General features: G+C 34.3%; 63 protein-coding genes, 4 pseudogenes and 2 riboswitches (2 of these 69 cut by a window edge). Of the genes and pseudogenes, 51 read left to right on the top strand and 16 right to left on the bottom strand.

Going from position 1 to position 57671, the window contains the following annotated elements:
• The 4 genes from AC0ONG_RS15070 to AC0ONG_RS15055 form a co-directional block, all read left to right on the top strand.
• On the top strand, positions 1-379 hold the 3' portion of the coding sequence (locus AC0ONG_RS15070; RefSeq protein ID WP_000570204.1) for an ABC transporter ATP-binding protein. The gene continues 347 nt to the left of window position 1, outside the view; only the last 379 of its 726 coding nucleotides appear in the window; the start codon falls outside the window, past its left edge; the stop codon is at positions 377-379.
• On the top strand, positions 372-2030 hold the full coding sequence (locus AC0ONG_RS15065) for a putative ABC transporter permease subunit (RefSeq protein ID WP_000036853.1): 1659 nt from the start codon (positions 372-374) through the stop codon (positions 2028-2030). The genes AC0ONG_RS15070 and AC0ONG_RS15065 overlap by 8 nt, the downstream gene beginning before the upstream one ends.
• A 57-nt stretch (positions 2031-2087) precedes the next feature.
• Positions 2088-2846 carry an SDR family oxidoreductase gene (locus tag AC0ONG_RS15060; protein ID WP_002082465.1) on the top strand — a complete coding sequence of 253 codons (759 nt, stop codon included), beginning with the start codon at positions 2088-2090 and terminating at the stop codon, positions 2844-2846.
• Between the two features lie 337 nt (positions 2847-3183).
• Positions 3184-3906 carry a hypothetical protein gene (locus AC0ONG_RS15055; RefSeq protein ID WP_000782525.1) on the top strand — a complete coding sequence of 241 codons (723 nt, stop codon included), beginning with the start codon at positions 3184-3186 and terminating at the stop codon, positions 3904-3906.
• A gap of 62 nt (positions 3907-3968) precedes the next feature.
• Here AC0ONG_RS15055 and AC0ONG_RS15050 read toward each other — a convergent pair whose 3' ends face one another.
• Positions 3969-4907, bottom strand: a complete 939-nt coding sequence (locus AC0ONG_RS15050; protein ID WP_000810162.1) for a hypothetical protein — start codon at positions 4905-4907, stop codon at positions 3969-3971.
• Positions 4908-4978: 71 nt separating this feature from the next.
• Positions 4979-5455 (bottom strand): XoxI protein, encoded by a 477-nt coding sequence (locus AC0ONG_RS15045; protein WP_127725889.1) that lies wholly within the window; start codon positions 5453-5455, stop codon positions 4979-4981.
• Between the two features lie 282 nt (positions 5456-5737).
• Here AC0ONG_RS15045 and AC0ONG_RS15040 point away from each other — a divergent pair, with 282 nt between their 5' ends.
• The gene (locus AC0ONG_RS15040; RefSeq protein WP_000151077.1) at positions 5738-6796 is read left to right on the top strand and encodes a pyruvate kinase; all 1059 of its coding nucleotides are present in this window, start codon (positions 5738-5740) and stop codon (positions 6794-6796) included.
• Positions 6797-6846: 50 nt separating this feature from the next.
• On the opposite strand, the gene AC0ONG_RS15035 is transcribed toward AC0ONG_RS15040, so the two are convergent.
• Together AC0ONG_RS15035 and AC0ONG_RS15030 are read right to left on the bottom strand one after the other, a co-directional pair.
• Positions 6847-7128: a DUF1292 domain-containing protein gene (locus AC0ONG_RS15035; RefSeq protein WP_002005464.1), complete on the bottom strand. Its 282-nt coding sequence runs from the start codon at positions 7126-7128 to the stop codon at positions 6847-6849.
• Between the two features lie 155 nt (positions 7129-7283).
• On the bottom strand, positions 7284-7955 hold the full coding sequence (locus AC0ONG_RS15030) for an NAD(P)H-dependent oxidoreductase (RefSeq protein WP_097890833.1): 672 nt from the start codon (positions 7953-7955) through the stop codon (positions 7284-7286).
• A 128-nt stretch (positions 7956-8083) separates the two neighbouring features.
• Here AC0ONG_RS15030 and AC0ONG_RS15025 point away from each other — a divergent pair, with 128 nt between their 5' ends.
• Positions 8084-8464: a winged helix-turn-helix transcriptional regulator gene (locus AC0ONG_RS15025; protein WP_000340656.1), complete on the top strand. Its 381-nt coding sequence runs from the start codon at positions 8084-8086 to the stop codon at positions 8462-8464.
• 162 nt (positions 8465-8626) lie between these two features.
• On the opposite strand, the gene AC0ONG_RS15020 is transcribed toward AC0ONG_RS15025, so the two are convergent.
• From AC0ONG_RS15020 to AC0ONG_RS15010, 3 genes are all read right to left on the bottom strand, one after another.
• On the bottom strand, positions 8627-9226 hold the full coding sequence (locus AC0ONG_RS15020; RefSeq protein ID WP_000914242.1) for a hypothetical protein: 600 nt from the start codon (positions 9224-9226) through the stop codon (positions 8627-8629).
• A 221-nt stretch (positions 9227-9447) separates the two neighbouring features.
• Positions 9448-9777, bottom strand: a complete 330-nt coding sequence (locus AC0ONG_RS15015) for a hypothetical protein (RefSeq protein ID WP_097890831.1) — start codon at positions 9775-9777, stop codon at positions 9448-9450.
• A gap of 144 nt (positions 9778-9921) precedes the next feature.
• Positions 9922-11199, bottom strand: coding sequence for a histidine--tRNA ligase (locus AC0ONG_RS15010; protein WP_000425329.1), 1278 nt, complete (start codon positions 11197-11199; stop codon positions 9922-9924).
• Between the two features lie 340 nt (positions 11200-11539).
• Between AC0ONG_RS15010 and ybaK the strand changes: the two genes are divergently transcribed.
• The 4 genes from ybaK to AC0ONG_RS14990 all read left to right on the top strand — a co-directional run bounded on the left by ybaK (position 11540) and on the right by AC0ONG_RS14990 (position 15314).
• The gene (ybaK, locus tag AC0ONG_RS15005) at positions 11540-12016 is read left to right on the top strand and encodes a Cys-tRNA(Pro) deacylase (RefSeq protein ID WP_000710860.1); all 477 of its coding nucleotides are present in this window, start codon (positions 11540-11542) and stop codon (positions 12014-12016) included.
• Between the two features lie 240 nt (positions 12017-12256).
• Positions 12257-12360, top strand: a riboswitch (purine riboswitch).
• A 180-nt stretch (positions 12361-12540) separates the two neighbouring features.
• Positions 12541-13419, top strand: coding sequence for a 5'-methylthioadenosine/S-adenosylhomocysteine nucleosidase (locus AC0ONG_RS15000; protein ID WP_136996589.1), 879 nt, complete (start codon positions 12541-12543; stop codon positions 13417-13419).
• Between the two features lie 211 nt (positions 13420-13630).
• Entirely contained in the window at positions 13631-13987 is a 357-nt protein-coding gene (locus tag AC0ONG_RS14995; RefSeq protein WP_001229421.1) for a hypothetical protein, read from the top strand.
• 499 nt (positions 13988-14486) lie between these two features.
• Positions 14487-15314, top strand: coding sequence for an endonuclease I family protein (locus tag AC0ONG_RS14990; protein ID WP_127725887.1), 828 nt, complete (start codon positions 14487-14489; stop codon positions 15312-15314).
• 146 nt (positions 15315-15460) lie between these two features.
• On the opposite strand, the gene AC0ONG_RS14985 is transcribed toward AC0ONG_RS14990, so the two are convergent.
• Positions 15461-16891, bottom strand: a complete 1431-nt coding sequence (locus AC0ONG_RS14985; protein WP_001166977.1) for a YfcC family protein — start codon at positions 16889-16891, stop codon at positions 15461-15463.
• 199 nt (positions 16892-17090) lie between these two features.
• On the opposite strand from AC0ONG_RS14985, the gene rraA reads away from it, so the two are divergent.
• From rraA to AC0ONG_RS14950, 7 genes are all read left to right on the top strand, one after another.
• Entirely contained in the window at positions 17091-17570 is a 480-nt protein-coding gene (gene rraA, locus AC0ONG_RS14980) for a ribonuclease E activity regulator RraA (RefSeq protein WP_000266045.1), read from the top strand.
• A gap of 339 nt (positions 17571-17909) precedes the next feature.
• Positions 17910-19772, top strand: a complete 1863-nt coding sequence (locus tag AC0ONG_RS14975) for a DUF4430 domain-containing protein (protein WP_153599067.1) — start codon at positions 17910-17912, stop codon at positions 19770-19772.
• A 57-nt stretch (positions 19773-19829) separates the two neighbouring features.
• Complete coding sequence (locus tag AC0ONG_RS14970; protein WP_127725885.1) at positions 19830-20678, top strand: DUF4430 domain-containing protein; 849 nt, start codon at positions 19830-19832, stop codon at positions 20676-20678.
• A 22-nt stretch (positions 20679-20700) separates the two neighbouring features.
• Complete coding sequence (locus AC0ONG_RS14965; RefSeq protein WP_474203613.1) at positions 20701-21579, top strand: energy-coupling factor transporter transmembrane component T; 879 nt, start codon at positions 20701-20703, stop codon at positions 21577-21579.
• A complete protein-coding gene (locus AC0ONG_RS14960) occupies positions 21552-23213 on the top strand; it encodes an ABC transporter ATP-binding protein (protein ID WP_127725883.1) in 1662 nt (553 codons plus the stop codon). Before AC0ONG_RS14965 ends, AC0ONG_RS14960 begins: the two co-directional genes overlap by 28 nt.
• Positions 23186-23887: an ECF transporter S component gene (locus AC0ONG_RS14955; RefSeq protein WP_127725882.1), complete on the top strand. Its 702-nt coding sequence runs from the start codon at positions 23186-23188 to the stop codon at positions 23885-23887. Before AC0ONG_RS14960 ends, AC0ONG_RS14955 begins: the two co-directional genes overlap by 28 nt.
• A gap of 182 nt (positions 23888-24069) precedes the next feature.
• On the top strand, positions 24070-24792 hold the full coding sequence (locus tag AC0ONG_RS14950; protein ID WP_000779977.1) for a YwiC-like family protein: 723 nt from the start codon (positions 24070-24072) through the stop codon (positions 24790-24792).
• 30 nt (positions 24793-24822) lie between these two features.
• Here the strand turns inward: AC0ONG_RS14950 and AC0ONG_RS14945 are convergent, their stop codons facing one another.
• The gene (locus AC0ONG_RS14945; RefSeq protein WP_000554032.1) at positions 24823-25014 is read right to left on the bottom strand and encodes a hypothetical protein; all 192 of its coding nucleotides are present in this window, start codon (positions 25012-25014) and stop codon (positions 24823-24825) included.
• Between the two features lie 131 nt (positions 25015-25145).
• Positions 25146-25244, top strand: a riboswitch (SAM riboswitch).
• Between the two features lie 100 nt (positions 25245-25344).
• On the opposite strand from AC0ONG_RS14945, the gene AC0ONG_RS14940 reads away from it, so the two are divergent.
• The 4 genes from AC0ONG_RS14940 (at position 25345) to AC0ONG_RS14925 (ending at position 27204) form a co-directional block, all read left to right on the top strand.
• Complete coding sequence (locus tag AC0ONG_RS14940; protein ID WP_000171476.1) at positions 25345-25602, top strand: hypothetical protein; 258 nt, start codon at positions 25345-25347, stop codon at positions 25600-25602.
• A 263-nt stretch (positions 25603-25865) separates the two neighbouring features.
• The gene (locus AC0ONG_RS14935) at positions 25866-26255 is read left to right on the top strand and encodes an SWIM zinc finger family protein (RefSeq protein ID WP_000271477.1); all 390 of its coding nucleotides are present in this window, start codon (positions 25866-25868) and stop codon (positions 26253-26255) included.
• A 23-nt stretch (positions 26256-26278) separates the two neighbouring features.
• Positions 26279-26854 (top strand): NAD(P)H-dependent oxidoreductase, encoded by a 576-nt coding sequence (locus AC0ONG_RS14930; RefSeq protein WP_001101654.1) that lies wholly within the window; start codon positions 26279-26281, stop codon positions 26852-26854.
• Entirely contained in the window at positions 26851-27204 is a 354-nt protein-coding gene (locus AC0ONG_RS14925; RefSeq protein WP_001006485.1) for a hypothetical protein, read from the top strand. Before AC0ONG_RS14930 ends, AC0ONG_RS14925 begins: the two co-directional genes overlap by 4 nt.
• A gap of 40 nt (positions 27205-27244) precedes the next feature.
• On the opposite strand, the pseudogene AC0ONG_RS14920 reads toward AC0ONG_RS14925, so the two are convergent.
• A pseudogene (locus tag AC0ONG_RS14920) lies at positions 27245-27370 on the bottom strand (TIGR00366 family protein); the annotation flags it as partial.
• A 123-nt stretch (positions 27371-27493) separates the two neighbouring features.
• Between AC0ONG_RS14920 and AC0ONG_RS14915 the strand changes: the two are divergent.
• Complete coding sequence (locus AC0ONG_RS14915) at positions 27494-28861, top strand: short-chain fatty acid transporter (RefSeq protein ID WP_000682890.1); 1368 nt, start codon at positions 27494-27496, stop codon at positions 28859-28861.
• A gap of 147 nt (positions 28862-29008) precedes the next feature.
• A pseudogene (locus AC0ONG_RS14910) lies at positions 29009-29157 on the top strand (IS4 family transposase); the annotation flags it as partial.
• 442 nt (positions 29158-29599) lie between these two features.
• Here the strand turns inward: AC0ONG_RS14910 and AC0ONG_RS14905 are convergent.
• The 3 genes from AC0ONG_RS14905 to AC0ONG_RS14895 all read right to left on the bottom strand — a co-directional run bounded on the left by AC0ONG_RS14905 (position 29600) and on the right by AC0ONG_RS14895 (position 32591).
• Entirely contained in the window at positions 29600-30859 is a 1260-nt protein-coding gene (locus AC0ONG_RS14905; RefSeq protein WP_000769542.1) for a serine hydrolase domain-containing protein, read from the bottom strand.
• A 100-nt stretch (positions 30860-30959) separates the two neighbouring features.
• Positions 30960-32159, bottom strand: a complete 1200-nt coding sequence (locus tag AC0ONG_RS14900; RefSeq protein WP_074789763.1) for an MFS transporter — start codon at positions 32157-32159, stop codon at positions 30960-30962.
• 15 nt (positions 32160-32174) lie between these two features.
• Positions 32175-32591, bottom strand: a complete 417-nt coding sequence (locus AC0ONG_RS14895; protein WP_000343680.1) for a MarR family winged helix-turn-helix transcriptional regulator — start codon at positions 32589-32591, stop codon at positions 32175-32177.
• 189 nt (positions 32592-32780) lie between these two features.
• Between AC0ONG_RS14895 and phaZ the strand changes: the two genes are divergently transcribed.
• The 20 genes and pseudogenes from phaZ (at position 32781) to AC0ONG_RS14795 (ending at position 48816) form a co-directional block, all read left to right on the top strand.
• Entirely contained in the window at positions 32781-33683 is a 903-nt protein-coding gene (gene phaZ / locus AC0ONG_RS14890; protein ID WP_074789761.1) for an intracellular short-chain-length polyhydroxyalkanoate depolymerase, read from the top strand.
• A 61-nt stretch (positions 33684-33744) separates the two neighbouring features.
• On the top strand, positions 33745-33972 hold the full coding sequence (locus tag AC0ONG_RS14885; protein ID WP_000549500.1) for a hypothetical protein: 228 nt from the start codon (positions 33745-33747) through the stop codon (positions 33970-33972).
• Between the two features lie 118 nt (positions 33973-34090).
• On the top strand, positions 34091-35287 hold the full coding sequence (locus tag AC0ONG_RS14880) for an MFS transporter (protein WP_000062796.1): 1197 nt from the start codon (positions 34091-34093) through the stop codon (positions 35285-35287).
• On the top strand, positions 35271-35471 hold the full coding sequence (locus AC0ONG_RS14875) for an NETI motif-containing protein (RefSeq protein ID WP_000166303.1): 201 nt from the start codon (positions 35271-35273) through the stop codon (positions 35469-35471). The genes AC0ONG_RS14880 and AC0ONG_RS14875 overlap by 17 nt, the downstream gene beginning before the upstream one ends.
• 598 nt (positions 35472-36069) lie before the next feature.
• Positions 36070-37305, top strand: a complete 1236-nt coding sequence (locus tag AC0ONG_RS14870) for a CapA family protein (RefSeq protein WP_000887606.1) — start codon at positions 36070-36072, stop codon at positions 37303-37305.
• Between the two features lie 48 nt (positions 37306-37353).
• Positions 37354-38085: a M15 family metallopeptidase gene (locus AC0ONG_RS14865; RefSeq protein ID WP_000241986.1), complete on the top strand. Its 732-nt coding sequence runs from the start codon at positions 37354-37356 to the stop codon at positions 38083-38085.
• Positions 38086-38685: 600 nt separating this feature from the next.
• Positions 38686-39108, top strand: coding sequence for a hypothetical protein (locus AC0ONG_RS14860; RefSeq protein WP_127725881.1), 423 nt, complete (start codon positions 38686-38688; stop codon positions 39106-39108).
• A gap of 26 nt (positions 39109-39134) precedes the next feature.
• Positions 39135-39440: a WXG100 family type VII secretion target gene (locus AC0ONG_RS14855; protein WP_000014535.1), complete on the top strand. Its 306-nt coding sequence runs from the start codon at positions 39135-39137 to the stop codon at positions 39438-39440.
• 22 nt (positions 39441-39462) lie between these two features.
• Positions 39463-40182: a DUF5081 family protein gene (locus tag AC0ONG_RS14850; RefSeq protein ID WP_074789758.1), complete on the top strand. Its 720-nt coding sequence runs from the start codon at positions 39463-39465 to the stop codon at positions 40180-40182.
• Positions 40182-40505: an MFS transporter gene (locus AC0ONG_RS14845; RefSeq protein WP_074789756.1), complete on the top strand. Its 324-nt coding sequence runs from the start codon at positions 40182-40184 to the stop codon at positions 40503-40505. Before AC0ONG_RS14850 ends, AC0ONG_RS14845 begins: the two co-directional genes overlap by 1 nt.
• Before the next feature lie 33 nt (positions 40506-40538).
• A complete protein-coding gene (locus tag AC0ONG_RS14840; RefSeq protein WP_127725880.1) occupies positions 40539-42266 on the top strand; it encodes an AHH domain-containing protein in 1728 nt (575 codons plus the stop codon).
• Complete coding sequence (locus tag AC0ONG_RS14835) at positions 42263-42757, top strand: hypothetical protein (protein ID WP_000873545.1); 495 nt, start codon at positions 42263-42265, stop codon at positions 42755-42757. The genes AC0ONG_RS14840 and AC0ONG_RS14835 overlap by 4 nt, the downstream gene beginning before the upstream one ends.
• Positions 42758-43343: 586 nt before the next feature.
• Entirely contained in the window at positions 43344-44129 is a 786-nt protein-coding gene (locus AC0ONG_RS14830) for a recombinase family protein (RefSeq protein WP_000516939.1), read from the top strand.
• A 156-nt stretch (positions 44130-44285) separates the two neighbouring features.
• Positions 44286-45521, top strand: a complete 1236-nt coding sequence (locus AC0ONG_RS14825) for an IS110 family RNA-guided transposase (protein WP_000551897.1) — start codon at positions 44286-44288, stop codon at positions 45519-45521.
• Between the two features lie 447 nt (positions 45522-45968).
• A complete protein-coding gene (locus AC0ONG_RS14820) occupies positions 45969-46487 on the top strand; it encodes an SMI1/KNR4 family protein (protein WP_001067164.1) in 519 nt (172 codons plus the stop codon).
• A gap of 80 nt (positions 46488-46567) precedes the next feature.
• On the top strand, positions 46568-46747 hold the full coding sequence (locus tag AC0ONG_RS14815) for a hypothetical protein (RefSeq protein WP_050551993.1): 180 nt from the start codon (positions 46568-46570) through the stop codon (positions 46745-46747).
• Positions 46711-46928, top strand: a pseudogene (locus AC0ONG_RS14810) (DNA/RNA non-specific endonuclease); the annotation flags it as partial. The gene AC0ONG_RS14815 and the pseudogene AC0ONG_RS14810, both read left to right, overlap by 37 nt.
• Before the next feature lie 12 nt (positions 46929-46940).
• Positions 46941-47336, top strand: coding sequence for an HNH endonuclease (locus tag AC0ONG_RS14805; protein WP_000673074.1), 396 nt, complete (start codon positions 46941-46943; stop codon positions 47334-47336).
• Between the two features lie 15 nt (positions 47337-47351).
• Positions 47352-47792 carry an SMI1/KNR4 family protein gene (locus AC0ONG_RS14800; protein ID WP_001052205.1) on the top strand — a complete coding sequence of 147 codons (441 nt, stop codon included), beginning with the start codon at positions 47352-47354 and terminating at the stop codon, positions 47790-47792.
• A gap of 697 nt (positions 47793-48489) precedes the next feature.
• Positions 48490-48816 carry a DUF3895 domain-containing protein gene (locus AC0ONG_RS14795; protein WP_127725879.1) on the top strand — a complete coding sequence of 109 codons (327 nt, stop codon included), beginning with the start codon at positions 48490-48492 and terminating at the stop codon, positions 48814-48816.
• A 110-nt stretch (positions 48817-48926) separates the two neighbouring features.
• On the opposite strand, the gene AC0ONG_RS14790 is transcribed toward AC0ONG_RS14795, so the two are convergent.
• Positions 48927-49634, bottom strand: a complete 708-nt coding sequence (locus AC0ONG_RS14790) for a DNA alkylation repair protein (protein ID WP_000346339.1) — start codon at positions 49632-49634, stop codon at positions 48927-48929.
• 203 nt (positions 49635-49837) lie between these two features.
• Between AC0ONG_RS14790 and AC0ONG_RS14785 the strand changes: the two genes are divergently transcribed.
• The 6 genes from AC0ONG_RS14785 (at position 49838) to AC0ONG_RS14760 (ending at position 53328) form a co-directional block, all read left to right on the top strand.
• Positions 49838-50326, top strand: a complete 489-nt coding sequence (locus AC0ONG_RS14785; RefSeq protein WP_000403540.1) for an antitoxin YezG family protein — start codon at positions 49838-49840, stop codon at positions 50324-50326.
• A 103-nt stretch (positions 50327-50429) separates the two neighbouring features.
• Positions 50430-50804: an immunity 22 family protein gene (locus AC0ONG_RS14780; protein ID WP_000451788.1), complete on the top strand. Its 375-nt coding sequence runs from the start codon at positions 50430-50432 to the stop codon at positions 50802-50804.
• Between the two features lie 127 nt (positions 50805-50931).
• The gene (locus tag AC0ONG_RS14775; protein ID WP_000831394.1) at positions 50932-51270 is read left to right on the top strand and encodes a DUF4064 domain-containing protein; all 339 of its coding nucleotides are present in this window, start codon (positions 50932-50934) and stop codon (positions 51268-51270) included.
• Between the two features lie 101 nt (positions 51271-51371).
• Positions 51372-51701: a hypothetical protein gene (locus AC0ONG_RS14770; RefSeq protein ID WP_000587855.1), complete on the top strand. Its 330-nt coding sequence runs from the start codon at positions 51372-51374 to the stop codon at positions 51699-51701.
• Between the two features lie 56 nt (positions 51702-51757).
• Complete coding sequence (locus tag AC0ONG_RS14765) at positions 51758-52714, top strand: DUF3994 domain-containing protein (protein ID WP_001093043.1); 957 nt, start codon at positions 51758-51760, stop codon at positions 52712-52714.
• A 155-nt stretch (positions 52715-52869) separates the two neighbouring features.
• Complete coding sequence (locus AC0ONG_RS14760) at positions 52870-53328, top strand: hypothetical protein (RefSeq protein ID WP_000591641.1); 459 nt, start codon at positions 52870-52872, stop codon at positions 53326-53328.
• Between the two features lie 144 nt (positions 53329-53472).
• On the opposite strand, the gene AC0ONG_RS14755 is transcribed toward AC0ONG_RS14760, so the two are convergent.
• Positions 53473-54723, bottom strand: coding sequence for an MFS transporter (locus AC0ONG_RS14755; protein WP_001085017.1), 1251 nt, complete (start codon positions 54721-54723; stop codon positions 53473-53475).
• 222 nt (positions 54724-54945) lie between these two features.
• On the opposite strand from AC0ONG_RS14755, the gene AC0ONG_RS14750 reads away from it, so the two are divergent.
• Positions 54946-55527 carry a TetR/AcrR family transcriptional regulator gene (locus AC0ONG_RS14750; RefSeq protein WP_000113335.1) on the top strand — a complete coding sequence of 194 codons (582 nt, stop codon included), beginning with the start codon at positions 54946-54948 and terminating at the stop codon, positions 55525-55527.
• Between the two features lie 81 nt (positions 55528-55608).
• Here the strand turns inward: AC0ONG_RS14750 and AC0ONG_RS14745 are convergent.
• A pseudogene (locus AC0ONG_RS14745) lies at positions 55609-55989 on the bottom strand (DUF7832 domain-containing protein).
• A gap of 246 nt (positions 55990-56235) precedes the next feature.
• On the opposite strand from AC0ONG_RS14745, the gene AC0ONG_RS14740 reads away from it, so the two are divergent.
• Positions 56236-57671, top strand: the 5' portion of a protein-coding gene (locus tag AC0ONG_RS14740) for an S-layer homology domain-containing protein (protein WP_033668942.1). It continues 364 nt past the right edge of the window; the window shows 1436 of its 1800 coding nt (coding positions 1-1436); the start codon lies at positions 56236-56238; the stop codon falls past the right edge of the window.

Here is a 57671-nt window from a genome sequence, read left to right as displayed (position 1 = left end):
TTTAGCGAAGAAGTTTGATCTTTATAATGCATTATCTGATCAAATTCAAAGTTATTCGCACGGTATGAGACAAAAAATCGTTATTATTGGTGTGCTCGTGCATGAACCAGATGTATGGATTTTAGATGAACCGTTAACAGGGCTTGATCCGAAATCTGCATATATTTTAAAAGAAATGATGAGAGAACATGCGGATAAAGGAAAGATTGTATTTTTCTCTACACACGTATTAGAAGTAGCGGAAAAAATATGTGACCGGGTTGCTATTATTAATAAGGGGAATTTGCAGTTTAAAGGAAATTTAGATGAAATGAGAGATCATTTTAAATCCAATGAATCACTTGAAAAAATGTTCTTGGAGATGACGGGCAATGAGTAAAATTTGGACGTTAACGAAGGTACTATTAAAGTTAAATTACGCAGATTTTATAGCAGATAAGAAGAAGCGATGGGCGTATTTATTTTCATTTGCAGCTATTTTATTTGTTGGATTTTTAATATTTGGTTCGATGACGCACGGAATGTATGAAGGTCTGAAACAATTAGGGCAAGGGCCGGGAATGATTATTGCAATGGGACTTGCGATTGCGAGTATATGGGTATTTTTAATGAGTATAACGAACATTTTAACTGTATTTTACTACAGCAATGATATTGAAATGTTACTGCCGTTACCATTAAAACCAGCGCAAATTATTTCGGCAAAATTTTTAACGGTATTAATTACACAATACGTAATGAGTTCATTCATTTTATTACCAATCTTCATTACGTACGGTTTAAAAAGTGGCGCATTTATTACATATTACATATATATGATTTTTATTTACTTACTCTTCCCAATCGTGCCGTTAGTATTAGCTTCGTTACTGATGACAATTATTATGAGGTATACAAATATAGCGAAAAATAAAGATCGAGGAAATATATTTATTGGAATCGTAAGTATATTATTTATTGTAGGAATTAACGTATTTATGCAGTGGAGAAATAAAAGTGCGTTTTCTGGAGATGGGGCTGCGGAATACCTTGTAAATAATCAATCTTCTCTTTTAGTACAAATGACAAATTATTTTCCAACTACATATTTTGGAGCAGTGGCATTAGTAGAAAATGCAAATTGGAAGGGACCTTTATATGTAATAATCTTTGCAGTTATTTCATTTGTCTTCTTTGTGTTGTTTTATTACATAGCAGAGCGTACATATTTAAAAGGGGTTATTGGACTTTCAACGAGTACAGCAAAGAAACAAGTTATTTCGGCGGAAGGTTTACAGAAATCAACAGTACAAAGTTCGCATTTAAAAGCGTATGTGAAAAAAGAATTTAAAACGTTATTCCGTACACCACAATTTTTCTTAAATTGCATTGTACAAACTTTCGTTATGCCAATTATGTTGTTCTTTATTTTATTTGTGCAAGATGGAAATTTAAAGTTTATTACAGAGTATATTAACAATCCAAAGACAACAGGATTTGCAATTGGTGTTGGTCTTTGTGCATCGTTATTTTTAATGGGTAGTAACGTCATTGCAACAACGTCATTTTCGCGAGATGGAAGCTCTTGGTTTGTGAATCGTTATTTACCGGTAAAGGCTTCGGATATCTTTTTTGCGAAAGCAATCACTGCTTGGTTAATTAATGTGATCATTTTAGCAGTATTCGGTATTACGATGGCAGTTGTAGCTGGGATTTCTCCAGTCTTTATGATACTGTGGTTTTTACTAAGTGCGAACGGGTTGTTATTAATTAATTTAATCGGAACACGCTGGGACGCGCAAACTGCAGATATTCATTGGGATACAGAGCAGAAATTATTTAAGAGCCGATATACCACTTTGTGGAATTTTTTAGCTAATATTTTAATAGCTTTAATTATTGTGGGGGGAGTAAGTGTATTATACTTCTTCCTTCATGTCGGACTGTGGGTTATGTTTATCGTTTTATTTGTAATGTTTACGATTGTAAATTATATCTTTATTAAAATGTTAAAATTAGGTGCTGAACGTATACTGTCAAATATTCAATAAGAAGATAGATCCTCTGTATTCATGCAGGGGATCTGTGTATAGATGGAGGAGAAAAAGGTGAAGAAAATAGCAATTGTAACAGGGGCAACTCGTCTGAATGGAATTGGTGCAGCTGTATGCAAGGTGCTTGCTCAAAAGGGGATAGACATTTTTTTCACGTACTGGCCAAAGTATGATAAAGCGATGCCATGGGGAATGAGTGATCAAGAACCCTTTTTGCTGAAAAAGGAAATTGAAAGTTACGATGTTCGATGTGAAATGGCAGAAATCAATTTATCGCAGTCTTATTCGCCAAATCGTTTGTTTTATATGGTATCAGAACGGTTAGGTGATCCATCTATTCTAGTTAATAATGCAGTATATTCTACTCATACGAGAATTGAGGAATTAGATGTAGAGCAGTTGGATAAACATTATACAGTTAATATTCGGGCTACTATGCTATTAAGTTCATTGTTTATAAAACATTATTCACTTAAAACGGGCGGGAGTATTATTAATCTTACTTCAGGACAGTCAGTAGGTCCAATGCCAGATGAACTAGCATATGCAGCAACGAAAGGGGCAATTGAAGCATTTACAAAGTCAGTAGCACCAGTAGCGATGGAGAAGGGGATTACTGTTAATGCCGTTGATCCAGGACCAACAAATACAGGGTGGATTACAGAGGAATTAAAACATTATTTAGTATGGAAATTCCCGCAAGGTAGAGTTGGAGAAACAATGGATGCTGCGCGCTTAATTTCTTTTTTAGTAAGTGAAGAAGCGAAATGGGTTACTGGGCAAGTTATTCACTCGAATGGTGGTTATTCATAAAAATATTATGTTAACAAATGTTGAGAAACAAAAAACGAAAGAAAATTTTATTTTTTTGTATAAATAAAATGTCAAGAAAGATAAAAATTTGATAGAAGAGTATATCGTCATATAAAGATAGTAATTCTTAATGTGACAATATACTCTTTTTCTTTTACTTACGAGCAGAAAAATGAAGTAGAAGAAACTCGAATATTAAAATGAGTTTATCAGTTTTTGTCCGTATTATTATGAAGATTACTGTCGGAAAGATGGTAATTCGTATGAAAAGGGATTTTTTAAGGGGAAATCGAATCGTAAAGGGGAGGATAAATAAAGTAAACATAGGGGGATTTATATGAAAATGAAAAAGGTCGCTATCGCATCGATAACAATTGGTACAATGCTTACTATGGCAGCTTGTAGTCCATCAGCAGATAAAGAGGCAGAAAAGAAAGAGCAAGTAACAGCGCAAAATGAAGGAGAAGCAAAAACGACAAGTGCAGATGAAGCGTCCAAAACAACGAAAGATACTGAAAAAGAAACAAATACTTCTTCAAATGAAAAAACAGATAAAGATGCAAAAAATACGAAAGAATCATCAGGAACAGAAAGTAACGGCAAAACGTCAACTCAAAATGAGAATGTGAAAACAAAAGAAAAAGAAACGACAGGAAAAACGAATGACCAAACGACTAGCGGGAAAACAGCAGATCAAAGCACAAGTACAAGCTCAAACACAAACAATAACGAAAAGACAACGAAAGATCCGAAGAAAAGTGTTGCTGTGAAAACGAACGTTAAAGAAGTTGTAGCATTAATTGATAGCTTGGACAAGCAGTTAGCTGCTAATCCAAAATTGGAAACAGTGAATAAGCTTGGCAAACAAATTAATGAAAAGTGGGACGTGATTGAAAAAGAGCTAGAAGCATCACATCCGACGGATTCTAAAACAATCGGTCAAAGTATGTATCCGTTAATTGTAGGAGCGGAGAAAGAAAAAATCGATATTAATAAAATGAAATCATTAACGACGAAAACGAAAAAAGATTTAAATCAGTTATTGACGAAACTTTCATAGTTTCAAAAGCCTACTCGTGTGAGTAGGCCTTTTTTAGGTTGTTGTAATGTGCACAGTATAACTTATTTATTATCATTTTCAATTACGATGCGAAAGGAACTGAATGCTTGTTGACTGATATAATCTTCTTCGCTAACTTTAAAAGGAAATGGAAAAGCGACGAGTTGAAAATTACTTTCCTGATCCACTGAAGGCAATGTGAAATTAAAGATTTGTCTTGTTTCAGGTGCAACCTTAGTATAAACGACTTTTCTATTGTTAAATATTTCAACTTGTTTCCAATCTTTAAAAGCCACGATTGCGTAAGTCATTTCATCATTCGTTTCATTACCGTTTGATAGGGTTAATTGCTTGCCTTCCTTTTCAAAGAAGACAGTTTGTAAGTTCTCTTCACGGTTCGTAACAAATAATGGTTCGTAAAGACCATCTTTTAAAATAGCATCTGGATCTATAAGGGAGAGTTTTATTTTTTCGTTTTCTTTCTGAAGAGGATGCATTGAATATCGCATACTTAGAATATCTTCTAAAATAGCTGCTTTATTTAAGTTATTATCTTTTAATTTGTATTCAGGTTTTTTAATTATTAAAAAGGTTAATTCATTTGCATTAGGAGAGGTGTGTAAAGAGATTTTCGTAGTAATTGAACTGTTTGGTTTCATATCAAAAAAATAGTGTGATATTTCATTAGTAGTATCTTCTATTTTAAAAGGTTTTTGTTCGTAATCTTCTAGAACAATTAATCCATATTTTCGGTTTTCATTAATAGTATGTACGAATGATAATGTTACATTAATTTTATTATCCTCACTAGTAATTGTACTGCCATTGTTGATATGTTGGCCTTGATTATCCTTCAATCCGTAAGAAATAGTATTGGTTTGTTGCTCTCGTTTATTTTCTATGGAAAGAGGATGAGGTTGTATGATTGAAGTATTGAACAAAATATAAATTGTAAGTAATGAAATAAGTAAAACACCGCTAATAATATATATTTGTTTCATAAATAGCACCTCAATATATGTAAAGTATTAGAGAAAAAAGATATGCAAGATGCATATCTTTTTTCTCTTTCTTACCAGAAGGCTTTTGTTTCGTGATTTACATCATTATAACCACTTAATTTATAGGTATGATTACCGATAGCGTAATCATCTCCATAATAAACGCTTGTGTTGGTCGCTGTAGCATTTACAAAGGATGATTTTTTTGCACTATTACTTTTCGTATTTACTAATGAGCCATCGCCATTGAAAGTTCTTGCTTTTGCATAAATATAGTCTTCGGTCGTAGTTGATTTCGATTTCGCAACTGCATATGGGTTACCAAAAAAGGGAGTATATACGCTAATGTTAGAGTCATTCTTAGGTGCAGCTGCAACAGTCAAACTAGGAACAATAGATGTTTTTGTTGATTGAATTGTATCAAAGTCAACTAAAACGGGCTGCTTGTCTACAGTGTCGACCTCTGAAGCACTTGCGTTATTAGTAAAACCAAAACCTAAAACCGCTAACCCTAAAGTTGTCACCGATAAAGATTTTTTCATATTCACTAATTTTCCCACCTTTTTAAATTTTTGAGTTCGAACTCAATTCATACAATATATGAAAAATTCGAAACTCTCAATGGTTTATCCCATACTTAACTTTTCTTTTACTTTCAATTCAACATATCTTCATTTGCAAAAAAGCGAATATATCTTCTAATGCTTAGCCAGCAAGGAATATAGGTTTAACCTTATGAAATTTGTGTAAATTTTAATCTATTCATGTCATTATGTCTGTTATTTTTAAATTCATATGGGAAACTTATTTAAAAAAGGATGGTGACAAAAATGACAATTGATCGAATTTGTACAATTGGACCCGCAAGTAATAATAAAGAAACGTTAGCACAGTTAATAAAGAATGGTATGAAAATTGTTCGACTAAATTTATCGCATGGCACGCATGAAAGTCATAAAGACATCATTCGTTTAGTGAAATCATTAGATGACTCTATTAAATTTTTGGGTGATGTACAAGGTCCTAAAATAAGATTAGGTGAAGTGAAGGGAGAGCAAATTACACTTCAGGCAGGAGATTCTTTTATTTTACATACACAACCAGTTACAGGGAGTAATACAGAAGCAAGCGTTGATTATGAAGGAATTGCGAATGATGTGAAAGTAGACAGTAGAATTTTGATTAATGATGGAGAAGTTGAATTAATTGTTGAAAAGATAAGTACGGACAAAATAGAAACGAAGGTAAAAACAGGTGGCAATATCTCATCTCATAAAGGAGTTAATTTACCAGATGCGGCTGTTCGTTTACCAGCTATTACAGAGAAAGATAAAAAAGATATTCAGTTTCTTTTAGAAGAGAATGTTGATTTTATCGCGTGTTCTTTCGTAAGAAAACCTAGTCATATAAAAGAAATACGGGATTTTATACAACAGTATAAAGAAACGTCACCTAATGTAATTGCAAAAATAGAAACGATGGAAGCAATCGAGAATTTTCAAGATATATGTAAAGAAGCAGATGGAATTATGATTGCAAGGGGCGATTTAGGAGTAGAGTTACCGTATCAATGCATTCCGCTTTTACAGAAAATGATGATTCAGGAATGTAATCGAACGAATACATATGTCATTACAGCAACACAAATGCTTCAATCTATGGTAGATCATTCTATTCCAACAAGAGCAGAGGTGACTGATGTGTTTCAAGCTGTACTGGACGGGACGAATGCAGTTATGCTTTCAGCTGAAAGTGCATCAGGAGAACATCCAATCGAAAGTGTGAGAACATTACGTCTCGTTTCAGAATTTGCGGAGCATGTTAAAAAAGATGGACCTTTTGCGATGAAAGATGTACTGCAATTACTGCGTGAGTCTCTGGATGAGTAATAAATAAAAAGAGGGCGGATATGCATCCGCCCTCATGTTTTTCATTCATACTATTCTTGCTCTTGCTCATCCAAAATCTTTTCAAACGCAGCAGATACTTTATCAAACTCTTCATCATTTTCAATGTATGAAAACTCATTATCTTCTTCTACTTTTAAAAAGAAAATATCAATGTCTTCCTCAGTTTCTGTTTGGATATCTTCAACAAAGGCAACTGCAATATATTCTGCGCCTTCGACATCCATCGCTCCAAGTACTTCTACTTCTTGCTCTTCGTTATTCTCATCACTAAGAGTAAACACTTCGCCAACTTCAATATCAGACATATTCATTCTCCTCCTGTTCGACTCTAAAAAATAGAGCGCTCAAACTGTATACATACTAATATATCTTTCCATGAAAAATCAAATTCATACATAAGAAAAACGACTGATAGTTCTTTAGTATAAGTATCCAGCTATTAGGAGCATTATTTGTGTGTGCTATATTACTTAATCCATTCAACAATTGTATCCATAGTCTGTCTTGTTTTATCACGCTTTGGCTCTTCTTTACGGTAACCAAAGGCAACCATAACTGATGCTTCAAAGTTATCGCCTTGTATAATGCCTTCTTGACGAAGTAAAGAATCTACTTCCTCTTTATCAAATCCTTCTATTGGACAAGAATCAATACCGATTTGAGCTGCGCTCGTCATCATATTACCTAAAGCGATATAAGATTGCTTGGATGCCCAATCAAATACAGCACGATCGGATTGTAATAAGTTAAAATCTGTTTCCTGGAACTTTTTGAAGAATTCATATCTAATTTTTTGAGTGTCTTCAGGCAATCCAATAATATCGTTCATCATATATTTAATATACTCTGCATCATAATGCATATCTTTAATGTTTCTTGAAAGAACAATAACAAAATGACTAGCTGTTGCAAGTTGCCCACCAGCGCCCCATGAATACGGTTGTAGTTTTTCTCTTAATTCTTTATTTTGTACGACAATAAATTTCCAAGGCTCATATCCAAAAGAAGAAGGAGATAATCTGCCTGTTTCTAAAATGAATTTAAAATCCTCTTCTGAAATTTTGTGTATAGGATCGAACTCTTTACATGCATGTCTGAAATGAAAAGCCTCCATAATTTTCTCTTTTGTATTTGTCATAAAAGTTCCTCTTTTCGTTAATTTATTTTGTAAGTAAATTATATTTTTAAAGTAACATAGACACAAGTACGCACATTTTTGTGTTATAGTATCAAAAAAGATACTATTGGTAAGGGAAAGGAGTTATGATGGATTGTTCGAATGAAAATAATATAAATTACCCATTTTTAAATAAATATTCTTGTCCAGTTGAAGCTATGGTTGAGGTTATTGGTGGAAAATGGAAAGGGGTTATTTTGTATCATTTATTAGATGGTACAAAGCGGTTTAATGAATTAAAAAGATTAAAACCTAATATCACACAAAGAATGTTAACACTGCAGCTGAGAGAACTTGAAGCAGACGGCATCATCCATCGTGAAGTATACCGTGAAGTTCCACCTAAAGTAGAATATTCGTTAACTGAGCTTGGTGAATCACTACGTCCAATGATTCTATTAATGATGGAATGGGCGACTCATAATATGGAGAAAGTTTTGGAAAGTAGGAATACGAAAAATAATAGTTAAGAGTTGTAGAAATAAAAGGTGTTTTCCATACGTAAAGACACCTTTTATCCCGCATTAACGGGCAGTAAGATCCCCACCTCAAAATTCAGTGGGAGCAAAGAAGTTAGGTGGGGGATGAACAAAACCCCCACTGATTAAAGTTTCACTTTATTTCTATGTTTTTTACTTTTTAACTTCAACTGCTGAAATTGCAAAGTCATTCAAGTTTACAGTTTTACCATACCAATCAGAGTGTTTGAAGACGATACCTTTACCATATCCTTCAGTTGAAGTACGATCCCATAGCGTTGTCGAATAGCTAGCAGTAGGGGATGCTGTACTTACAGAAGAAATTCTATTTTGCCAATTAGGAGGCAAATTTTTAAAACCGCTACTAAGAGAAAAATACTCGCCACCTTTATTTGCATGTTCATAGAAATCTGTACTATTAGGTCCGCTCCCTCCAACACCAAGGGGATTGATTGTATTATTCAACCTTTGTTTGTCTTTTTCAATAAAAGAATCTAAACTTTCTTTGTTCGAAAATCCATAAGATAACCAGTCTCCATTTTGATTTTGTTTCGGTAGAACTACAGTTATTTTTACGTCTTCCTTAGATGGAGCACCCAATTTGTTAAACGAATCTACAGTCTTTTCATCTACAGTTACATATTCAAAAGAGCTAATCGAATAATCCTTTTCGGTACTAGCTGATACTGACCCCAGTCCTCCAGTTAACGACGAAACAGTTAATAATGCACCTGCTATCAACTTTTTAAGCATGGATTCATCTCCTTAAAACTTAGATTTTTTACATAACTAAAATGTATGTTAATTTGAATGTTTTATAAATATTTAGAAATTTATAAAAATTAAACAGAATATTCTTTTATTATTCTGGAGTAAGGAAAGTAATTAAAAATGAAAAAAGGTTTACTTAAAAAGTAAATCCTTTTTGCCAACCTATCTCAAAACTCTATGGATTAAAGTTTCATTTTATCCATCTATGAATCATACACTTCTTTTGCATTCATAGAAACAGCATCTAATAAAAGAAAAATGGCTGCTATCATATGTAGAAGGATTTCTATATAAGGAAAGAAGGCAACTAGAGTAACGATAATACCTATATAATGAGCGTACGTATTCATGCCTGCTTTTTTAGCTAATAAAATAGTAGTGATATGTAAAGCAATCAATAGTAGTAAAGGTATCCCATCTAGGTTAACAAGACTTGGAAATATATAATAGCAAGGAAGTAATAAAAGATGATAGATCCCTGTAGGCCACTTTAGTGCTTGTATGTAAGTTTTAAAAGTAAATCCTCCTAAAATAATTAATATCTATATATTACCAAAAAAGATAGGTGATTGGATATTAAACACTTGTGGTTTTTAGTATAATATAATTATTTTATGTTAACTAATTGTTTCCTTATCTATAAAATAGAAAAACCACCCAAACGAGGGTGATTCGTATTATAAATAACTACTTAAAGAAGAAAGGGGAACCTTCACCTCACTACCTTCCTTCATATTCCGCAGCATAACGGTTTCTGTACTAAGTTCTTCTTCACCAATAATAAGCACGTAAGGGATATTCTCTTTATTGGCATAATTAAGAGCACGTTTTAATTTGCGTCCTGCTAGTTCGAGTTCGACTTTTAAGGAAGTGGTAGAACGTAATTGCTGGGCAATTTGTAAGCATTGTAATTCTGTCCCGAGTGGGATGATAAATACATCCGCTGTAGATGATATCGTTTCTTTCTGTGAGAGTGCTGTATAAATAACGTCTAAACCGAATGAAATACCGACTGTTGGATAGCTAATATTATCGCCACGGAATGCCCCAATAATATTATCGTATCGACCGCCGCTACCGATGCTAGATGTAATCGATCCATCTTTTAAAAAGATTTCATATACGGTGCCTGTGTACATTGTAAGTCCTCGCGCTAAAAACGGATTGAATATAGCATTTTCATTTATTCCAAGAGCGATTAAATATTGCTGTAATTGTTGCAATTCGTTTACTCCATCGGCAACGATTGGAGTATTGAAAGCGTCTTTAAAGTCATCAATTGAAAGCTTTAGACAAGATAATACAGTATTACATATTGTATCAGCCATTTCTTCAGAAATTCCGCGCTCTAATACATCTTTTCGTACACCATCAATCCCAATCTTTTCGATTTTGTCTAATGATAAAATGACGTCACTTGTTAATTCAGTAGGGATGTTAATGGCCTGAAGAATACCATTTAACAGTTTTCGGTTATTATATTGGATCGTTATCTCTAAGTTTAATGTTCGGAACAGCTCAAACGCCATGCTCATGAGTTCCGCTTCAGCCATGACTGATTCTACACCGACTATATCAACGTCGCATTGTATAAATTCACGAAATCTTCCTTGTTTAATTGGCCCATCTCGAAATACTTTCCCAATTTCATAACGTTTAAACGGAAGGCGGATGTTCGGATTCATTGCCACGACTTTTGCGAATGGAATAGTTAAATCGTATCGTAAGGCAAGGTCACGTTTTCCTTGATCCTGAAGTGTATATATTTCTTTTAATATTTCATCGCCACCACCGTACTTGTAAGACATAAGCTCATACATATTTAACATTGGTGTCTCTAACGGTTTGCATCCGTATCGTTCAAATGTATCTTCGCAAGTTCTTTTAATTTTATTTCGCAGCACTTGCTCCTCTGGTAAATAGTCTTTCGTTCCTTTTACATTTTTCATTTCCATTGTAATCACTCCTTTTTTTAATTAAAAAAAGCTATGCAGGTATAAAAATACCCACATAGCTTTATGAACGCTTCGTGGGTCAACAGGAAAAGCCCTGTACCCACGAAGAAAAATTTTTCTTCGGATACACGGCGTTACGTATGATGATGAAGTTGGAAAGAAGTATTAAAATTTCGCATTGCAAATCTCTCCTTAACGTAAGTTTTTCCAAATTATATCAGATGATTTTTGAATTATCAATATTTTTAGTTTTGAAATATACGTGAAGTTATGTAGGAGAAATGGAAAAGGGTGTATAATAAAACTTAATAATATGAAATAACCTTTTAAGGAGAACGTTATGAAAAAAGATAAAACAAATGCGATGCGAATATTAGATAAAGAAAAGATCGAATATTCGATGATGTCATATGATCCAGACGATGGGAAAATTGATGGCGTATCAGTAGCCGAGAAAATTGGACGAGAAGTGAGAGAAGTATATAAAACGTTAATCGCTCAAGGAAATAGTAAAAATTATCATGTTTTTATCATCCCAGTAGATGAGGAATTAAATTTAAAAGCTGCCGCAAAAGCAGTAAGTGAAAAGAAGATTGAAATGATTCCTGTAAAAGATATTACGAAAGTGTCAGGATACATTCGCGGTGGTTGTTCACCAGTCGGAATGAAGAAGTTATTTTCTACATGTATCGATGAAAGCGCCCAATCACTTGAAACGATGATCGTAAGTGGCGGGAAGATTGGTATACAAATTGAGCTGAAAGTGGATGACTTGGCGAAAGTGACGAGAGCGCAGTTTGGAGAGGTAACGAAGTAAATATACATATAAAAAGAAGTTCTAGTTTTATGGGACTTCTTTTTATTTTAGGAAGATTTTCATTAACGATTGCTGTAGGATAAACTAGTTTAGTATATAATTTTTTTACGATGTAAGTTATTTGGGAAGGTTATTTTTTTATCGGATTTATCTTTAAAAACGAACATTTTTAAAAACTTAACGAAAAATGTTCATGTTTTAATTGCGCGCACACTAATAGTTTGTTATATTATCCATATAATAATTTTGAATAACATCACTCGTATATACTCGGTAATATGGTCCGAGCGTTTCTACCTAGTTCCCAATGAAAGAACTGGACTACGGGTTAAAGTATTCGGCCGTTCTATTCTAATGAGCGCTACCGATCTATAATTTGGCATTTGTTTTATCTTTTGCTCAATTAACTTTGACTACCGTAGTTCTAGAAAGTAGAGATTCTTCTACAATTTCTAGAACTTTTTTGTTTGGACCAAAAGCATCGAGTATAGAAAACACAACAAGAGAAAGAGGAGAGATTATTTATGAAGAAGAATACGTTGAAAAAATGTGCTGCCCTAGTAACTACTGTTGCATTGTCATTCTCGATACTTGCGGGATGTAATGCGAGTCCGAAACAAGTTGAGGCAAAAAGCAATCAAAAACCTATCTTAATTCAAGGGCCAATGCCGATAGAAGCAGAAAAGTTTGCGAAAAGGCTAAAAAATGTGAAAGAAGAAAAGTCTGGAACTTTTGTATTTTATAAAGGAACTGTCGACAATTATCCTGTAATCGTTGCGAAAACAGGTAAAGGAATGGAGAATACAGCAGCTGCTATAGCGGTGGCTATTGAAAAATATAAACCTACAGCAATTATTAACCAAGGAACATCAGGTGGACATGATCCAAATTTAAATGTATTTGATATTGTATTAGGAAAACAAGTTGCAAATATAGGTTCATTAAAAACAACAAATATGGATGAGAATCAAGGAATTGAGCCGACAAAATGGATATCTATGGACTTAATGGCTTCTGAAGGAAGTGCAGGAGAAGATCCAAATGCTGAGAAAATCCGATACTACGAAGGAGATAAGGATTTACTTGCAGCAGCTAATGCGGTAAAAGATAAATATACAAAAGGTAAAGTGGTTGAAGGTACTATAGGCTCAGCAGACCTTTGGAATAATGAAGTAGATAGAATTAAGTGGTTCCATACAAAATACGGTACATCTGTAGAAGAAATGGAAGGAGCTGCTGCAGCTCAAATCGCGAAAGCTTATGATGTCCCATTTTTAGGGATTCGAGTATTATCTAATAATAAAACAAACGGCGGGAAATATAACCCAAATACAGCAGCCGCAAATCAAGAATATGTATATGAAGTAGTTAAAAAATATATAGATTCAATGCAAAGTAAATAGTAGTAGTTCTGCTCCAGCATAAACGTCAAGTAACTGTAAATGTTTTTGAGACGGATAAACTTGTCTTAGGAATGGTAGTTGAAAAAAAAAGCTTGTTTCTTATAGAAAATATAAGAAACAAGCTTTTTTATTTAAAATAAATTGGGTAATTAAACTATAACGTCAATATATACCGTTGAATATCATAATAATATAATGGGGGTGATGTTATATGGCACTTACTACAGGACCAATTGAAAACGTAGGAAATCAACCTGCTAATGCAAATAGAGTTAGGGTAAAGATCCTTAACCGTACTGCGGGCCCACTTACTGGAGTAGCTAGAGTTTTTAGACTTGACGGTTCATTAGTATTAATTGAACAGGTAAACTTCAATGTGAATTCTAATGCTTCTACTTTTGCAACTCTAAGTTTAGTTCATCCTGCTTTTGGACAAGCATTTGAATATGAAGTTCAAATTGTTCCTAATCAACCTGGTGGACTATATAGTGTTTATGGACTAACAGCTGACAGTGTTATCATTACTGCACAACGTGTTGTGAACTCAGAATTGACACAGTTTCTTTAATTAAAATAGATTGGTGCCTACATGGTATCCAATCTATTTTTGTACGTATTATTCAGAGAAAGAAAGGTTTTACACAAAAATAAAGACAGTTATAGAAAAGGGAAAAGTCGAGCTATCATCTTGATTTTTATTATTTCTGTCTTAGATTGTATCTGTTTTGTGGCATGGTTTTCTTTGAATGCTTTTTATTCAAACTGTTTTTTAAAGTATTTATCAAATATGCATTATTGCATAAATAAATTTAAATTTATAAGTTAATATTAAACTACTTTTTAATTGTAAAGAATATTTTAATAATCTTTATAAGAGAAGGATATTCCATGTAAAAAGTGAAATTGTTTGGAATGTGAATAAACAAAAAGTTTAGAAGTGATACAGACTGGATAGAGTCGTGTATTAAATAAACAGAAAAGGGGTATGGATTTCTAAAAGGTTTCGGGGGTTAGAAAGCACTTTTTAGTGAATAGCTTCAAATTATATTTTAAAGGGGAATGGGTATATGAAGTTTCGAAATATAAAGATTGCTATGATTACACTATCTTCATTTTTTATTTTAGGTTCTGCATCGCTATCATTCACAGATACTATACACGGTGAAGTAGCTCTTGCATCAGCACAAGAGATTATTGTAAAAAGTTATGACGATACATATTATAATAACGCAATAGGAAAAACGGGGTTAGAATTAAAGAAGGAACTGCATAATATTATTGATAATCATACAAAGTTATCATACAGTGCGGTTTGGGAAGCACTAAGAGATACTGATGAAGATCCAAATAATAAAAATAATGTGTTACTCTTATATACTGGTCGTTCGCAAGGGAAGCTTACGAATGGATCAGGAGTAAATAACTGGAACCGAGAGCATGTTTGGGCAAAATCTCACGGGGACTTTGGAACGACTGCAGGACCTGGAACAGATCTACATCATTTAAGAGCGACGGATGTATCTGTAAATAGTTCACGTGGAAATCTGGATTTTGATAACGGTGGTGTAAATCACTCTGAAGCGACAGAATGTAAATATGATAGTGATTCTTGGGAACCTCGTGATAGTGTAAAAGGAGATATTGCTAGAATGCTGTTTTATATGGCTGTTCGTTACGAGGGGGACAACGGCGAAATAGATTTAGAACTAAATGAAAAAGTGAATAACAATAAAGATGCATACATGGGGAAACTATCTGTTTTATTAAAATGGAATGAACAAGACCCGGTCGATGATTTAGAGCGAAAGCGTAATGAAGTGATTTTTACAAAATATCAACATAACCGCAATCCTTTTATTGATCATCCTGAATGGGTAAATAAAATTTGGAACTAAGATTTTTAAAGGTATTATATTTTGATAAAAGGGATTGATCATTATGATCAATCCCTTCTTATATGTTTACTAGAATAAATGATTTTTATAGGATTGAAGAGGAGAATAGGATAGATATTTTATCAAGTTAAGTATATATGGGTATTTTAGTACGGTCCCCACTCAATATTCACCCCAATAATAAGAAAAACAAGTCCAATGATAAACCAAATGAATGCAAGTGGAGCCATGAATCGAATCCATTTGCCGTAAGAAATGCCGCTTGCTGCGAGAACGCCCATTAAAACACCGGAAGTTGGATTTAAGCAGTTGACTACACCTTCTCCAAGCATAACAGCCTGTACTGTAACTTGGCGTGTAATGTGCATGAAATCAGCTAATGGAGCTAATATCGGAATAAAAATAACCGATTCTCCTGTCCCGGATGAAATAAGGAAGTGTAATGCGGCACTACTTACGTACATACCGATAACACCAAATACAGGGCTTTGTCCTTCGAGAGCTTGTGCGAGTTGGTTAACAATTGTATCAAGCAATTTTCCTTGTTCTAAAATGACTGAAATACAACGAGCCATTCCAACGATTAAAGCACCATATATGAGATTTTGGCAGCCCGCTAGAAAAGTAGAAGCGATATCGTTTGCTTTCATGCCACCTATTATTCCGGCTGTAATTGCTATGAAAATAAAAGTAGCGGTCATTTCTGCGTCCGTCCAATGTAGACGAAAAGCGCCTATTAAAAATGCAATTAATGATAAAGCTGAAACGAGTAAAATTAATTTATGACGTATCGTCCAAGGAACTTCTTTTTTCTCTGTTTCTTTTTCGCTTGAAAGAGCGTTACTTGGAAACCAGTTATCGCCAAGAATGCTTCCTTTATTCGATTTTTTCAAGCGCTTTACATACCAATTTATATAAAGGATAGTGGCAAGTAAAAAAGATATATAGATTGCGGTGCGTAAACCAATTCCGGAAAACATCGGAAGTTCTGCAATCTTTTGTGAAATGCCTAAAGGTGAGGGAGATAAAATAGTAGCATTAAAGCCAGCATAAGTACCTAAATAAATAATTGCTACACCGACGATAGCGTCCCATTTCAATGTGCGTGCAACGATGATGCCGATGGGGATAAAACCGATAACTGAATTAACGATAATGCCAGTCGTTCCAAGAATAGAAAAAAGTGCGGCAACGATACAAATGAAAAGTAATTGCTGATTACGAAATTTGTTAATAACATGATAGATTAAACCGTCAAGGGCACCTGTTTTTTCAAGAATTGCAATGGCTCCACCTGTAAATAAAATTAGAAAGATAATAGGAGCAGCAAGTGTCATTCCTTTTTCAATAGCGGTAAAAAAAGAAACAAATCCTACAGGTGATTGCGGAACAGAATGGTAGCTACCTGGTATTGTTGTTGTAACGGTCCCGTTTGTAACCCTTTTAAATTCTCCAGCAGGAACGAAATACGTAGCAATGGCGCAAAGTAAGGCAATAAAAAATAGTAGTACGTAAGCATCAGGCATTTTAAACTTTTGTTTACTAGGTTGTTTTTTTGCCTCAGTTTGTATTTGCATAAAATCCCTCCTTCTTCACTTGGTTAATTTTTAATATTCTGAATTTAATCCGTGAAATAGATTATAATAAAGGTGGCTTCTTAAGGCAATAGTTTTTGTATCCTTTCCCGTACATACAAATTATTGCAATGTTAGACAGGGAAACGAAAATAAGCCAAGAATATGTTATGTAGAAAGAAAAAGGAAAAGAGGGAATAAGATGTGGAAAACTACGGATCTATGTGATGAATTTGAAAAGGAATTACAAATATGTCGTCAGTCTTTTCGATCTTTTGGGAAGAAAGAACAATTCCACGGGAAAATTGCAACTGTAAAAGTGAAAGATGATAATGTACTAGTGCAGGAAGGATTGCAAACATTACCAGAAGGAACAGTATTAGTTGTTGATGGCGGAGCGTCTACTAATTGTGCGTTACTCGGTGATAATTTGGCAGCTATTGCGGAAGAAAGAAAGTTAGCAGGAATTATTGTGAATGGGTATGTTCGTGATTCTAGTGAACTAAAGAATATTAATATTGGTATTTTAGCGTTAGGAACGATGCCAAATAGAAGTGTGAAAGAAGGAAAAGGAGAACGAAATATTTCATTGCACTTTGGAAAAGTGGATTGGAATCCAAATGAATATGTTTATGCGGATGAAGATGGCGTCATTATTAGTGAAAAGAGTTTACATAGTTAAGAGTTAATAAGTTATTATTCTTAGAAAATAAATCCGATAAAGCATGGACAAAATTCTTTGTCAATAGTAAAATAATACAGAAATTTAAAGTTTACAGAATGTATAGGTTTATCGTTTTACGATAACTTAAATGGAAGTAAGTTGTGCCAAGAAAAGTGAATGTTATCACAATGATACGTTCATAAACAAAATTATTTTTCCTATACAAATATAGCCGCGAATAATGCGGGTAGGAGGTGTTGTACATTTTTGTTCGACACTTACAAAAAGAGAGTGTCAATCGCACGCCCTTGAAGGGCCTTTTTTTGTGTAAATGGTAGTAAGGGAGGAAATTTTGGGATGGCAATGTTGAAAAAGTGGCTGCTTACGTCGTTAATGGCAGTGACACTTGTATTTGTTTCTTTTGCGAATACAGTACATATTACGTTTGCTGAAGGAAATACAGCAAAACTTGCAATTATTGGGGAATCACAAAAAGGCATTATGTTATGTCCGAAAGAAGAGCAAATTAAAGATGGGGAAACAGCTTTAAGTTTGCTGCAAAAGGTCATGGGGGACAAAGTAGAATCTGAAACGATGTCGTTTGGAACATATGTAAAAGGAATCGATGGTTTAATGGCTGGGGCTACAAGTGCTTGGCTGTATGATGTAAATGATAAGTCTGCAGAAGTCGGAGCAGATAGTTATAAATTAAAATCTGGAGATGTTGTTGTCTTTCGCTTTGTTTCAGACTGGAGCAATATGAGCCAGGAAACATTGAAAGAAACGTTAGATAAGTTCGGGACTTGTAAAACAGAAGAACCAAAACCAGAAGGCGAAAATGGTAAACCGACAGTCGAGCCAAAACCAGAAGGTGAAAGTGGTAAACCGACAGTCGAGCCAAAACCGGAAGATGAAAATGGTAAGCCGACAGTCGAGCCAAAACCGGAAGGTGAAAATGGTAAACCGACAGTCGAGCCAAAACCGGAAGATGAAAATGGTAAACCGACAGTCGAGCCAAAACCAGAAGGTCAAGATGATAAAAAAACAGAACAACCAAAGCAAGAGAACATTCAAGATCCAAGTGCACAATTAAACGAAGCCATTTCTAAAACATCAGATAAGATGTTACAAGATGGAATTGAAAGTGACTGGGTAGCTGTAGCGCTTTCTCGTTCTGGAAAGAATGTGCCAATTGAGGCAAAATTAAATTATGTTAAGTCAGTAACTGAAAAAGTAGAAAAGCGCATTAATCGTTTTTCAGCGACAGATTTAGCTAGAACAATTATTATGATGAATGCAATGAGTGCAGACCCTAAAAATGTAGGTGGACATAATTTAGTTCAAAAATTGTATGAGTCAGATAAAGTGAATTCTGTAACAGGTTATGCATTTGCTTTACTTGCATTTGATACGAAGAAGTATGAGATTCCAGTTGAATCAAAATGGAACAGAGTTGCTCTAGTGGAAGCACTGTTAAATAATCAGCATACAGACGGTGGATGGACTTATAATAGTTCAGGTAGTAAAGATAGTGCTAGTAGCGTTGATGTAACAGGTATGGTTTTATCAGCATTAGCTCCTTATCAAGAGCGATCAGATGTGAAACCAGCTATACAAAAAGCTGTTGCGTATTTATATAACGAACAGCTGCAAAATGGCGGTTTTTCAGCTGATGGACAAGAAAATTCAAATAGTACTGCGCAAGCAATTATTGGATTATCACTTGTTAAAGATGTAGATCAAAATCGTCTTCATAAGGCAATGCAAAACCTATTATCATATCAACTTTCAAATGGTGAATTTAAATGGTTACCAAGTGATCAAAATGGTAACGGAATGGCTACAGAACAGGCTCTTTTAGCATTACTTCAATTTAAGGAAATGGGAAAATCTATTTATGATTGGTCTAATGTAGACGCTGGTGATGTAATTAAGCCAAAACCGGTTGAAGAGCCAGAAAAGGTCGTTGAACCAGAAAATAATGTAGTAGAAAAAGAAGTTATTGAAGAACCGAAAGAACAAAAACAAGTACAACAAGAAACAAAAGCTGAAAATCTAAAAGTAGTTGTAGATAACGAACCGGTTAAGGATAAAAAAATCGGAAACGGTAACAGTCTACCAAAAACAGGAGCATCTTCTCATAGTGCAGCAACAGAAGTAGGTATGGGTGTATTATGTATTGCTTCTGCATATGTATTATGGAGACGTAAAGCAGCTTAACAAAAAATTAGGAGCAATTATTTGCTCCTAATTTTCGTATGAAAGGTGAGAGATATGATGAGTAAGGTGAAATGGTTCATTTCTTTACTGCTTTCGCTCGGGCTACTTGCCGGATGTGAAGAGGCAGCTGTAAAGCCTGAGAAGAAGGTAGAACCGAAGCAAGAAGAGGTAGCGAAACAAGAAGAACAAAAAGATGAAGCGGAGCCGGAAGAAAAAACAGAAGAAAAGCAAGCTGAATCAGAGCAAAAGCAGCAAGAAGAGCAGAAAGAGCAGAAAGAGAAACAAGAACAAAAAGTAGAAGAGAAGCCGAAAGAGGAAAAGCCGCAGGCACAACCAGAGGTAAAGAAAGAAGAGAAACAACAGGAACAACCGAAAGAACAGCCGGCTGTAAATAAGCAACCAGAGCAGCAACCAGCACAAGAAGAGAAACAACAACCGAAAGCACCAGAAGTAAAAGAAGAAGCAAAGGTTGTGAATCAGCCGAAAGAAACACCGAAGCAGGAGCAAAAAGTTGATCCGAATAAAGATGAGAAAACGATACCGACTCCGACCGTTCCAAATTCTGAACAACGAAAATCAGATCCGGTTCCACCGCCTAAACCGCAAGCAAAACAAGTAACAATCTCGGTAAAAGGAAATAACGGATATATAATGGGTGCGAAAAAGATGGATGTACAAGATGGCGATACTGTGTATAAAGTATTACAACGTACAGGATTAGATGTTGATGCAAGCGGATCTAGAGATAGTATTTATGTAAAAGGTATTAATGATTTATATGAAAAAGATATTGCGGATACTAGTGGATGGAAATATCGTGTGAACGGTGCTTTTCCAAACCATAGTGCTGGTGTAGCTACGGTAAAACCAGGAGATACAATTGAGTGGGTATACGTATTACAATAAGAAAGGCATTCGGTAAAGGGCTATGAAAATAAGTTTTTCTTCTTTACATCCTTTTGTGAATTTTTTCTATTATATCGGGGTGATGATACTATGTACGATGTGTCTTCATCCTCTTTTTTTAATTGGAGCAATACTATTAATTATTATGTTAAATGTGATGCAAGGAAATAGCGAAAAGATAAGAAAGATGCTACCGAGCACAATTGTTTTCTTCTTTATGGTAATTTTATTTAATTCGTTATTAACGCATAGAGGTCGAACTACGTTATTTTGGTTAGGTGATAGCCGTATTAAGCTTGAGGCGATTATGTTTGGAATAGTAATGGGGTTATTACTAGTTGCAGTTATGTTTACCTTTGCGTCATACAATGATATTATTTCCAGTCATAAATTTTTATATTTGTTTTCAAGAATTTCACCGAAAGTTGCATTGTTAACGATGACTACAGTGAGATTTGTTCCTTTGTTTATAAGGCGATTAAAGAAAATCACACTCGTTCAAAAGACGAAAGGTGTGCAGGTAGATTCAGGTTCGATAATTGAACGCGTCAAAAATGGTATGCAATTGCTGCAAGTATTATTAATTTGTTCATTAGAAGATGCACTGCAAACGGCAGATTCTATGCAAGCTCGTGGATTTGGTGTAACGAAGCGTACGACGTATATTCGCTATAGAATGGAAAGGCGCGATTGGTATACGCTCAATTATTTAATCATTCTATTTATAGCTGCTATTGTATGTAGTAATTATAGCGGGGGGAAATTGATTATTTATCCGAAAGTTGAATCGATTCTATTTCAGCAATACGATGGGATGATGTTTGTCGTATTTACGATGTTTATTAGTTTACCAATCATAATGGAAGGGAGAGAATGGATATGGTGGCGCATGCAGAAATAAACAATTTATCATTTGTATATGCTGATGAAAATGAAAAAGCGTTACAGCATATTTCTCTTTCTGTTCAAAAAGGTGAGTTTATTGCACTTGCTGGAGGATCGGGATCTGGGAAGACGACGTTATTAAAACATTTTAAAAAGGAGTTACTTCCAATTGGTACGCGTTCTGGAGAGATATTTTATGAGGGTGTTTTAATAGAGGAAGTAGCTGATTTGTTATCTGCCCAAGAAATTGGGATGGTATTTCAAAACCCAGAAAACCAGATTGTTATGGATACAGTGATTCAAGAATTAGCATTTTCTTTAGAAAATATCGGATTACCATCACATATTATTCAAAAAAGAATAGCAGAGCTTATTAGCTTTTTAGGATTTCAAGATTTATTGCATCAATCTGTTCATACGTTATCTGGTGGGCAGAAGCAGCTTGTCAATTTAGCTGCGGTATTAGTTATGCAGCCGAAATTGCTATTATTAGATGAACCGACAGCGCAGTTAGATCCAATCGCTGCAAAAGAGTTTTTAGGATTATTAAAACGGATTAATGAAGAACTTGGAATTACGATTATTTTAAGTGAACATCGTTTAGATGAAGTTATCCCGCTTGCAACACGCGTTGTTTGTATGGATAATGGCCGTATTATGTATGATGGTAGTCCTAAAATTGTTATTACGGATATGTGGGGAGTAGAAACATTCCGTCCATTTATTCCGCAAATTCCAAGGCTATTTTTAGAGTGGAATGTGAGAGATATTCCGTTTACAGTGCGAGAGGCGCAAATGAAAATGAATGATTTTGCAGCGATATCATATGTAAATGAGCCAATAGCACAAAGTGAAAAGCAAGAGGTAATTTTAAGCGCAGAGCATATTTCGTTCCAATATGAAAAAAATAGTCCGCTTATTTTACGTGATTTATCAGTTTCGATTGAAAAAGGAAAATGGGTAGCACTCGTTGGGAAGAATGGTACAGGTAAGTCTACACTGTTAACGATTTTAGCAGGATTACAAAAAGCGAGAAGAGGGAAAGTAAAGTGGAACGGAAAAGTAATACATAAAATTGATTCGAAAGAACGATTTAAAAGTATTGGGTATGTATCGCAGCATCCGTATTACCATTTTACATTTGATACAGTATGGGACGAGGTTTATGAACGTGCGCGTGAATTATATGGAGAACAAGGAAAAGAAATAGCAGAAGATACGCTAAAACAGTTTTGGTTGTACTCGCTTAAAGAACGCCATCCGCATGATTGTAGCGGGGGAGAGCAACAATTACTTGCATTATGTACAACGTTATTATCAAAGCCAACGCTATTATTACTTGATGAACCGACAAAGGGGTTAGATCCATGGAAGAAAGAAAGAGTAGGAGAACTATTTAGGAAGCTGCAAAAAGAAGGTACAACAATTGTAATGGCAACGCATGATATTGAGTTTGCAGCGAAATACGTGGATCAATGTATGATGTTATTTGATGGAACAGTCATTATGAATGATGCACCGAAAGAATTTTTTAGCGGCAACTTCTTTTATACAACATCTATTAACCGATTCATTCGAAAAGAATTGCCATATGCATTAACGTGGGAGGATGTGTACGAAGCTTGTCCAAACGATATGTTGCATTCATAATATGTATCTTTGCAGTAATAATCGGCACATTACTTCTTACGACACTTGTCATGGACGGTTATTACATGTTAAGTAGTTTGTTTATATTAGCGGTTATTATGTTACCTTTCTATATCCGTTTTGAAAGAAAGGTGTTTGTTTCACGTGAAATTGTTCTCGTTGCTGTATTAGCAGCAATTGCAGCAGTAAGCCGGGTGCCATTTTCTATTTTACCAAGTGTACAACCAACTTCTTTTGTCATTATCGTTTCTGCAATTGTATTTGGAAGTGAAACTGGTTTTATGATTGGTGCTACAGCAGCAATCGTATCTAATATTTTTTTAGGACAAGGTCCATGGACACCGTGGCAAATGTTTTCGTGGGGTATGATTGGTTTTATAGCAGGTCTACTTCGTAATACATTTTTTATGAAAAAGCTATGGGGAAGACTTCTTTACGGAGTAATTGTTGGCTTTTTATTTGGCTGGATTATGAATTTCTGGGGCCTTCTCGGTTTTATACGAGAAGCAACGTGGGAAACTGTCATTTCGTATTATATCGCAAGTTTTTACTTTGATTTGAGCCATGCGATTTCGAATGTTATTTTCTTATTACTATTTAGTACTTCATGGATTACGATTCTTACAAGATTTAAAAAGAAATACGGTATATTAGATGAGCATAACGTGACATAGAAAAGCATACTCATATAAGGTAGGGTCGCGACTTACATATTCGTTTGCCTCTTTCATGCTTCTTACATATTGTAAGGAGCATTTTTTTGTCAAAAAATTGATTTAATATGCATCCGTTATTATATAAAATTATTTGTATAATGGTAGGTGAGAACTTTTTTCAAAAGTGAGGTGTATAGTTAATGAAGTTAGTTATTCCGAAGCAACATGGTGCATGGGCCATGCTTGTTATTCCTTTTTTATTAAGTGTCATACTTGGGAAACCTACTATTTATCATATTCCATTGTTTTTAGCGTGGTTTTTTATCTATTTAGCTACGTATCCATTTCTTACGTACATAAAGCAAAGACGAAAAAAAGAGTTTTTACAAGCTGCCATTGTTTATTTCAGCATTGCGTTCCTATTTGGGATGATTTCTTTATTATATGAGTGGCGAATTCTTTTATTCTTAATAGTAATGATTCCATTATTTATAGTGAATATGTATTACGCCCGTCAAAAAAATGAAAGAGCACTATTAAATGATATTTGTGCAATCATTGTGTTTTGTATCGGTGGGTTAATTAGTTATTACTTTTCAATGAAGCAAATCGATCATACAGCTTTATTCATTGCACTTATTTCATTTTTATACTTTTTAGGTAGTACGTTCTATGTGAAAACGATGATTCGTGAAAAAAATAACCCGAAGTATCGTCTTATATCTTGGGGATATCATATCTTATTAACGATAATTGTATTTGCGATTAATCCGTGGTGTTCTCTTATTTTTATACCAAGTGTCATTCGAGCAATTGTGTTGTATGGCAAAAAAATTTCTATTATAAAAGTAGGAATTTTAGAAATTGCTAATTCTGTATATTTTTTAATCATAACGGCAATAATTATGAAGTATGCCATTTGAAAAAACTTCCCATCAATAGATGGGAAGTTTTTAATCTTTTTCTAAAATGTGAACGGTGTACTCGCAACGTTGAATAGCTTGTTCAACAGCATAAAGTGATTGTTCAATACGAGCGCGATTAAAATCTTTTTCAACTGTTTCGAGCGCTTCTTCTAAACAATTTTTAGCTTCTTGTAATGATTGAAAAGAATCTTGTACATATCCGCGAGCATTTTGATGCATTTCATAATCCTCCTTGCATGTTCGTATATGGGTAGTATGAACAGTAAGGAAGAAAATATAATTTGTTATATTTATTATATTTGTTTGACAATTAAAGTGGAATTACGTATAGTAAGAATTAAGTGAATATTTTCTTATCCAGAGAGGTGGAGGGACTGGCCCGATGAAACCCAGCAACCGCGATGCAGGTGCTAATTCCAGCAGAACATATTTGTTCTGGGAGATAAGACGAAGATATATACGTAACTTCTTCTTATCGGAGAGGTTTTTTTATTGCAAAAAAACCGATTACGAAAATTTATATTAAGAAGAAAGGGGTTGCGCATTACTGTGACACTCGAAAAATACGTAAAACTGCGTAGTACAGTTTATGAATATATGATAGAGCAAGATAAGCCGATATCATTATTAGATATTCAAGAACATATCGTTTCGCATCATGAAGGAAAATTCACGAAAAAGATGTTGCATCAATTTTATTTATCAAGATTATTAGACGAACTAAAACTGGATGGGAAAATTACATTAGCTGATGAATATCTCTATGCTGAAAAAGGGGTATTGTATAAGGCGAGAAAAGGGAGCTAAGCTCTCTTTTTTTCTTAAAATAACGGAGTATGTAGAGTAAAAGACTGCTAAAGCAGCCTGATACAGGGAATGGTGTTGAGTGTGTAGTGTCAAAAATTGAATGTGCCTGAAAGAGGCAATTCATATCGGCTGCAAATGAAAAGAGACACCTTCGCCGAATAGGTGTCAGTCATTTTGTCATATAGACTTGCTATTTGACAGTTATTAGAATAACATGCAGGGGCTCTAGAAGTCAAAAGGGAATTAAAGGAAGAGGTGTTGTTATGTATGCTTATTTAATAAAAGAACTATATAGGCATATTCCGAAATATATTATTGATAGAGGATATGAATATTATGAAGATGGACATGTAGAAGATGTTGAAGTACATGATAATAAAGTATTTGCTTTTGTGAATGGTAATGCAGGAAATTATGAAGTCGTTATCGACCTCAAAGATTTTTCAGAAAGTAACTGTGAGTGTCCCTATGAAAATTATTGTAAACGTATGGCGGCAGTTGTTTATGATATTCAAGGCACTGGTGAGAGTGCAGTTAAAGAGAAACTGAAAGATTTAGAAAAGGAAGAGTTACTTACTGTATTAAACCGTTTATTACAAAGTTCGAAAAACGTGCAAATTGTAGAGAAGTTGTTAAAGAAGGGGAAACTTTAACTTATAGAGGGAGTTGTTATGTAGTGAATGTACTAATTGTATACGCTCATCCTAATCCTTCAAGTTTTAACGCGGCGATTTTAAATCATGTGCAAAAAGGACTACAGGAAACAAATCATTCAGTTACCGTACTTGATTTATACAAAGAACAATTTGATCCAGTCCTCGTATTTCATGAAGAGAAGAAAAGACGTGATTTAGTAAATGAAGAAGAAACAGCTCGGTACAGAACGTTAGTAGAAGAAGCAGATACACTTTTATTCATCTATCCAATATGGTGGTGGGGGATGCCAGCAATTTTAAAAGGATTTATCGATCGTATTTTCGTAGCTGGATTTGCTTATAAATATGAAGGGGTTCTGCCGAAAGGATTATTGCAAGGGAAAAAAGCGTGGGTTATTAATACGTTAGACTCGCCTCTATGGTACGTCGCATTGTTATATCGATCAGCAGATTGGATTATGATGAAGAGAGGTGTTTTACGTTTTTGTGGCATTCGCGATATAAAACGGTCAGTGTTTCAATCTGTGAAAACGAGTAAAGTATCAAAGCGTGAAAAATGGTTATTACAAATAGAAGAAAAGGCTCGTACATTATGAATGAAGTCGACCGTATTATAAACTGTGTTCAGTATGATGGCGAACTTTTTCGGAAGTATGTTACGCGTTTACTTCAATTGAAAAAATGCAGCGATACATTTCAACAAATTCAAATTGAGTTAAGAAATGACTACTTGATAAGAGGAATTTGTGAAAGAGAAGTTGATGAGGTAGTACGGGGAAGTAAAGAATATGAAATGCATTTTCTTCCTAAAGTATTACAGTGGAATTTTTTGAGGGAAAATCCATATCTAATTGAAAAAGTGTGTGAAGATTTTTTTGCGTTTGAGGCATTACATCTTAAGGACGTAGAGTGGAATACAGTTATAAATTGCATGGGAAATAAATGATTTATTATGTAAAAAAACTAGTATAAAACTAGCTTTTCGTTTAAATAAATAAGAAGTATAGACTAATGATAAAACCCGCATATAGTAAGTTCACAACACAAAATCCCATAATGTCACGAGCACCTAAACCAGCTATCGCTAATGCTGGTAATGCCCAGAAAGGTTGAAAGGAACGGTATTTGAATATTGATCTAGTTGATTAATATGCAGCAAGTGCAAAAGGATTTTATTTTCTTTTGTGGAATGTTATTTATATTTACCTTATTAAAATTTAGAAAGGAGAATATTTATGAAACATTCCTTAATGGAGACAAATTCAGAACCAGAAAAGAAAGAATCGTTGCTTACACGATGTGCAAATATATTTTCGAGATGGTCTCAGAAATATGTCCCGGATGCCTTTGTTATTGCAGTGCTGCTCACTTTATTTACTTTCATTATAGCTTTGTTGATGAATCCCTCAAATCCGTACAAAATCGTAAAATCTTGGGGGGATGGGTTTTGGACTTATTTAACGTTTACAATGCAAATGGTATTGCTAATGGTTACAGGGATGACGTTAGCTTCTGTCCCGTTTATTAATAGAGCCTTGCAGTCTGTTGCAAAGTTAGCCGATACACCTCAAAAGGCCTATACGATGACATTTTTGATCAGTGCAATTGCATACTATATCAATTGGGGTCTAGCCGTAGTTGTGGGAGCTATCATTGCAAAGGAAGTAGCAAAAAAGAATGCGAATGCACATTTTCCATTACTTGTAGCAGCTGCTTATGCTCCGACAGCCTTATATAGCGCAGGTCTCTCCAGTTCTATTGGCCTGACAATTGCCACAAAGGATCATTTTCTTGTAGATATGATTGGAATTATTCCTACCTCACAAACAATCTTTAGTTACTCTACTTTAATTATTTTTTTCACTCTATTCATCACGATGCCAATTATTATTGTACTTATGGCTCCTAAAAGTGGGATTATCAGCTATAAAGCAATCGAAACTGATACAAATTCTTTTGTAAAACCTCCTCAAAAAAGTTTAACTCCTGCGGAAAAACTGGAATGGACACCAGTTTTAGGAATAATATTAGGCGCAATCGGCACGTTGTATTGTGTTTATGAATTCATGAACGGTCATAGTTTAGATTTAAATATCATTAATTTGTTTTTCTTGTCACTTGGTTTGCTCCTACATGGTTCTCTTGGTAACTTTGCACAAGGATTCAAAGAATCTGCGCAATCCATTTCTCCAATTATCTTACAGTTTCCATTTTATGCAGGGATTATTGCTGTTTTAGGTAGTTCAGGTTTGGGAAGCTCAATCATTGAATGGATGGCATCCATTGCGTCAAAGGATACATTTGATATATTTACATATTGGTCAGCCGGGTTGGTAAACTTATTGGCGCCATCTGGCGGGGGGCAATGGGCTTTACAAGGACCACTGCAGGTCCCGGCAGGATTGAAGTTAGGTGTAGATCCGGCTACTATCGCTATGGCGGTAGGTTGGGGGGACGCATGGACAAATTTGATTCAGCCGTTCTGGGCATTACCTCTTTTAGGTGTGCTGGGATTGAAAATTAAAGACATTATGGGTTATTGTTTCATTCTTTGCATTTGGGTTGGCATAGTTACAAGTTTATTGATGTTATTTGTATATTAGCTTTAATAGGAATGCCAATACTATCAAGTAATACTATTAAAATGAAAAAACCTATTCTTTCTATAAATATATAGGAAAGGATAGCGTTTTTTTATGTCTATTCTTGTATCTGATGAATTACAATTATTTGCTTAAGAATTTTAAAGATTGTTATCTCCAAATATCTTACGAGAGATTACTAGGGATGTTGGTTTTGTGCAACAAACAGATAGGTACCAAGCAAGTATTTAGTTACTTTATATGCTTGGATGAGTCAAAATACCACTAAAACTTCTTTCACATGTATGGAATGTACGGTTTTTTTATCCACAAGCTGTTCTTTATCAAGCTCATCATGATGATCACCATTAACATTATGGTTGAAAGTATACAATATGGTATGGCAGAACCGAGAGTGTTGGAAGTACTACGAGAACTGTTGGACATTATTAATAAGCGACAATAAAAATTTTTTCCTGAACGCAAGAGGAGTTTTTTATTGGGAATAGTAAGGATGAGGGGAGGTGCATTACATATGGGAAAAGGTAGAAGTAATAATGCAGGTAAAAAGCAACCAAATTTCGATGATTCATCTAATTTCGCTAAACAAAGCCAACCGACAGAAAAGAAGAAGAAATAAAAAAAAGGATCTCTCTATATCAAGAGAGATCCTTTTTTACTATATTGACGTTTTAGCACAACAGATCGAGTGTTCAATTGAATAGTCATAACTGTGCAAGGTTTAAACTCCTGCTTCCACTACTGTGGAAGCTTTTCTAAATGATGTGCAATATCAATATACATATTTGAATAAACCGAATGTATTTCATTACTTGGCGTTGCGTTAGAAGAGAAATGAACGATTACCATATTGGCTTTCGGATCGATGTAAAGTGTTTGTCCGTAACTACCTAACACTTCGAAAGCACCTTGTTCATTGTGGGGAATCCACCATTGATTATGATAAGAAATAGAAGCGCCACTACTAATTTCAAGTTCACCTTCTTGTACATTTTTTACACTTTCTGTAATAGAAGAAGGGAGAATTTGTTTTCCGTTATATTCCCCGTTGTTTAATAGTAATTGCCCAAATCTCGCCATATCTCTAGCAGTTGCATTTAATCCAGCACTAGCTTGTTCTACTTTTGTTTCATCTGTAACGTAATACGCGTTTTCTTCCATACCAATTTGAGACCAAATTCGTTCACTTACATTTTCAGCTAGTGATTTACCAGTAATAGTTCTAATAATCCAAGCGAGCGTTTCTGTTGATCCGTTATTGTAAGAAAAGGAAGAACCAGGCGGTGCAGTTTCTTCGGCTTCCCGTAACATATCATAAATTTTCATCGGACCGTCGTAATTTTTGCCGCGGGGTAAAATATTGCTAGCTAAATATAATTGTGCATCTTGATTTTCTAGCCCAGGTTGCTCATATCCATGAGTAGGATATTCAGCTGAAACTTGCATGTCCATTAATTGCTGAAGTGTGGCATTACCGAACGGTGTGTTTTTTAATTCTTTTATGTAAGTGTCAGCTGTTTTTTCTAAGTCAATACGTTTTTCTTCAGCGAGAGATTGTATAATTGCCCCGGTAAAGACTTTTGCTAATGATGCCATACCATGAGGTTCATTCTGTTTATACCCATTGAAATATCGTTCGTAAACAAGTTGTCCATTATGTACAACGACAAAAGCATCTGTTTTGTTATCGTCTAAAAGTTTTTTTAGAGGAGTTGTATTTCCGAATCTACGCTCCACAGCAAAATCGTCTAAGTTTTGCAATGCGGAAGGGAAGTGAGCAATTTGGTCAGGATTGTTTTTTACGTTATTAACTAAAGTGAATTCTTTCATATGGGTATATGACCAACGTAAGTAAGGGTCATTTAACCAGTTTTCTTTTGTCACATTATGTTTTGATGGAGTCGTTTTATTTTGTTTGAAGTAAGTAAACCCAAGCCCTGTAATTACAAATATGAATGTTAGTATAAGTAAGAGTAGGGGAGATCTTTTTAGTTTCATATATGGCCCTCCTTTTTATTTCTACTATAAGTATACGCTCGTCTTGAAAGAAATACAAAATAAGGAAAGTAAACGGGGAAGTTTACTTTCCTTATTAACGTTAAGCGGAAATTTTTCCGTCTGTAGGTTGTTTCTTGAATTTTTGTTTTCGTCCGTGTAATCCATAATATAAAAGTAAAGTGAACGCAACGATAATAGCTGCGATAAAATACATATTATGATAACTGGATTTCGCTGCGACAATACCTAAAATGAAAGAACCAAAACCAATACCACTATCAAAGAATGAGAAATACGTAGCTGTCGCAGAACCACGTCTATGGTTTGGAGCGGCAGAAATCGCAATCGTTTGGAAACTCGGAATTAATGTCCCGTAACCTAAACCGATTAGCATACCTGCGCCAAGGAACCAAAATGAAGTTTGTGCTTGGCTTAATATGAACATTCCGATTGTGAAAATAATGATAGCAGGGTAAACGAGTACATTTTCACCGAAGCGATCAAAAATCTTTCCTGTAAATGGACGAGAAATGACAACAACAAGTGCGTATAAAATAAAGAAGTAACTTGCAATTTCACTTAAACCGAGTTCTTTCGCATAAATAGGAATAAAGGATAAAATACCACTATAAGAAAAGGCTAAAACAAATCCTGTAAGTGCAATCGGAATAGAAGATGGTTCGATTAAGTCTTTCCATTTCATTTTTTCACGTTTTTGTTTGCTAACAGGTGCTTCGTGTGGAATATCTACAAGTAGCCCTAATAAAAATGCAAGTAATGAAAATACGGAACAAACGATAAATAATATAGTAAACGAAAAATGAGAAATAATTGTTAAACCTAAAAAAGGACCAATTACCATCGGCAGACTCATAAATACGCCGAAATATGCAAGTGCTTCGCCTCGTCGATGAGCTGGCGCAACATCAGTTACAATCGTACCAGTAGCTGTCGTTGCCATCCCGAACCCAATACCGTGTAAGAAGCGAAGGGCAAGTAATAAGAATAAACTTTGCGCACCGAAATACATAACAGTAGCGGCTAAAAATAATGAAAGTGAAATAAATAATATTTTCTTTCTTCCTAAATCATCGAGCCATTTTCCTGTGAATGGTCTACATAAAACAGAAGAAATAAGAAACACAGTTGCAACTAAACCAATTTCCTCAGGTTTTCCTTTTAGGCCGTCTATTACATAGACAGGCAGAGTAGTCATAAGCATGTAAAATGTTAAGAAGAGAAATAGACTACTAAAACAAGTTCCGAGGAAATCCTTCGTCCAAAGTTTCTCACTTTGCATCGTCATCCCTCCAATTTAATCTAAATTTTTAATAATTTGTTGTAACACTTGAAATGCTTGATGTAAATCATCTTCGTTAATACCTTCTAGCGTTTTTTCTTCGAAAGTGTCAACTTCTTCTTGCCATACTGGAATCATCTTTATCGCTGTTTCGGATAAAGAAATAAGCTTTTCGCGGCGATCTTTACCTTCTGTACGAATAATCCATCCCATCGTTTCCATACGTGTTAACGTACGAGTCATCGTTGGTGATTCAACATTTAAATACTGGCATAATTCTGTTTGCGTACAAGAACCAGTTTGATTAATGCGGAAAATAACAGCCCATTGCGCACTAAATAACCCTGTTGGAGATACACGTTCATTAAATTTCTTCGTAAACTTCCGAGAAGTCTGGCTGACGATGTGAAAAAAATGTTGTTTTTCGTCCATGTATTTTGATCCTTTCAAATTAGTTACCTAGCTAACTATATACTTTTTTATAATAATTGTCTAGTAATGGACATGTTGATTTATGTAAAAAATTCTTATAGGTTTTATGTTGCGAACGTATATTCTGCGTGCTATTCTTTAATTAAGTAAAGAATTTTCTTTCTATTAAATAGAATGGGGGAACTTGTGATGATTAAGCCTGCAACAATGGAGTTTATTTCACTATCGAACGGAGAAACGATTGCATATCAGGAAGTTGGAAGGCGAAATACAGATATTCTTGTACTCATTCACGGGAACATGACATCGTCACAACATTGGGATTTAGTTATTGAAAAGTTGCAAGATCAATACCATATTTACGCTCTTGATTTAAGAGGGTTTGGACAATCAACGTATAATCAGTCCATAGATTCATTACAAGACTTTGCAGAAGATGTAAAATTATTTATCGACGAGTTAAAGCTAGAGAAATTCTCATTAATGGGCTGGTCAATGGGCGGTGGCGTTGCGATGCAATTTACAGCGAATCACCCAAATTTTGTAGAAAAGTTAATTTTAGTAGAATCAGTAGGAATGAAAGGATACCCAATCTTTAAAAAAGATACGAATGGGCAGCCGATTGTATCAAGTTTAGTAAAGACGAAAGAAGAAATTGCGCAAGATCCAGTACAAATCGCTCCAGTATTAGATGCGATAAAAAATATGAACAAACTATATTACCGTACAGTATGGAATCTATTAATATATACACATAATCAACCTGAACCGGACCGTTATGAAAAGTATTTAGATGATATGTTAACGCAACGTAATTTCGTAGATGTGAATTATGCGCTCATTACATTTAATATTTCAGATGAACATAACGGGGTTGTAGAGGGAAGTAAGCAAATTCATCGTATTAAAGCGCCAACACTCGTCATACAAGGTGATAGAGATTATGTCGTACCGCAAGTAGTCGGTGAGGAATTAGCGAAACATTTGCCAAATGCAGAGTTGAAGGTATTAGAAGATTGCGGACACTCACCGTTTATTGATTGTTTAGATGTATTTATAAAACATGTAGAGAATTGGTTAGAACAGAAATAATCCCCGAAATGAGAAGTGTTGCATATACTATAACATTTGTATGTATAAGGGGAGATTATCAATGCATAAACCATCCTTAATCGCTTATTCGCCATATAATCATCATATCTATACAAAAATAATGATAGATCCGATGTATATGCAAGTTTCACCAGCTGTAGTTCCTTTACAAATGCAGCAGCCACTAACAGCTCATATGCAACATTACTTATATGGACCTTCATTTTATGAAAATCCATATTTTAAACACTTTCATTACAATGTGAAAGCGCAAGTTTGGGAAGGATAAGATAACAAGCTAAAAGGTTCATTCTTTTAGCTTGTTTTTTATTGCGAATATTCGTACACGCATTTGCAGAAACAGTTTATAATGAAAAGTGGAAGCGTGAGAAGGAGAGGGACAGAGGATGTCAATGCGTTTTACTTTTTGGATTATGGTTGGGATTGTAGCAATCTCGGGTTTGTCACAAGGAATGCTCTTACCGGCCATTGCAATGATTTTTGAACAAGAAGGGGTTAGTTCAAGTATTAATGGTATTCATGCGACGGCATTGTACATTGGGATATTAGTTATTTCGCCGTTTCTTGAAAAACCGATGCAAAGGTTTGGAATGAAGCCGATTATTGTTATAGGTGGGTTTCTCGTTATTATTTCATTATTCTTTTTTACACAAACATTTTCATTTTGGGTATGGTTTATCCTTAGATTTCTAGTTGGAGTTGGAGATCATATGCTTCATGTCGGAACACAAACATGGATCACGACAACATCAGACCCAAGTAAAATAGGGAGACAAGTATCGATATACGGTGTATTCTTCGGAATTGGTTTTGCCGTTGGTCCGTATTTAGCAAGCACTGTGCAGTACGGTCTTGCAACACCATTTATTATATCTACTATACTTTGTCTAATAGGTTGGCTTTTACTACTTCCAACAAAAAATGCATTCCCAGCGCAAGATGAAAGAGAAGCGAAGAGTGAATCATCATTTTCTCGTTATAAACAAGTTGTTGGATTAGGATGGATTGCACTGCTGGGACCACTTGCATATGGCGTACTTGAAGCAATGCTAAACAGTAACTTACCAGTATACGCACTTCGTAAAGGGTGGTCTGTTTCAGATGTATCCTTCTTATTACCAGCATTTGCAGTTGGGGGTATTATTACACAAATTCCGCTCGGTATATTAAGTGATAAATACGGAAGGGACCGTATATTAACTTGGACGTTTAGCATAAGTACGGGCATTTTTCTACTTGCCGCCGTATTTGATCAATATTACTGGATCGTCTTTGCCTGCATGCTTTTAGCGGGTATGGTTATTGGATCGTGCTTCTCTTTAGGGCTTGGATTTATGACTGATTTATTACCGAGACATTTACTACCGGCAGGTAATATATTATCCGGAATCGCTTTTAGTTTAGGAAGTATTATGGGACCTGTATTAGGCGGCGTATTTATAGAAAAAATACAGTATACAAGCTTTTTTATTGCGGTTATGATTATAATGGGAATTCTCGCAATGTTATATATGGTCTACATGAAAAATCAATTTGCATCAAGAAAAATAGAAAGTAGGTTAGGTCATGACAAAACAACCTAATAAAAAGAAATTTGAAGTACTTGAAAATGAAACAATTACAGACTGCTTAGCACGTATGGAACAAGAAGGCTACGCTCCGTCTCGTCGTATGGAAGAGCCAATCTTTCATGAAGTAAAGAAAGACGGCAAAACAGTAGTTGAGCCGTGCGGTAGGAAGATTGTTTTTGAAGGGAAATTGAAGTAATCCAATAACAAATTCTCTTTATAGTATAGAGCCATCCAATAGTTGGATGGCTTGTTTTTTTATTAATCAATGAAGGAATTGAATAGAATGAATCTCTCGTTCATTTCTCCTAATGGGCTTCTTTATATGGGACAAAAGATTGCTACTTTTTTCGTATATTGGTAAAATAAGTTCTTGGGTCTTACTTATTGTTATCGGTATAATGTTTGTCGCTTGAATGAAAGAAATTAGTTGCAAAAATTTCGCACTATGTACAGGGGTACAGCAACGATCCCTTTTTTGGAGGCACTTTAAACATAAAGCGAGAGAAGAGGCTATATGAACGATTCTCCTATCTTGTTTAAATATTAAACGAGTTACTGCAATTGGAACAGGTATATCAAACTAGTCGATATCCTGATGTATCATCTTTTTCTAGTAATCTATCACTTCTGATCGAATCGATAGATTGCTAGAAAGCGGAAAACAATTATTAGTATATTCCGAAGCAGGGGTAACAGAGTGTCCTTCCATAATTAAGAGTAAAACCAAAATACGTTGTTGTAAAGAATGATTTGTTAGAACTGGTTATAAGGAATAAAACAGAAAAGAGGATCACATGTTAGATACTTTACAGAGAAGTAAAAAGTTTTTTTTAGTATGTCTTATTTTTTTAGTGCTTTTAACCGCTTGTGGTAATACTGATGTTAAGACATCTAAAGCTTCGTTACCACCGGCTGAATCCAATATAGATACATCATTAAAAGCACCAAATTGGGTAGAGAAAAGTCCTATCCAACAGTCTCCTAATTTTACGGAAGATAAAAAAGTACAATCGGTTGTGAATTTAATAGCTACGGGTGATAATTTATATCATGACGCAGTAATTAAAGATGGCAAACAAAAAGACGGTTCATATGATTATAATTATATTTATGAAAATATCAAAAAAGCTGTTAAATCAAGTGATCTTGCTATAGTGAACCAGGAGACTCCGATTGCCGGAAATAATTTAAAAGTACAGGGATATCCGACTTTCAATACACCTGAAGAAGTAGGCCAATCTTTAGTGGACACTGGATTCAATATAGTGACGCAAGCGACAAATCACGCTATGGATATGGGTATTAAAGGTGTTGCGAATACAAGAGAATACTGGAAGAAATATCCGGATGTTATCCCGGTAGGTATTAATGAGAGTAAAAACGAGCGTAATGAAATAAAAACGATTACAAAAAATGGTATTCGTTTTGCGTTACTAAATTATACATATGGTACGAATGGAATTAAAATTCCAGCTGATAAGTCTTGGGCTTTAAATTTAATTGATAAAAAAGCGATACAAAATGATGTGGAAAAGGCGAAGAGTAGCTCTGATATGGTGATTGTTATGGTGCATTGGGGAGTAGAATATACCTCAACACCTTCAAAGCAACAAAAAGAAGTTGCTCAATATTTAACAGATTTAGGTGTAGATGTAGTAATTGGAAATCATCCACATGTAATTCAACCAATTGAGTGGAAACAAAATAAAGATGGACATGAAACGCTAATCTATTATTCTCTTGGAAATCTTATTTCTGCGCAGGAAAAATTAGAAACATTAGTTGGAGGATTATCTTATGTACAATTTGTTAAGTATGAAGATAAAACTTTTGGTATACGACAAGCGGCAATCGTACCGACAGTAACCGACTATGCCGATGGTAAGAAACAATTTAAAATTCAATTTTTAAAAGATTATTCGGATGAAAATTCTAAAAAACATGGAATTAAAAAATTTGTCGGCCCCGTTTCTTTGAAGGATTTCAAGGAGATTCCTAGAGACGTGTTGGGGAATTGGTATAAAGACTAATAAACAAAAAGGGAATGAGATACAATTAAAAAATTTATAATTTTAGCATTGGTATTAGCAATGGGATGGAGTCTTGCTGCTTGTAGTGGAAAGCAAACATCTCAGGCAACTACTAATAATAACGATAAAAATAAAAATGAAATACATGCGAAGAAAAAAGATGTTTTACCTATCTCTGATGTTAATGATTGGAGAATTATCCTTGTAAATAGAGAGCATATGTTATCAAAGGAACTAGGAATTGAATTAACAAGTATCACCCAAAATGCGAAGCCAAATATGAAAATAGATAGTAGAATTGCAACTTCCTATCAGGATATGGTAGCAGCTGCAAAAAAAGAGGGAATCAATCTTTATTTAAGATCAGGTTATCGAGCTATAAAATTACAACAAACTTATTATGATGCTTCAGTTAAAAGCTATAAATCTCAAGGTTTGTCGGATAAAGAGGCTAGTGCTAAGGCATTGGAATATCTTCAGTATCCTGGTGCAAGTGAACATCATACTGGATTAGCGTTAGACATTATTTCAGTTGAATGGCAGAATACTGTAGAAGATTTAAATGCAAAATTTGAAACTACCGATGCATTCAAATGGTTAGATAAGAATGCTGCAGAGTATGGATTTACTCTCCGCTATCCAAAAGATAAAGAGAATATTACTGGCATTAAGTATGAGCCATGGCACTATCGTTATGTAGGAAAAGAAGTTGCTGTTTATCTAAAAGAAAAAGGGTTAACTTTAGAAGAATATAACGAAAAAATTAAGTCTGGTAAGTAAAATGTGCTTTAATTTCATTAAACATTATGCACTGCTACAAGAAAAGGTGAATCTGAGGATGTGTTAACATTCCACCTAGTATTGTAAAAACTGAGTATGATAATTTGAGCACGTACGAACCAGTTATCGTGTAAAAAGATGTATGTATTAAGAAATTAAAGTTAAGGATCTGATATTCATATCAGATCCTTTTTCTATCGTTCTTTTAAGAGCGACTGAGCCAAAATATTGGAATGAATATAGAAACAAAACAGCCCAAGGAATAGTAAAACGAGTCCGGGAGCCTACTCGTACGCTTCATTGGGATTATCCAGAAATAGTTGTTTATGAAATAAGAAAGAACTGGTCTTACTCTCAAGCAAGGATTTAATACGAATGAATTGGATAAAAGGTAGTAATAAATACATAGTCATATTGATTAAAGTTTCACTTTATTGAAGAAAAATGCGAAAGCCATTCATAAAATATGGAAATGTTAAAATCCCTTTGATAAAATAGCAATATGTAAAAATAATTATTTGTTAATTCTTAATGCAATGAATATTCATGTTTAAATATACGAATTTAACTACATAGTTATTGTGCTAAAGGGGGAGAAAGATGTTAGATGAATTGTACAATGCTTTTTTAAATGCGTCTGGTTTTACAGAAAGTGCGAGGAAACGAGATCGGTATGATGATTTACATGATTATTTAAAAGATAAAGAAAGAGAGTTAAAGCAATTCATTCAAGAGGCTGAATCAGCGAAGAGAGAGTATGAGAGTAAAAGTAATGGCTTAGAAGCTAATAAAATTCCGGCAGTTGAATTTGAACAAAAACGTCATGAAAAGGATGAAGAATTACATACATTAGTATCCTATTTTAAAAGTACATTAAGCGATGTTGGATCTGCAAAAAGTACAGCTTATGCAAAGTATTTGGAATATAAAGCGAAAGCAGAATCAGAGAAAGCGTCAGCATACGCTGCAGCGACCAAGGCTTTTGAAGAAAAGAAAAAGGAATTTGAAAAACTTATCCATTAAGCATACAAAGAATGGAGGGAACCAACATGAGTGGTAAAGAGGTTGAAATTATAGGAAGTAACACTGCAAGTGCCATTTCTTACGCACAAAACATTGAAAATGGTATGAAGGATTCTTTAAACCAAGCGAAAGACTTAAAAGCATATGTCACAGGTGCGAAATGGAATGGAAAAACGAGAGATGCATTTTTAAGTTATCTTGATTTGATCATTCAATATAATTCAGAAATGGTAGAGGCATTTGAAGGACATACGAAAGCTTTGAAAGAGTTAGATAAAAGCATTCAAACGTACGGAGATAAATCGGAAGTAAGGGCGATAAAACAACTGTGATGGAGAAGCGAGGGATAAAAGAATGGGGAAAGAAATGAGTTTTGCACCTGCTGAATTATATGTTCTCGCAGGTGCAGCTGGGGTTACCGATATATTTGGATTGCCAAACCGTGACGCAATTATTTTACTTGATGCAGAATGTGTCACGAAAGCAACTACGAGTTTAAAAGAAAAAGGCCTACTTACAAGTGAAAATGGAATTACCCCTGCAGCTTTTCAAATAATTGAACTATTAAAGGAATATGAAAATTGTCATGAATACACGAGAATGAATAATGTATTAATTGGCTTTTTAAAAGAGGATAAAGACCGAGTGGCTGTATTAACAGAAATAGAACCAAATAAAAAATACGAGATCCACTACATACCAAAGCCGGACGTATATTTTTCATTATTAACACGCATTCCTTTCTTATTGAGAGAACCGAGGGAAATAGAAGATACATTTTTCTCAAAGAGAATGACAGAGGCAGAACAAAAAACATTTGAAGAAAAAGATTTATCAAATAAAGACGTTATAGCGATAGAAACGTATACGAGGCCTCGAAGTAATAGAGGAGGAAAATGGGAATGTTTCTTATATTTTACTGAAGGAGAAGATTTCGTTCAAATCGATGTAGATCGTAATCGATATGACTGGGTGAGCCTCTATGCGATTAATAAGAAATTGTATGACGTGTTAAAAATGCCATATAAAAAGTTAATTGACCCGAGACAATTCTCGTTAGGAGGTATTCAATAATGCAAGTATCAATGGGAGATAGTGGTTCTGGTGGAGAAGAAGTATTAGTTAATTTTCAAGAACTACTTGATATAGTAATGAAGTTAGAAAATATATATAAAATCCATGTAGACGTCATTGGAACGAATATTGAGAGTTTATTAAGCTGTGATTTTTATCAAAAAGGTGAAGCGATGAGAGTAATTGAAAAATATCCTGATATATTACACAAAACACTAGAATTGGCTGAACACTATTCTAGGTCAGCGACAGTTGTAGGAAATGTATGTGTAGAAATGCTTGAAAAGGACGAACAATTACGTGAAATATTAAGTAAGTTGTAGAAATCACCATACGGCTGGGGGGATGAAAACGAGATGGATGTGAAATATAGACCTGAACCATGGCAAAACATGGGGGATGGTATGAATCGAATTACAAAAGATGCACTCATGAAATTACGGGAAGCAAATGAATTATTAAAAAGAATTGATGGAAGAATACGAGATTTAGACTCGGATGGTAGTATCCATTTTAATCCTAAAGATCAATCGCAAAAAATCGGGGAATTACTTGATAGTTATTCGACATTACAAAAATATTGCGGAGAAGCAGGGCGATTAGTCTCTGAACATATAGATAAACCTTTTTTAGTAGAAATGGATAAATTCGCTCAAAAAATGAGAGATACATCTATTCTCAGTTTTGAAACAAATAACCGAATTGGCTCTACAACAACGACAGTATTACCAGGTGCGCATGCAGGCTACGGAAGTGTACCACAAACAATACAGAAGAAGAAAGATAAAATAACAGTAGAAGATATTTTTAGAGATTCACCTGCATTTGATAACGTACTGAGAGGGGAATACAAAGAACTAAAAAAACAAAATCCGGATGCAAAATTAAATTATGAAGAATACAAGAAAGTAGTCCCATCCACACGAGGATTTGAATACAAATCGATAGAAGATGAACAGAAAAAACTAGAAATGGTGCGAGACATAGGAATAGGCGTAGGAATCATCATCACAACAATCCTTTGTCCACCACTCGGGGCCGCTGCCGCAGTAGTATACGGAGGTGTACAAATAAAAAGCGGTATCGACGGAGAAGACTGGGGAACACATAGGAAATTGAGCCAAGAAGAGCGGGTAGGAAACATCATTTTTGGCGGATTAGATGCAATCCCAGTTGTTGGAGCAGTAGGAAAAGGAGTAAAAGCATTCAAAGGGACGAGTGAATTAGCTGATTTAGCCAAATTATTAAAATTCAAAGAAGGAATGCCTGGTTTTAATCCAAATTTGGGTAAAAATGTGGTACAATCGCTTAAGGAAAATAAGACTTTAAAAAATGCACTAGATGCTATGAAAAATACTCCTATTCCAGTAGCAGTTAGGACGGTGGATACTGGAATAGGAATAAAGCTTCCTTATATAGAATCTTCAACTGTTGGAGAAGTAGCTGGAAAGTTTTCAAAGGCAAGTACGGCAGCTAAGGATGACGCTTATCAACTTGCTAAGGGTAGTGGTGGTTCAGGAGTTAGTAAGGAAGGTAGTGTGGCTAAGGGTACGGGTGAAGCTACTAGACTTATTCCAGGTACCCCTGGAAAGGTTACAGGAGGTAGTTCTACAAAATTAGGGCAAAATTTATTGGAATCCATGGGGCTTCCACGTTCTGCATCACGGAAAGGATATCAGGCGCAACATATAATACCTAAAAATTTAAGAAATCATCCGGTATTAAAGAAAATTGGAATGGATATGGATCATGCTGATAACGGGATATTTTTACCGATACCAGCAAAAGATCCAAGTGCTTTGTCTAGGCATAGAGGATTTCATAGTGTATATAATAATGTGGTTAAAGATCAGTTAGATAAATTAAATATCAATCAAAGTATTAAGGAGTTGGAACAACAAGTATTTGAATTGCAACAAAAATTAAAAAAAGGTACAGAAAGTGGCTTGCCATTATACAAATCAAAGGTATTAGAAATTGGTATTGAGAAGTTTTACAAAACAAAATTAAATGAAGAAATAAAGATTTGGCAAAGAGGTGGCGGTGCTACTGAAGAACTTTGGGAAAGGTGGATAAATAAATGAAGTACGGAAAAAACACTCAATTAGTCGAAGAGGTTATTAATTTTATTACAAATTTACAACTTTTTCATAATGAAAACCTTCTAAATCGTGATGTTGTTATGGTTAATGAGTATGAAAGAGCACAAGAATTGGCATGGTCTCAAGATTTGGATGAGGTTGAAAACGTTTGGGAAGATATTAAATCCTCAGAAGGTGGGGAAATAATAGGACAATTATATGAGCATGATTTAAACTCTATGGAGCGTCCTATAAGGGAGATTATTCAATCATCTGAGAACTATCCAGGTGATTTTGTATTACAATATATTGATATTTTTGAAGAAATAATTGGAGATTTACATATGTGTGCACTAAATCGTTTAGTAAATGGAAAAGTTGATAATTTTTATGAAAGAATCTTTGAGGTTTATAAGCTTGGGGGATGGCCTTGTGGATGGGAAGGTGAATATCCACAAGGGAGAATAATTGTATATTCACCAGATAAAAAATAAAGTATATTTGTAGTGGAAAGAAAAACAATAAGTGGTTTAAAAGTAGAGACCCATGATGGTTGTACCATCATGGAGTATTACGTACAATGATAGAACAGAAAACGAGGTGCGAGCTTAGGTGAGATGACATTTTACCGAAAGATGAATATAAACGCATGGAAGAGACATAAAATTAACGAACTCGTACAAGCTCGTTAGTTTTAAATTAATATTTGTCACGATATATATAAGGTGTCATACTATTATTATAAAACTTATAAATTAAAGCTACTTAAAAACAGATGAACTTAAAGCGCTTGATTGTCAATTATGGCAACAAGTGCTTTTTTGCATTTTAGAGTAGAAATAAGTTGGTAAACGTATAATTTTATAAATGTATTAAGTGTTAAATTTTATAAACTGTAGTGGCTTTGTACAGTGTACGACACTACTAGAGAAAAAACTATTGTAAAAATAAAGGGTTGTATTATGTTTTGAAGTCATCGTAAAGTACGTTTTAACGGATTTACGTTACGAACACGTTATCCGCAAAAAAACGGATAAACGTTACAGGGACTCAAATTACTGTAACGGGAGGGGATTTATGATGGGAAAGAAAGTAGTTGGTTACATACGAGTTTCAACGGAAGGACAAGTACGTGATGGGTATAGTTTAGCGTATCAAATAGAAGAGATTGAACGTTACTGTAACGAAAATAATTTAGAACTACTTCGTGTGTATGAAGATAGAGGATTAAGCGGAGCGACTGTTGATGAAGAGGGATTAACAGTTGAACGTGATGGACTACAAGAGCTATTGTCCGATATGGCGTATAAACAAGTAAGCTATGTTGTTGTGTTGAATACATCACGATTGTGGCGCTCTGATATGGCGAAAGTATTGATACAACGAGAACTAAAGAAACATGAAGTAGATGTGAAGGCAATTGAACAATCAAGCTATAGTATTTACACACATGATCCAAATGACTTTTTGGTGAATGGCATGTTAGAACTATTAGACCAATATCAAAGACTTGAAATTGCATTGAAGTTAAGTAGAGGTAGAAAGAAGAAGGCTGAACGAGGTGGATATGCAGGTGGTGGCGTACTTTTTGGCTACAAGGCCAAAAAAGGACAAAAGGTGTTAGAAGTAGATGCTGGGAAAGCAGTAGTTGTACGTAGACTATTTGAGTTAAGACACATTTTTAAACATTGGTCACTTACCCAATTGGCAGAACAATTGAATGTAGAAGGCTACTGCACAGCGAAAGGTAAACAATTTACGAAAGTACAAGTGAAACGCATGTTAGATAGAGAGAATTTTTATCGTGGCATGTATAAATACGGGAAAATACAAACAAAAGGACAACATGCAGCAATTATTTTATAAACTCACTTAAAAAATTAGCTCATTTTACTATACATACTACTAAAGAGATGAAAAATGGATAGGCTTGCGTACCTATGCGCATCGAAAGATGAACGCTCGAACTAAGGTTGCCGACATTTTTGTATATGACTAAATCATTGAATAGAGGGATGAGTTATGCATAATAGACAGAACTATTTGTATGTAGGAGTAGATTTACATAAGGAGCATCATACGGCTGTTATTATTAATTGTTGGCAAGAGAAATTAGGAGAAATACAATTTGAGAATAAACCATCTGCATTTTCGAAGTTTTTATTAGAAGTAGAGACATATGTGAGTGATGGTTTATCAGTTGTATTTGGTTTAGAGGATGTTGGCGGTTATGGAAGAGCATTAGCGAAATATTTAGTAGATCATGAACAAGTAGTGAAAGAAGTAAATCCAGCTTTATCATTTTTAGAACGAAAGAGCCAAGTGATGATACAAAAAAATGATAGTTGGGATGCGGAATGCGTAGCCCGTATACTAATAAATAAGTTAAATCAATTACCAGATGCAAAGCCAAACGATTTATTTTGGTCGATACAACAACTAGTGTCAAGAAGGAATGCATTAGTAAAAGCACAAAGTGCGTTAAAGAACCAATTACATATTCAATTAAACCACCATTATCCAAGTTATAAAAAGTTTTTCTCAGAGTTAGATGGAAAAACAGCATTAGCATTTTGGCAGCAATATCCGTCACCCTCTTGTTTAGAGGGGGCAAATATAAAACAATTAACAGCTTTTTTATTAGATGTTAGCAACAATACATGTTCAGTAAAGAAAGCAAGCGACATATTAAAACTTGTAAAAGAAGATGGACATACAATGAAGGAATATCAAGAAACACGAGACTTTTTAGTAAGAAGTATTGTACGGGACATTGAGTTTAAAAAGACAGAAATGAAATACATCGAAAGAGAATTAAAACAGCTAGTAAATCTACTAGATTATCAATTAGAGACGATGCCGGGAATAGAACTTGTGACGGCATCGGCATTAATTGCAGAAATTGGGGATGTAAGGCGATTTTCAAATGCCAATAAATTAGCACGATTTGCGGGGATTGCACCTGTTTACTTTGGTTCTGGTGGGAAAGGTAAGACACACAAAAGCAAACAAGGAAACAGGGCGCTACACGCTTTATTTTATAATTTAGCAGTACAGCAAGTGCAAGTAGCAAAAGGGAGTAAGATGCCACGAAATCCAGTGTTTCATGCGTACTATCAAAAGAAGCTTAAAGAAGGAAAAACAAAAGGACAAGCATTGGTATGTATTATGAGAAGGCTTGTAAACATTGTATATGGCATGATGAAATATAAAACAGCTTATGAATTGCCGGTAGTGGAAGAAAAAGAAGTAGTTTAATAAGGTTTTACATGGTTTGCTTTTTTATTGTGAGGGTTTAAGATTACAACATAGGGTACGGGTAAAACTGGGGGACCTGTTGAAGTCAAAGCACCACCAGGAGCGACAGATGAACAGATAGCACAAGTTAAGGCTTATGTTGAGGGATCTAATAAAGCTTTAGAAGCGGGTGCTTTATCACCAACAGGAAGAGTATCAACTAAAGGTAAATTAAGACAAGAAGCTTCACGTGCGGCAAGACTAGAAGGCAAGCGTGCTGCTGATAATGGAGAAGCATACAAGGGACATGTTGGTCATGTTCCCGATACAACTTGGATGGGGAAACCGGATCCTCATAGTTGGTTAGACCTTGACCCAAAAGTTAATATGAGCATAGGTGGACAGGCTAATAAATATCCAATTGGTTATAAACCTACAAAATTTAAGTTTGTAGAGGAGGAGTAGACGGTGAATAATTGGAAAGATAAGATAGCTACAATGATTTTAGTGAAGCAGGAGCTAATGAAACAAGATGTAGAAAAAATATGGCCACACCATTTTCCAGAGGTGGGAGCAAATGAAAAATCTATTTGCACTATTGAACAAGAATTGGGATATAAACTTGATTCAATGTATCGAGAATTTCTTCAATATGCCAATGGTTGGGCAGGTTTTTATCAAACGGTGGATTTATTTGGTACGGAGCAATTAAAGGAATCTTCTATAATGGATTATGCTCAGATGCTATTAAAAGCTATAGATGATGTTGTTTTAGAGGGTAGTGGTGTTTTAAGACATGAGCTACTACCAATTGCAGTTTCGAAATTTGATAGGGATTTATTTGTTTTATGTCTACCTTCTTCTTCTAGACCAGGAGAGATTATTTGGTTTGCGGGCGAAGAAATAGATAGATTTGAGAACTTTGACGAGTACTTTTTAGCAATGATTGACTATAATAGAGAAGAAATATTAGCTTTAAAGGGGTAGTTTATACAATTATGCTTGTTTTAAGTGTATTTTACTGTACATCTATAAAAACATAAATACTGATAAATCTATAGCAAAATATATTTGAAGTGGACAGAAAACAAAATAGATATATTGTTACTACAAAACTTACAAATTTATGCTACTTAAAAACATATGAACTTAAAGCACTTGATTGTCAATTAAAGGCAACGAGTGCTTTTTTGCGTTTTAGCGTAGAAATAATGTGGTACAATCGCTTAAGGAAAATAACACTTTAAAGAATACACTAGATGCTATGAAAAATACTCCTATTCCAGTAGCAGTTAGGACGGTGGATACTGGAATAGGAATGAAGCTTCCTTATATAGAATCTTCAACTGTTGGAGAAGTAGCTGGAAAGTTTTCAAAGGCAAGTACGGCAGCTATGACGCTTATCAACTTGCTAAGGGTACGGGTAAAAATCCAGAAATAGTGAAATTTACAGAGGAACAATTATCTACTAAACCCTTATATTCTAGAAATCCTGAAAAATGGCAGAAAAAAGGTGGGAAAATCGAAATTAGTGGGGAAGGAATATGGACTTATATTGATTGGGAGATTCCTCCAAATCGAGTTTCTTATCCTAGAGGTTTTCCCAACTTTAAATCTGCTGGGTTGGTAAGACAAGAAGTTCCGATAGGTGAATTTAATAGATATGACATTGATTTTGCTAAAGCTGATGAATTAGCTCCAAATGGACCAAAATTAGATGAAAACACATGGCACCATCATCAAGATTTAACAACAATGCAAGAAGTTAGTAAAGAGATACACAGAAGATTTCGACATATGGGTGGAATGTCATTAGCTAAGAAGTTAAAAGATTAAATAGGAGTGAAATAAATGAATTTAAATGCTTTTGGTAAAGCAACTGAAGAATCAATTGAAGAATTAGAAGAGTTTTTAGGATTTTTACTTCCGGAAGATTATAAAAAATTTTTAAGTGAATATAACGGAGGGACTTCGAAAGTTAGGTATAGTAAATTTTTTGTTAAAGAATTAAATCAGGAAATCCCTTTAGATGTTTTGTATGGTATAGGTGTAACAAAAACTTTTGATTTAAGTGAATGCTATGAAGAGTTTGAAGAAGATATGTTACCGACCAGTTTAATCATAGGAGATGATCCGAATTCAGGGTTAATTGTACTTATTACAGATACTGAAAACCATGGTGTATATTATTGGGATCACTCTTTTTATTTTCCACAGTCTAGTGAAGAAGAAAATACGTATAAAATAGCTGATAGCTTTAAGGATTTTATTAATGGATTGAAGAATCCTTAATTACCAGCTTTTGTATGTTGTAATTAATAATTTAAGATATTAAGCAAATATACGAAATGGGTTACAGTAACTTTATACATGAGAATGCTAAAAAATGTGGTACTTGGTTAAAGATAACAATCATATATGTAGATGAATAGAAAATAAAGTGTATTTGCAGTGGAAAAAAAGTAGGCTATTAAAAAGTGCATACTTCAAAACACATGGAATGCATATTAAACTAACGAACTGATAGAAACTCGTAAGTTTTAATGTAGTAGTTGTCATGACATATAAAAGGTGTCGTACTGTTACTAAAAAACTTACAGATTTATGCTATTTAAAAAAGATGAAACTTAAAGCACTTGATTGTCTATTTGAGGCAACAAGTGCTTTTTTGCGTTTTAGCGTAGAAATCTAAAAGATCACTATAATTTTATTATGTAAACTTTTTCTGTTTTTTTACATAGTTTTTTATACAACTAACGAGAAGAAAAATGTTTACTATTACTTTCATTCCTGTAATAACGAATTCTACAATAGAAGACAGAACGTATATTTGGTATAATCAAAATATACTATATGAAATGATGTACATGAGTTTGAAATTCATGCAACGAGGTAAGCACTACATAACAATAGCTAATATTTAAAGTTCTTGTACCTATAGAATTCAATTCATGTTATATAAATCAATTGTTAGAAAGGAACAGGTGTAATGAATCAAATTTCATTTGAAGATTTATTTGAAGAAGAAAAAGAAAAGGTGGAGGTAGCTGAGATATGTAAGGTACCAGCCCCTTTATCACCATTACAAAAAGATATTTTAGAATTAATTGATTGTGAAGAAATAAGTGCGCTTGAGCTATGTGAACGATTAATAAGATCTGGTAAAATACCCGATGAAAGATTCACTACGAATAAGCCTAAAGCATATGGACAAGTATGTTTACTATTAGAAGGTTTTGTTACAGAAGGAAAACTTATTTTTATCAAAGATGATGAGAAAAGAGATAGGGTATATAAATTGAAAGGAGAAGTTTGAGATGTATAGTGGGAGATGAATGATTGGTTCCCTTTAATTTGCAGCTCCGTTAGTCTAGTAATGTCCACAAAAAAGGTGTCAATCTCTCCTACATTGACACCTTCATACTTTTAACACCTTACATACTTACGTTTAAAACCAAGTCTTCCTCTATCAAGTTCTTTCTGAATACTCTCTGTAGCATTTAACAAACTGCTTTTTTTATTCTCCCGTTTGACTTCAACTATACCAACTTCTTTTGCAATCTCGACTGCTTTTTCGTGTAGTGGTACATATGAAATTGCCGCAGTGTTTAGGAAATTATTCATAGCGGATTTTGTTCGTTCTGGAGAATGATGAATTGTATCTTTCACCATTTCAAGCATATCGGAAATTTTACTTTCGGAAAATTCATTGTCTTTGCGATTTCCTAAAAGCCAACAGTAGCAACTCCAGCCTGCAGACATTTTAAGCTCGTCCCCACTTGCAATCCATTTATCAGCAACGTCTTGTGCAATATTTGACTCCGATAAAGTTACGGCTACAACATAATCAGATAGCATATAAAAATAAGCCCCATCTATCCAACGATCAAAATCAGACTCACTCATAGCTTTCGGATCCGCAATAATGCCTGCAAAGTACATAGCATCGTAATTACCTGTCGCATAAAGTTCTTCAGCTAACTCTTGGTTTAATTTTATTTGTTTGGCGATTGGTTTCATAGCACCTGTGGCTACTCCGAATACTGGCTCATGCGCACCGTTAGATATGTATATTTTTTTCGTTCGTTCCTTACCTAGAGCCTCAAGTTCTTGCATAACTGTTTTAAAATCCATAGCTGTGCACTTCCTTCCTTCATGTAAGAGCCTTTTTAAGTCTTTCATATTTCTTATTTTAATACTAATTGTATTTAAGAGGTATGTCTACTTTCTAAAGGCATCGAAACTTGGTTTGAATTTTAGATGAAATAAAGAGCTAATTAAAAGGGTGGTATAATATAGAAAAAGTGAATGATGAAAATCAAATAGGGGGTATTCAATTGGAAATAAAATTGAATCGATTATATAGAGAGATAGCGGAAACGGTTCATGCCATGATTCCAGAAGAATGGGAGAAATTTTATTTTTATGCACAAATATCAGAAGCTGGAGGGGGAACTTACTTTTTCTATAACAACTTCAGAAATAAAGAAAATTATAAGTATAGTGTAGAAATTCCTTTTAAATACGAAGTTAATGAAGAGGAGTTTGAAAGGAAAGAAGATTCTTTATATAAAGTGAGTAAGGAATTAAGAAATGTTTTCAAAGATAATCAGCAAGAGCTTTGGTACTCTTTTACAATGTCTCTGGAACATAGTGGGGAATTTAACATGCATTTCGATTATACCAATTGGCTCGACACAGAATATAGTTTTAGTGATCAAATGATTATTTGGAAACATAAATACTTAGGTGAAGTACCAATTAATGAAAATGATAAAGCGCTAATTAATAAGTATGATAGTGAATTTCCGAATAACCCCATTTAACTAAATGGAAAGAAGAAATGTTTTTCATAAAAATTATGAGTTTTAAAGTAGTCGGTAAGTTATAGAATTGGTTCTGCAAGATAAAAAATAAAGGAGAACTACAATGGAAGTACATGGAATAGTTTCAATATGGTTAGGTAATATGAAAACGCAAGATCAGTTGGATACATATATAGATGTTACGTATGATGAAGAAGGAGACGCTATACCAGCGAGTTTTTTTGTTGATTTTAATATAGATATGATTGATGTAGATGAGGATTTTATTGAAAAGGAAGTGTTAGAAGAAGCAAGTGATGACATTTCTATGTTATTAACGGGATGTTCATATGATGACAAAATACTTTCTCGAATTAACGAAGAAGTTAAATTAAAGAAATCCTACAATTCTATCATATTAATTTATAATTTTCAGTATGACAATTCGGTTAGTAATTTTGAAGGTTTTAATTTTGTAACTACTACAAGCTATCTATAAAGGTAAGAAGGTCACTGTAAGGTAAGGGAGTATGAAAAATATGTATAGTTTTTCCAATAAATATTTGGTATGATGGTGAATGGGAAAAATATACAAGTTTTTAGTGGCTCATAAAAGGGGGATTGAATTGAAAAGAACGATTGAATTCGTACTAGGTTTAATTGGTGGCATTATAGGAATTATTATTTCCATACTATTAATAGTTGTAGCGTTTAATATTATGGAAGGTTTTGATTATGAACTTTTAGCTTATTACTCTATTATTTTAACGGTTCAAATAGGATTGCTTATTTTATCATGTTTAGTAAACAAGGTTAATAATAAAGTTTATGGAGTTTGTATGATTGTGATTCCTATAGTTATGTTGTTTATGTCATTATTCTTTTTACTTATTCCGACAATTTTACAAATTATATCTGGTTCATTTGCATTTAGAACATTAAAGTTAGAATCGAATGTAAGCTAAATATAATTATTAACGTCTGAATATTCGGTTTTTTAAACATTTTCGTTTGCAGTTCAAATTAACATAAAGTACAAAGTTGTACGCTTTAGGAGGAGAAATAAATGATTATTTGGTCTGGTTGGGGTTTTTTAGTCGCAATTATTGTAATTATTAATACTCTTTTGGGTAAGGCTATCTTTGGATCTATAACGGGGGACGCTACATATTTTCAAGATCATAGTTGGCCAATGGCGGTAATGTTTATTATATCAGGGGTTATGTCTTGGTATTTAGGTAAATATATTAATAAGCCAGATGGGAAAGTTTATATAGATACCGAAACTGGTGAAAAAGTTATGTTTAACAAAAAGCACTCATTATTTTTTATAAAAATGGAATATTGGGGACCGATTCTAGGAGTTATTGCGATTGTAACTTTAATTACAAGATAAAAAAAGAGGATGGGTATAGCAAGAGTAATCTATTCAAGTAAAAGGAGAAATCAGTCATGAATACAAAGAAACTACTAGGGGTAGCAGTTCCGGTCATGTTGTTATTTGGTTGTGGAGTTTCTGAGAAAACGAACACTTCTAAACAGGAGAAAACAGAAGAGTCTAAAGTAAAAGAATCGAAGTCTAATAGTAAGAAAGAAAAAGTTTCAAAGGAAGACTATCCTAATAAAGTGTATAAATTAGGGATAGAGTTTGATAAGTTGTTTGCGGAGCATAACAATATTACAAGAGAGGTTTTTGACGGTAAGAAAAAGAAAGCAGATATAGTAGATAGTGTGAAAGAATTAAATAAAGTGTTAGATAAATTTGAGTCGATAGATCCGCCTGCAGAGTATGTAAATCAACAAAAGGATTTTGAAAAAGCAATTAGTTATTTTAGAGAGTCTTTTTCTTTAATCAATGAAGTATTCACCCGAAAAGAAAAAAGAGAAAAAGGCGATAAGACTGATAAAGAGTTAATGGAGAAATCCGAAAAGTTAGTGAAAGAAGGAGATATTTACTGGCTTAAGGCATTCAAAGACCTTGAAGGGGATATTAAAATCGGTGACGGTACAGTATCTGTGAAAGATTTGAAAGAGTTAGATAAGAAAGCTGGAATTAATACGGATAACGTTATGAAGAATGTGAAGGATGGTACGGAATTAATTGGTAATTGGGGATTCAAAGGAACAGACGGTTTCATTATGTCACTTATTTTAAAAGGTGATAAGACATTTGAAACGTATGGTAAAGATGAGTATCCAAATAAAAAGAATTATATTGAAGGCACTTGGGAATATGATAAGGAAGCTTTTACAATCTATTTACATCTCAATAAACGTTTAGTAGACGGTGTAGAAGATACAATTCAAAAAAAGAAAATAGCATATAAAGTTCAAGATTATGATGGGGAAAACTTGCGATTATTTAATGAGACGTCATTTCATACAATTAAGTATGTGAAGCAAAGCTAAAGTTATGGAGGACTAGGTTTAAATGGTCTGGTCCTTCATTAAAGTGTGGGTATGTAAATAATATGTTATCTTTCGTTCTGTTTACTTAGTATCATGTTATTCTTTAATAGAGTAATAAATGGAGTTTTACATTAAATATATGAGGTTGGTTACAAATGATAAAGAAATTCACTAGATTAGTATTAATAGTGGTTATGCCAATCAGTCTTATTACAGGTTGTGGGGCTACTGAAAAAACTGAAGCACAAAAGCCGAAAGCGGTACAAACGGAGAAAAAGGACTATATGGATTATTCATATGGTAGCAAAGGTATATTAGTAAGTGGCAAAGCGAAAGAACGGCAACAATACGAGATTGGATATATGGATGATAATAAGTTAATTGGAATTGATGAAAATATTGAGGACTGTATTATTTTAGATAATAAAGATGAAGCAAGTCTCGTTTGGAAACAAATAGAGCGTGGGTCTATTATTGAAGTGCAATATAGTAAAAATCGCAACGATATCGTCGGCGTACAATTAGTAGAAGATCGTGAGCCATACGAAATTAGTGATAAGTTTGATCGAAATACGATAAACGAAATTGTTGAAAACGTTAAAGGGAATTTGTAATAGATGTATTTCGATAGTATAGGATCTCTTATTATGAAATTGTGAATCAACGGCATTTTTTATATGAAAATGCCGTTGATTTGTGTTAAAAAATAAATGCTATTCTATAGTCTTGTAGAAAAACACGTATTAATCATAAATGAATTATTCTTCGTTCAGCTGTGATGATCGCCGCAAGGTTATTATCCAAAATAAAAGAGCACAAGCACTAATAGATACACCTAATATGCATACGCCATCCCAACCATATTTTGCATACGTATTTGTTGAAAGAATTGCACCTGTTGCACTACCGATAGAATAAAAAATCATGTAACTGGCAGTAAGTCGACTTCTTGCTTCGGGACGCACTGTGAACAGCATACTTTGATTGGTGACATGTACAGCTTGCACCGCTAAATCTAAGAGGATAATGCCGAAAATTAGTAATAATAGAGAGTGATTAATAGATTTAATTAGGAGCCATGAAAGTACTAATAAAGATAAAGCTATGCCAGTTGTTCTTTGTCCTAATCCTTTATCAGCTAATTGTCCAGCTTTAGTAGCAGCTAATGCACCTGCAACTCCAGCAAGGCCGAACGCACCAATAGCTGTATGTGAAAGATTATGTGGTGTAGCACTTAGAGGTAATACTAAAGAAGTCCATAAAATACTGAATGAAGTGAAAATGAGCAATGCTAATATTCCGCGAATGCGTAAGAGTCGTTCTTCTATAAATAATAAGAGTACAGAACGTATTAACTTCCGGTAAGGCATAGTTGTCATTCTGCTCTGTCCAAGAGTAGGTAAATTACGATATAACAAAACAGTTACGAATAGTATAAGTGTAGCGGAGGTGAGATAAACGGATCGCCATCCAGCTAAATCTGTTAATGCGCCTGCAAATGTACGCGCAAGGAGAATGCCTATTACAACGCCGCTTGTAACGAAACCTACTATGCGTCCACGTTCAGCTGGATTTGCTAAAATGGATGCGTATGCGACGAGTGTTTGCGTAACTGTTGCAAGAATTCCTACTAAGGCCATACCTATAAAAAGTACGATGGCCGAGGGAGCGGTCCCAATTACAATTAAAGCGATAACGGATAAAACCATTTGAACAATAATGAGTCTTTTTTGGTTTAATAAGTCACCAAGTGGAACTAATAAAAGTAATCCAATTGCATAACAAACTTGAGTAATAGTAATCACAATACCGATAGTTGAATGACTAATCTTAAATTCATTTGATAAAGAATCAAGTAGCGGATGAGCGAAATATATATTTGCCACCGCCATCCCGCAAGCTATTGCGAATAATAGAGTCATGTAGCGGGACATGTTTGCGCTAATAGGTGAATATAACTGGGGATCATTATGTTTAAGAGTGGTCATCATCTTTTCCTTGCTATTCATAAAATCAGCTCCATTTTGTATTGGTGTAAATAACGTACCGAACGGTATGTTATTTTGTAAGTAAAATATAATCTTGAGTAAATGTATATGTCAAGTTTATTTTGAGTTAATTCTGTTTTCTTTGACACATCGTTTATAATTTAATACGATATATAATATACTGATTGGTACATAAAGTGTTAGTTTATAATCTAAAAATGTAGAGGAAGGGGATATTTTTAAATGGCTCGACTACGCGAATTTGATGAAGAAAAAGCTTTGGATGCTGCTATGCAACTTTTTTGGGAGAAAGGATACGCTACTACTTCATTAAGTGATCTAACTGCAAGAATGGAAATACAAAAACCGAGTTTATATTCAGCTTTTGGTGATAAAGAGGGCTTATTTGAAGCGGCATTAAGGAGATACACAAATTTACATGCGGCTCGTATACGAACAAAACTTCAAAACGAACAATCTGTAAAAGAAGCAATTCGGATGTTTTTTGAAAATATGGTGGAAGAGGAATATAAAAAAGAGTTCAGTAAAGGCTGTTTTTGTATTAACACAATGGTTGAGCTTGCTCCTCATAATGAAAAGTTTGAAGTACTGACTAGAGAACACCAAATGTATCTTGCAGTTATTTTTCAAGAATTAATCATGAAAGGAATTCGATCAGGAGAACTACAAAGTGATTTGAACGCTAAAGCATTAGCGCAAACATTAGTCACGTCCTTAATTGGATTAACAGTGTTAATGAAATCACGCCCAGAACGTTCCGTTATAGATAATTCGGTATCTATAATAGTATCGTTAGTAAAATAATTTTTGAGTGAGATGTTAATCAGCAAATTAAATATTAAGAAAGTCGATTCCTTATTAAAATAAGAAATCGACTTGTTATAATTATATATTTTGTAAGTTGTCTTTCCAAAAATTATAGCTATTATCAATAACTTCTTTTAATTTGAAATAATTTTCTCAAGTAACTTGCACGTGGTAGAGAGTTTCTCCATCGTCTGTAAAAATACCTGAGTAATCATCTATATACTTCCACTCATCCTTATTGTTAAAGTAGTACATTGCGAATTGGTTGCCCTCATCATTTAACATGTTGTCTGCTAAAACGCCATCCCAGTTTATATAAATTTGTGTGCCAGTCATTTGTCTAAGTTTAAATTGATTAATTTCGTCTGGAGACTCTTCTTCAAATTCTTGACTAAATAAATTATGTTCAATGATCCAGCCTAAAAACATGCCAGTATGTACAAATGCTTTTGACGGTATTTGTAATTAGTTGTAAAATAATGTTTGTTGACGGATTTTGTAAAAAGTATGTTAGATGAAATTCATCTGTAGGGATGACATATAAATATTTTCTTAATGGTTATAAAATATAATTATTTAAATATGTAAATAAAAAGAAGTCATATTAGAAGTACATAGTAGATTCATATTTTAACAAATTAATGTGAGAATAAAGGGAGGTTGAGATACATACACGGCGGGAATGTGTATGTATCTATTATAATAATGAATAAGACAATCAAACAACAAGTAATCGCACTATCAACAAGTCTAGTGATTTTAGGGAGCGTACCTTTATCAGCATCAGCAAAAGAGTTGAACAAATCTCAAACTGATCAACTTAATATTGCCCAGGGAGAAAATGGAACGAGCGGATTAAATTATTCTAATTTCAAGTTGGAAGTTCCTGATCATGTACAAGTTAACGAAGCAGAAGTATCTGAAAATGAAAAAATTCTTTTAGAAGAATATAAGCATAAACATGATGAAACAGAAGAATTAAACAAAATGCAAGATGCTAAGAAGGGGCAAGTAGCAGAAAAGGAAGCTATTTCAAACATTGAAAAGGCATTTGAATCTGTAGATGGTCGAAATGATGGATCTGATCGTCAAATGAAACCTGTTGTAAAGCCAAGAGGTATTCAATATAGTGCACCGAGTACGAAGAAATATGGAACACTTGCAGGAGTTCCATTTGTAGAGTGGATTGTTCCAGCAGGAAACTCTGATATTCGTCCTGCAAATCCGATGAAAGCACGTTACATTACAATCCATGAGACGGCAAATACGGCCGCTGGTGCTAATGCTGAAAATCATGCGAAATATTTATATAAGCAAGCAACGGAAGGCACTTTCCGAACAGCTTCATGGCATTTTACTGTAGACGATAAACAAATTTATCAACACTTACCAACAAACGAAAATGGTTGGCATGCAGGAGATGGAGATGGATCTGGAAACAGGGAGTCTATCGGTATTGAGATCGCGGTTAACCAAGACGGTGATTACAATAAAGCGTTAGAAAATGCAAAACGACTTGCAGGTTATTTAATGAACAAAGAAGGAATTGGTGCAGATCATATTTACAAGCATCAACAATGGAGCGGGAAAAAATGTCCTGATATTTTAATTTCACGTGGTAATTGGGCTGGTTTCGTACAAGGAATTCAATGGTATGCAAATATAAATGCGCAGATTGATACGCCTTTACAAGATAAAAATGAATCATTTGATCCAAATGAAAATAATCCAGCTGAACCTAGCATGGAACTAGTGGTAAATGGTAGCGGCATCAATGTGCGTAGTGATGCGGGTATTGAACATCGTGTTGTACGTAAAGCTTCAAACGGAGATCGTTACAAAGTATTAGCGGTTAAAAATGGTTGGTATAAAGTAGGTAATGGAGAATGGATTTTCTATGACCCAAGTTGGATTAAAATTAACTACAATGTACCAAAGGAAGAAGTACAAAAGCCTAAGGAAGAAGTACAAAAACCAAAAGATGATATTACAGGTGGATGGTTTGAAGGGCATATTCGTAAATTAAACAGTCTAGGTATTATGCAAGGCGAAGGCAATGGTGTATTTGCTCCATATCGAAATGTAACGAGAGCGGAGTTTGCGAAATTAATCTCGAATGCTCTTAAACTACCAGAGGGAAA

This window comes from Bacillus sp. TCT6 (genome assembly GCF_056033845.1).
This window is presented reverse-complemented; position numbering and strand designations above follow the sequence as displayed.

What these genes read in the sequence shown, in the direction of transcription:
- AC0ONG_RS15065 (WP_000036853.1), top strand. Translation starts at nt 372, where the DNA reads ATGAGTAAAATTTGGACGTTAACGAAGGTACTATTAAAGTTAAATTAC.
- AC0ONG_RS15055 (WP_000782525.1), top strand. Translation starts at nt 3,184, where the DNA reads ATGAAAATGAAAAAGGTCGCTATCGCATCGATAACAATTGGTACAATG.
- AC0ONG_RS15050 (WP_000810162.1), bottom strand. Translation starts at nt 4,907, where the DNA reads ATGAAACAAATATATATTATTAGCGGTGTTTTACTTATTTCATTACTT.
- AC0ONG_RS15040 (WP_000151077.1), top strand. Translation starts at nt 5,738, where the DNA reads ATGACAATTGATCGAATTTGTACAATTGGACCCGCAAGTAATAATAAA.
- AC0ONG_RS15035 (WP_002005464.1), bottom strand. Translation starts at nt 7,128, where the DNA reads ATGAATATGTCTGATATTGAAGTTGGCGAAGTGTTTACTCTTAGTGAT.
- AC0ONG_RS15030 (WP_097890833.1), bottom strand. Translation starts at nt 7,955, where the DNA reads ATGACAAATACAAAAGAGAAAATTATGGAGGCTTTTCATTTCAGACAT.
- AC0ONG_RS15025 (WP_000340656.1), top strand. Translation starts at nt 8,084, where the DNA reads ATGGATTGTTCGAATGAAAATAATATAAATTACCCATTTTTAAATAAA.
- AC0ONG_RS15020 (WP_000914242.1), bottom strand. Translation starts at nt 9,226, where the DNA reads ATGCTTAAAAAGTTGATAGCAGGTGCATTATTAACTGTTTCGTCGTTA.
- AC0ONG_RS15010 (WP_000425329.1), bottom strand. Translation starts at nt 11,199, where the DNA reads ATGGAAATGAAAAATGTAAAAGGAACGAAAGACTATTTACCAGAGGAG.
- ybaK (WP_000710860.1), top strand. Translation starts at nt 11,540, where the DNA reads ATGAAAAAAGATAAAACAAATGCGATGCGAATATTAGATAAAGAAAAG.
- AC0ONG_RS15000 (WP_136996589.1), top strand. Translation starts at nt 12,541, where the DNA reads ATGAAGAAGAATACGTTGAAAAAATGTGCTGCCCTAGTAACTACTGTT.
- AC0ONG_RS14995 (WP_001229421.1), top strand. Translation starts at nt 13,631, where the DNA reads ATGGCACTTACTACAGGACCAATTGAAAACGTAGGAAATCAACCTGCT.
- AC0ONG_RS14990 (WP_127725887.1), top strand. Translation starts at nt 14,487, where the DNA reads ATGAAGTTTCGAAATATAAAGATTGCTATGATTACACTATCTTCATTT.
- AC0ONG_RS14985 (WP_001166977.1), bottom strand. Translation starts at nt 16,891, where the DNA reads ATGCAAATACAAACTGAGGCAAAAAAACAACCTAGTAAACAAAAGTTT.
- rraA (WP_000266045.1), top strand. Translation starts at nt 17,091, where the DNA reads ATGTGGAAAACTACGGATCTATGTGATGAATTTGAAAAGGAATTACAA.
- AC0ONG_RS14975 (WP_153599067.1), top strand. Translation starts at nt 17,910, where the DNA reads ATGGCAATGTTGAAAAAGTGGCTGCTTACGTCGTTAATGGCAGTGACA.
- AC0ONG_RS14970 (WP_127725885.1), top strand. Translation starts at nt 19,830, where the DNA reads ATGAGTAAGGTGAAATGGTTCATTTCTTTACTGCTTTCGCTCGGGCTA.
- AC0ONG_RS14965 (WP_474203613.1), top strand. Translation starts at nt 20,701, where the DNA reads ATGAAAATAAGTTTTTCTTCTTTACATCCTTTTGTGAATTTTTTCTAT.
- AC0ONG_RS14960 (WP_127725883.1), top strand. Translation starts at nt 21,552, where the DNA reads ATGGATATGGTGGCGCATGCAGAAATAAACAATTTATCATTTGTATAT.
- AC0ONG_RS14950 (WP_000779977.1), top strand. Translation starts at nt 24,070, where the DNA reads ATGAAGTTAGTTATTCCGAAGCAACATGGTGCATGGGCCATGCTTGTT.
- AC0ONG_RS14945 (WP_000554032.1), bottom strand. Translation starts at nt 25,014, where the DNA reads ATGCATCAAAATGCTCGCGGATATGTACAAGATTCTTTTCAATCATTA.
- AC0ONG_RS14935 (WP_000271477.1), top strand. Translation starts at nt 25,866, where the DNA reads ATGTATGCTTATTTAATAAAAGAACTATATAGGCATATTCCGAAATAT.
- AC0ONG_RS14925 (WP_001006485.1), top strand. Translation starts at nt 26,851, where the DNA reads ATGAATGAAGTCGACCGTATTATAAACTGTGTTCAGTATGATGGCGAA.
- AC0ONG_RS14915 (WP_000682890.1), top strand. Translation starts at nt 27,494, where the DNA reads ATGAAACATTCCTTAATGGAGACAAATTCAGAACCAGAAAAGAAAGAA.
- AC0ONG_RS14905 (WP_000769542.1), bottom strand. Translation starts at nt 30,859, where the DNA reads ATGAAACTAAAAAGATCTCCCCTACTCTTACTTATACTAACATTCATA.
- AC0ONG_RS14900 (WP_074789763.1), bottom strand. Translation starts at nt 32,159, where the DNA reads ATGCAAAGTGAGAAACTTTGGACGAAGGATTTCCTCGGAACTTGTTTT.
- AC0ONG_RS14895 (WP_000343680.1), bottom strand. Translation starts at nt 32,591, where the DNA reads ATGGACGAAAAACAACATTTTTTTCACATCGTCAGCCAGACTTCTCGG.
- phaZ (WP_074789761.1), top strand. Translation starts at nt 32,781, where the DNA reads ATGATTAAGCCTGCAACAATGGAGTTTATTTCACTATCGAACGGAGAA.
- AC0ONG_RS14885 (WP_000549500.1), top strand. Translation starts at nt 33,745, where the DNA reads ATGCATAAACCATCCTTAATCGCTTATTCGCCATATAATCATCATATC.
- AC0ONG_RS14880 (WP_000062796.1), top strand. Translation starts at nt 34,091, where the DNA reads ATGTCAATGCGTTTTACTTTTTGGATTATGGTTGGGATTGTAGCAATC.
- AC0ONG_RS14875 (WP_000166303.1), top strand. Translation starts at nt 35,271, where the DNA reads ATGACAAAACAACCTAATAAAAAGAAATTTGAAGTACTTGAAAATGAA.
- AC0ONG_RS14870 (WP_000887606.1), top strand. Translation starts at nt 36,070, where the DNA reads ATGTTAGATACTTTACAGAGAAGTAAAAAGTTTTTTTTAGTATGTCTT.
- AC0ONG_RS14860 (WP_127725881.1), top strand. Translation starts at nt 38,686, where the DNA reads ATGTTAGATGAATTGTACAATGCTTTTTTAAATGCGTCTGGTTTTACA.
- AC0ONG_RS14855 (WP_000014535.1), top strand. Translation starts at nt 39,135, where the DNA reads ATGAGTGGTAAAGAGGTTGAAATTATAGGAAGTAACACTGCAAGTGCC.
- AC0ONG_RS14850 (WP_074789758.1), top strand. Translation starts at nt 39,463, where the DNA reads ATGGGGAAAGAAATGAGTTTTGCACCTGCTGAATTATATGTTCTCGCA.
- AC0ONG_RS14845 (WP_074789756.1), top strand. Translation starts at nt 40,182, where the DNA reads ATGCAAGTATCAATGGGAGATAGTGGTTCTGGTGGAGAAGAAGTATTA.
- AC0ONG_RS14840 (WP_127725880.1), top strand. Translation starts at nt 40,539, where the DNA reads ATGGATGTGAAATATAGACCTGAACCATGGCAAAACATGGGGGATGGT.
- AC0ONG_RS14835 (WP_000873545.1), top strand. Translation starts at nt 42,263, where the DNA reads ATGAAGTACGGAAAAAACACTCAATTAGTCGAAGAGGTTATTAATTTT.
- AC0ONG_RS14830 (WP_000516939.1), top strand. Translation starts at nt 43,344, where the DNA reads ATGGGAAAGAAAGTAGTTGGTTACATACGAGTTTCAACGGAAGGACAA.
- AC0ONG_RS14825 (WP_000551897.1), top strand. Translation starts at nt 44,286, where the DNA reads ATGCATAATAGACAGAACTATTTGTATGTAGGAGTAGATTTACATAAG.
- AC0ONG_RS14800 (WP_001052205.1), top strand. Translation starts at nt 47,352, where the DNA reads ATGAATTTAAATGCTTTTGGTAAAGCAACTGAAGAATCAATTGAAGAA.
- AC0ONG_RS14795 (WP_127725879.1), top strand. Translation starts at nt 48,490, where the DNA reads ATGAATCAAATTTCATTTGAAGATTTATTTGAAGAAGAAAAAGAAAAG.
- AC0ONG_RS14790 (WP_000346339.1), bottom strand. Translation starts at nt 49,634, where the DNA reads ATGGATTTTAAAACAGTTATGCAAGAACTTGAGGCTCTAGGTAAGGAA.
- AC0ONG_RS14780 (WP_000451788.1), top strand. Translation starts at nt 50,430, where the DNA reads ATGGAAGTACATGGAATAGTTTCAATATGGTTAGGTAATATGAAAACG.
- AC0ONG_RS14770 (WP_000587855.1), top strand. Translation starts at nt 51,372, where the DNA reads ATGATTATTTGGTCTGGTTGGGGTTTTTTAGTCGCAATTATTGTAATT.
- AC0ONG_RS14765 (WP_001093043.1), top strand. Translation starts at nt 51,758, where the DNA reads ATGAATACAAAGAAACTACTAGGGGTAGCAGTTCCGGTCATGTTGTTA.
- AC0ONG_RS14760 (WP_000591641.1), top strand. Translation starts at nt 52,870, where the DNA reads ATGATAAAGAAATTCACTAGATTAGTATTAATAGTGGTTATGCCAATC.
- AC0ONG_RS14755 (WP_001085017.1), bottom strand. Translation starts at nt 54,723, where the DNA reads ATGAATAGCAAGGAAAAGATGATGACCACTCTTAAACATAATGATCCC.
- AC0ONG_RS14750 (WP_000113335.1), top strand. Translation starts at nt 54,946, where the DNA reads ATGGCTCGACTACGCGAATTTGATGAAGAAAAAGCTTTGGATGCTGCT.